At 45.1% G+C, this 57671-nt stretch carries 47 protein-coding genes and 1 tRNA gene (1 of these 48 running past the window's edge); 30 read left to right on the forward strand and 18 right to left on the reverse strand.

Translation table 11 applies throughout. The annotated features are described in order from the left end of the window. Nucleotides 1–241 precede the first annotated feature (241 nt). The 5 genes from leuO (at nucleotide 242) to AB4512_RS12310 (ending at nucleotide 7923) form a co-directional block, all read left to right on the forward strand. Entirely contained in the window at nucleotides 242–1201 is a 960-nt protein-coding gene (leuO, locus tag AB4512_RS12290; RefSeq protein ID WP_017061397.1) for a transcriptional regulator LeuO, read from the forward strand. Nucleotides 1202–1403: 202 nt separating this feature from the next. Further along, nucleotides 1404–3212, forward strand: coding sequence for a long-chain fatty acid--CoA ligase (locus AB4512_RS12295; protein ID WP_136979308.1), 1809 nt, complete (start codon nucleotides 1404–1406; stop codon nucleotides 3210–3212). 460 nt (nucleotides 3213–3672) lie between these two features. Further along, entirely contained in the window at nucleotides 3673–5430 is a 1758-nt protein-coding gene (locus tag AB4512_RS12300) for an acetolactate synthase 3 large subunit (RefSeq protein WP_017062926.1), read from the forward strand. Between the two features lies 1 nt (nucleotide 5431). Then, entirely contained in the window at nucleotides 5432–5926 is a 495-nt protein-coding gene (ilvN, locus tag AB4512_RS12305; RefSeq protein WP_008219984.1) for an acetolactate synthase small subunit, read from the forward strand. Between the two features lie 113 nt (nucleotides 5927–6039). After that, entirely contained in the window at nucleotides 6040–7923 is a 1884-nt protein-coding gene (locus AB4512_RS12310; RefSeq protein ID WP_372174965.1) for a diguanylate cyclase, read from the forward strand. Between the two features lie 583 nt (nucleotides 7924–8506). On the opposite strand, the gene AB4512_RS12315 is transcribed toward AB4512_RS12310, so the two are convergent. Both AB4512_RS12315 and pykF read right to left on the reverse strand, forming a co-directional pair. Next, nucleotides 8507–9166 carry a GntR family transcriptional regulator gene (locus AB4512_RS12315; protein WP_372174966.1) on the reverse strand — a complete coding sequence of 220 codons (660 nt, stop codon included), beginning with the start codon at nucleotides 9164–9166 and terminating at the stop codon, nucleotides 8507–8509. A 188-nt stretch (nucleotides 9167–9354) separates the two neighbouring features. After that, on the reverse strand, nucleotides 9355–10767 hold the full coding sequence (gene pykF, locus AB4512_RS12320; RefSeq protein WP_017061403.1) for a pyruvate kinase PykF: 1413 nt from the start codon (nucleotides 10765–10767) through the stop codon (nucleotides 9355–9357). 429 nt (nucleotides 10768–11196) lie between these two features. Here pykF and AB4512_RS12325 point away from each other — a divergent pair, with 429 nt between their 5' ends. Both AB4512_RS12325 and glmS read left to right on the forward strand, forming a co-directional pair. Beyond that, the gene (locus AB4512_RS12325; protein WP_017061404.1) at nucleotides 11197–11967 is read left to right on the forward strand and encodes a DeoR/GlpR family DNA-binding transcription regulator; all 771 of its coding nucleotides are present in this window, start codon (nucleotides 11197–11199) and stop codon (nucleotides 11965–11967) included. Nucleotides 11968–12074: 107 nt separating this feature from the next. After that, nucleotides 12075–13907, forward strand: coding sequence for a glutamine--fructose-6-phosphate transaminase (isomerizing) (gene glmS, locus AB4512_RS12330; RefSeq protein ID WP_017061405.1), 1833 nt, complete (start codon nucleotides 12075–12077; stop codon nucleotides 13905–13907). A 102-nt stretch (nucleotides 13908–14009) separates the two neighbouring features. Here the strand turns inward: glmS and AB4512_RS12335 are convergent, their stop codons facing one another. The 6 genes from AB4512_RS12335 to rpsU form a co-directional block, all read right to left on the reverse strand. Next, complete coding sequence (locus tag AB4512_RS12335; RefSeq protein WP_372174967.1) at nucleotides 14010–15278, reverse strand: O-acetylhomoserine aminocarboxypropyltransferase/cysteine synthase family protein; 1269 nt, start codon at nucleotides 15276–15278, stop codon at nucleotides 14010–14012. 204 nt (nucleotides 15279–15482) lie between these two features. After that, nucleotides 15483–15558 (reverse strand) — tRNA-Ile (locus AB4512_RS12340). Nucleotides 15559–15721: 163 nt separating this feature from the next. Further along, entirely contained in the window at nucleotides 15722–17566 is a 1845-nt protein-coding gene (gene rpoD, locus AB4512_RS12345) for an RNA polymerase sigma factor RpoD (RefSeq protein WP_017069473.1), read from the reverse strand. Between the two features lie 99 nt (nucleotides 17567–17665). Beyond that, a complete protein-coding gene (gene dnaG, locus AB4512_RS12350) occupies nucleotides 17666–19417 on the reverse strand; it encodes a DNA primase (protein WP_017069474.1) in 1752 nt (583 codons plus the stop codon). A 119-nt stretch (nucleotides 19418–19536) separates the two neighbouring features. After that, nucleotides 19537–19980 (reverse strand): GatB/YqeY domain-containing protein, encoded by a 444-nt coding sequence (locus AB4512_RS12355; RefSeq protein ID WP_010434610.1) that lies wholly within the window; start codon nucleotides 19978–19980, stop codon nucleotides 19537–19539. Nucleotides 19981–20005: 25 nt separating this feature from the next. Then, a complete protein-coding gene (gene rpsU / locus AB4512_RS12360) occupies nucleotides 20006–20221 on the reverse strand; it encodes a 30S ribosomal protein S21 (protein ID WP_004396009.1) in 216 nt (71 codons plus the stop codon). A 258-nt stretch (nucleotides 20222–20479) separates the two neighbouring features. On the opposite strand from rpsU, the gene tsaD reads away from it, so the two are divergent. Further along, entirely contained in the window at nucleotides 20480–21496 is a 1017-nt protein-coding gene (gene tsaD / locus AB4512_RS12365; RefSeq protein WP_372174968.1) for a tRNA (adenosine(37)-N6)-threonylcarbamoyltransferase complex transferase subunit TsaD, read from the forward strand. 106 nt (nucleotides 21497–21602) lie between these two features. Beyond that, nucleotides 21603–22418: an alpha/beta fold hydrolase gene (locus tag AB4512_RS12370; protein WP_372098075.1), complete on the forward strand. Its 816-nt coding sequence runs from the start codon at nucleotides 21603–21605 to the stop codon at nucleotides 22416–22418. Nucleotides 22419–22461: 43 nt separating this feature from the next. On the opposite strand, the gene plsY is transcribed toward AB4512_RS12370, so the two are convergent. After that, entirely contained in the window at nucleotides 22462–23058 is a 597-nt protein-coding gene (gene plsY / locus AB4512_RS12375) for a glycerol-3-phosphate 1-O-acyltransferase PlsY (protein WP_009847793.1), read from the reverse strand. 138 nt (nucleotides 23059–23196) lie between these two features. Between plsY and folB the strand changes: the two genes are divergently transcribed. The 3 genes from folB to AB4512_RS12390 are packed head-to-tail and all read left to right on the forward strand — an operon-like array spanning nucleotide 23197 to nucleotide 24854. Then, nucleotides 23197–23556, forward strand: coding sequence for a dihydroneopterin aldolase (gene folB, locus AB4512_RS12380; RefSeq protein WP_004735969.1), 360 nt, complete (start codon nucleotides 23197–23199; stop codon nucleotides 23554–23556). Further along, a complete protein-coding gene (gene folK / locus AB4512_RS12385) occupies nucleotides 23553–24035 on the forward strand; it encodes a 2-amino-4-hydroxy-6-hydroxymethyldihydropteridine diphosphokinase (RefSeq protein WP_017062921.1) in 483 nt (160 codons plus the stop codon). The genes folB and folK overlap by 4 nt, the downstream gene beginning before the upstream one ends. A gap of 15 nt (nucleotides 24036–24050) precedes the next feature. Beyond that, a complete protein-coding gene (locus AB4512_RS12390) occupies nucleotides 24051–24854 on the forward strand; it encodes an undecaprenyl-diphosphate phosphatase (protein WP_372174969.1) in 804 nt (267 codons plus the stop codon). Between the two features lie 91 nt (nucleotides 24855–24945). Here the strand turns inward: AB4512_RS12390 and AB4512_RS12395 are convergent, their stop codons facing one another. Then, nucleotides 24946–26262 (reverse strand): multifunctional CCA addition/repair protein, encoded by a 1317-nt coding sequence (locus AB4512_RS12395; RefSeq protein WP_372174970.1) that lies wholly within the window; start codon nucleotides 26260–26262, stop codon nucleotides 24946–24948. A gap of 36 nt (nucleotides 26263–26298) precedes the next feature. Between AB4512_RS12395 and AB4512_RS12400 the strand changes: the two genes are divergently transcribed. After that, nucleotides 26299–27969, forward strand: coding sequence for an AAA family ATPase (locus AB4512_RS12400; protein WP_372174971.1), 1671 nt, complete (start codon nucleotides 26299–26301; stop codon nucleotides 27967–27969). After that, nucleotides 27969–28961, forward strand: coding sequence for a general secretion pathway protein GspB (locus tag AB4512_RS12405; protein ID WP_372174972.1), 993 nt, complete (start codon nucleotides 27969–27971; stop codon nucleotides 28959–28961). The genes AB4512_RS12400 and AB4512_RS12405 overlap by 1 nt, the downstream gene beginning before the upstream one ends. A 105-nt stretch (nucleotides 28962–29066) precedes the next feature. On the opposite strand, the gene AB4512_RS12410 is transcribed toward AB4512_RS12405, so the two are convergent. From AB4512_RS12410 to AB4512_RS12420, 3 genes are all read right to left on the reverse strand, one after another. Further along, the gene (locus AB4512_RS12410) at nucleotides 29067–29678 is read right to left on the reverse strand and encodes a TIGR04211 family SH3 domain-containing protein (protein WP_017062917.1); all 612 of its coding nucleotides are present in this window, start codon (nucleotides 29676–29678) and stop codon (nucleotides 29067–29069) included. Between the two features lie 205 nt (nucleotides 29679–29883). Next, entirely contained in the window at nucleotides 29884–31146 is a 1263-nt protein-coding gene (locus AB4512_RS12415; protein WP_017069480.1) for an inorganic phosphate transporter, read from the reverse strand. A 128-nt stretch (nucleotides 31147–31274) separates the two neighbouring features. Further along, nucleotides 31275–31955, reverse strand: a complete 681-nt coding sequence (locus AB4512_RS12420; protein WP_010434644.1) for a TIGR00153 family protein — start codon at nucleotides 31953–31955, stop codon at nucleotides 31275–31277. Between the two features lie 207 nt (nucleotides 31956–32162). On the opposite strand from AB4512_RS12420, the gene AB4512_RS12425 reads away from it, so the two are divergent. After that, nucleotides 32163–33680, forward strand: coding sequence for an inorganic triphosphatase (locus AB4512_RS12425; protein WP_017062915.1), 1518 nt, complete (start codon nucleotides 32163–32165; stop codon nucleotides 33678–33680). A gap of 51 nt (nucleotides 33681–33731) precedes the next feature. On the opposite strand, the gene AB4512_RS12430 is transcribed toward AB4512_RS12425, so the two are convergent. After that, nucleotides 33732–34481, reverse strand: a complete 750-nt coding sequence (locus tag AB4512_RS12430; protein WP_372174973.1) for an ion transporter — start codon at nucleotides 34479–34481, stop codon at nucleotides 33732–33734. Nucleotides 34482–34578: 97 nt separating this feature from the next. Between AB4512_RS12430 and AB4512_RS12435 the strand changes: the two genes are divergently transcribed. The 3 genes from AB4512_RS12435 to hldE all read left to right on the forward strand — a co-directional run bounded on the left by AB4512_RS12435 (nucleotide 34579) and on the right by hldE (nucleotide 40462). After that, nucleotides 34579–35835, forward strand: coding sequence for a methyl-accepting chemotaxis protein (locus AB4512_RS12435; RefSeq protein WP_017061421.1), 1257 nt, complete (start codon nucleotides 34579–34581; stop codon nucleotides 35833–35835). A gap of 225 nt (nucleotides 35836–36060) precedes the next feature. Continuing rightward, entirely contained in the window at nucleotides 36061–38910 is a 2850-nt protein-coding gene (glnE, locus tag AB4512_RS12440; protein ID WP_017062913.1) for a bifunctional [glutamate--ammonia ligase]-adenylyl-L-tyrosine phosphorylase/[glutamate--ammonia-ligase] adenylyltransferase, read from the forward strand. Between the two features lie 121 nt (nucleotides 38911–39031). Further along, a complete protein-coding gene (gene hldE, locus AB4512_RS12445; RefSeq protein ID WP_372174974.1) occupies nucleotides 39032–40462 on the forward strand; it encodes a bifunctional D-glycero-beta-D-manno-heptose-7-phosphate kinase/D-glycero-beta-D-manno-heptose 1-phosphate adenylyltransferase HldE in 1431 nt (476 codons plus the stop codon). A gap of 121 nt (nucleotides 40463–40583) precedes the next feature. Here the strand turns inward: hldE and tolC are convergent, their stop codons facing one another. Then, the gene (gene tolC / locus AB4512_RS12450; protein ID WP_017061424.1) at nucleotides 40584–41909 is read right to left on the reverse strand and encodes an outer membrane channel protein TolC; all 1326 of its coding nucleotides are present in this window, start codon (nucleotides 41907–41909) and stop codon (nucleotides 40584–40586) included. Nucleotides 41910–42136: 227 nt separating this feature from the next. Between tolC and nudF the strand changes: the two genes are divergently transcribed. From nudF to parC, 6 genes are all read left to right on the forward strand, one after another. Continuing rightward, on the forward strand, nucleotides 42137–42766 hold the full coding sequence (nudF, locus tag AB4512_RS12455) for an ADP-ribose diphosphatase (RefSeq protein WP_017061425.1): 630 nt from the start codon (nucleotides 42137–42139) through the stop codon (nucleotides 42764–42766). Between the two features lie 4 nt (nucleotides 42767–42770). After that, the gene (locus tag AB4512_RS12460; RefSeq protein WP_008222561.1) at nucleotides 42771–43211 is read left to right on the forward strand and encodes a DUF1249 family protein; all 441 of its coding nucleotides are present in this window, start codon (nucleotides 42771–42773) and stop codon (nucleotides 43209–43211) included. 59 nt (nucleotides 43212–43270) lie between these two features. Beyond that, nucleotides 43271–44095 (forward strand): 3',5'-cyclic-AMP phosphodiesterase, encoded by an 825-nt coding sequence (cpdA, locus tag AB4512_RS12465; protein ID WP_017061426.1) that lies wholly within the window; start codon nucleotides 43271–43273, stop codon nucleotides 44093–44095. A gap of 15 nt (nucleotides 44096–44110) precedes the next feature. Beyond that, the gene (gene yqiA / locus AB4512_RS12470; protein ID WP_017061427.1) at nucleotides 44111–44716 is read left to right on the forward strand and encodes an esterase YqiA; all 606 of its coding nucleotides are present in this window, start codon (nucleotides 44111–44113) and stop codon (nucleotides 44714–44716) included. A 239-nt stretch (nucleotides 44717–44955) separates the two neighbouring features. Further along, nucleotides 44956–46836: a DNA topoisomerase IV subunit B gene (gene parE / locus AB4512_RS12475; RefSeq protein ID WP_017061428.1), complete on the forward strand. Its 1881-nt coding sequence runs from the start codon at nucleotides 44956–44958 to the stop codon at nucleotides 46834–46836. Nucleotides 46837–46839: 3 nt separating this feature from the next. Continuing rightward, nucleotides 46840–49098 carry a DNA topoisomerase IV subunit A gene (parC, locus tag AB4512_RS12480; RefSeq protein ID WP_017067236.1) on the forward strand — a complete coding sequence of 753 codons (2259 nt, stop codon included), beginning with the start codon at nucleotides 46840–46842 and terminating at the stop codon, nucleotides 49096–49098. A 102-nt stretch (nucleotides 49099–49200) separates the two neighbouring features. Here parC and degS read toward each other — a convergent pair whose 3' ends face one another. From degS to zapG, 3 genes are all read right to left on the reverse strand, one after another. Continuing rightward, a complete protein-coding gene (gene degS, locus AB4512_RS12485) occupies nucleotides 49201–50265 on the reverse strand; it encodes an outer membrane-stress sensor serine endopeptidase DegS (RefSeq protein WP_017061430.1) in 1065 nt (354 codons plus the stop codon). 158 nt (nucleotides 50266–50423) lie between these two features. Next, on the reverse strand, nucleotides 50424–51779 hold the full coding sequence (locus AB4512_RS12490) for a Do family serine endopeptidase (RefSeq protein WP_017061431.1): 1356 nt from the start codon (nucleotides 51777–51779) through the stop codon (nucleotides 50424–50426). A 126-nt stretch (nucleotides 51780–51905) separates the two neighbouring features. Next, nucleotides 51906–52361 carry a Z-ring associated protein ZapG gene (zapG, locus tag AB4512_RS12495; protein ID WP_017061432.1) on the reverse strand — a complete coding sequence of 152 codons (456 nt, stop codon included), beginning with the start codon at nucleotides 52359–52361 and terminating at the stop codon, nucleotides 51906–51908. A 219-nt stretch (nucleotides 52362–52580) separates the two neighbouring features. Between zapG and zapE the strand changes: the two genes are divergently transcribed. The 6 genes from zapE to AB4512_RS12525 form a co-directional block, all read left to right on the forward strand. Next, the gene (gene zapE / locus AB4512_RS12500; protein WP_372174975.1) at nucleotides 52581–53684 is read left to right on the forward strand and encodes a cell division protein ZapE; all 1104 of its coding nucleotides are present in this window, start codon (nucleotides 52581–52583) and stop codon (nucleotides 53682–53684) included. A gap of 247 nt (nucleotides 53685–53931) precedes the next feature. Further along, nucleotides 53932–54360: a 50S ribosomal protein L13 gene (gene rplM / locus AB4512_RS12505; RefSeq protein WP_010434689.1), complete on the forward strand. Its 429-nt coding sequence runs from the start codon at nucleotides 53932–53934 to the stop codon at nucleotides 54358–54360. Between the two features lie 13 nt (nucleotides 54361–54373). Further along, nucleotides 54374–54766, forward strand: coding sequence for a 30S ribosomal protein S9 (gene rpsI / locus AB4512_RS12510; protein ID WP_004740758.1), 393 nt, complete (start codon nucleotides 54374–54376; stop codon nucleotides 54764–54766). A 330-nt stretch (nucleotides 54767–55096) separates the two neighbouring features. After that, nucleotides 55097–55687, forward strand: coding sequence for a ubiquinol-cytochrome c reductase iron-sulfur subunit (gene petA / locus AB4512_RS12515; RefSeq protein WP_017061434.1), 591 nt, complete (start codon nucleotides 55097–55099; stop codon nucleotides 55685–55687). Next, on the forward strand, nucleotides 55687–56952 hold the full coding sequence (locus tag AB4512_RS12520; RefSeq protein ID WP_017061435.1) for a cytochrome bc complex cytochrome b subunit: 1266 nt from the start codon (nucleotides 55687–55689) through the stop codon (nucleotides 56950–56952). The genes petA and AB4512_RS12520 overlap by 1 nt, the downstream gene beginning before the upstream one ends. Further along, on the forward strand, nucleotides 56949–57671 hold the 5' portion of the coding sequence (locus AB4512_RS12525; RefSeq protein ID WP_017061436.1) for a cytochrome c1. Its footprint extends 15 nt past the window's final position; only the first 723 of its 738 coding nucleotides appear in the window; its start codon is at nucleotides 56949–56951; its stop codon lies beyond the right edge, outside the window. Before AB4512_RS12520 ends, AB4512_RS12525 begins: the two co-directional genes overlap by 4 nt.

Here is a 57671-nt window from a genome sequence, read left to right on the forward strand (position 1 = left end):
CTCATAAATGCTGCATTTTATGTTTTTTTATAACTCTGTAATTGCATGATTTTCATGTGTTAATTAATCATTAAGGTAAAATAAAATTATTCTTTATCAATCTTGTTGGTAGCTCGAGATGCATTGGTTAATAGTAATGTCAATCCGAAAAACATCGGTCTGATAAATATAAGAATTAGTGGTTATCTATTCTCATACCATTACCAATTTAACGCTGTCGAACCGACAAGAGGCAACTTGAATGTTAGATAAGAAAGACGCAATGAGTGCTATTGCAAGCTACAGAATGGAAAGCACACTTCGTGGAGTCGACTTAAATCTTTTGACTGTATTTGATGCAGTTATGCAAGAGCAAAACATTACACGTGCAGCTCACAATCTGGGTATGTCTCAGCCTGCTGTAAGTAACGCTGTTGCTCGTCTAAAAGTGATGTTTAACGACGAACTATTCATGCGCCAAGGTCGTGGTATTCAACCGACTCAACGTGCACGTCAGTTGTTTGGTCCTATCCGCCAAGCGCTACAATTAGTACGCAACGAACTACCAAGTTCTGTGTTCTCTCCAGAGTCTTCTTCTCGCCTGTTCAAGCTTGCGATTTGCAGCCCTTGTGACATGCGTTTTGCACCTAAGATTATGTCGACTATCAACGAGCAAGCACCTAGCGTGAAACTGCACATGGATGCTGAATTCGATCGTCAACTTTCTGAGCGCATGCGCTACCAAGAAATCGACTTCGTGATCGATTACGCTCGCTTTGATGAGCAAGGTTTCTCAAGCACTGAAATCTTCCAAGACGAATTAGTTGTGGTTGCTTCTGCTTCTCACCCACGTATCAACGGTGAAGTTTCTGCGGCAGAGCTGCTTAACGAAAAGCACGCAAAACTGTCTCGCATCCATGGTCAACGTAGCTTCTCTGAGCAAGCTTACCGTGACCTAGATTGCACGCCTTTCTACGAAGGTACGAGCTTAAGCAACGTTCTTTACGTTGTAGGCCAATCTGAACTAGTAACAATTGCTCCTCGTTGGATGGTTGAACATGCAGCAAACAAAGAGCAGCTTCAGATTCTAGATTTCCCATTCGATAATGCGGCGATTTCTGGCTTCCTAAGCTGGCACGAATCAAGTGAAAAGGATAAAGGACACATTTGGTTACGAGATCAGTTAATGATGATCTGTGGCGAAGTAGTGGCACTTAACTAGACACTAATCCCTATGATTTATAAGCCCTAAGCTAGGAGACTGGCTTAGGGCTTTTTTGTACCTGCTATTTTTGTTGATAGAAAACTTAGCGTGATACGTACTATTACTTATAACTTTGAGCTTCATCAGTTGCCTTTTCCATGATCAGAGGTACACTTGTGCGCTCAAAAAAGCTTACAGGTGTAAGCCTAAAGGTAAAGAGATGGCCAATTTAGATTTTCATATCGTAAAAAGACTTCGTGACCAAATTGCCCAAGGCGGCAACCGTACAGCTTTGAAGCACAAAGTAGACAATGTATGGCAAGGTATTAGCTGGGAGCAGTTTGGACAACAAATCGATACGCTTTCATTAGCACTATTGGCTCAGGGACTGAGAGTTCAAGATAAGATCGGTATCTATTCAAATAATATGCCTCAATGGACCGTGGCAGATTTTGCATCTTTACAAGCTCGTCTTGTGACTGTGCCGATTTATCCAACCAACACAGCAGCACAGTCGTCTTACATCATCCAAAATGCGGATGTGAAGATCTTATTCGTTGGTGAGCAAGTTCAATTTGACGCGGCGGTGAGCCTATTCGAAGAGTGTGAACAGCTAGAAGTGGTTGTGGCTATGTCTGATGATATCGATCTTCAAGGCCATAGCTTTGCGGTATCTTGGGCTGATTTCATGGCGCGCGGTGTTGAAGCTCAGCAAGCTGAACTTGATGCTCGTCTTGCAGATGCAAGCATGGACGACTTACTGACTCTTATCTATACCTCTGGTACTACTGGCCAGCCGAAAGGCGTAATGCTTGATTACACCAATATTGGCTATCAATTAGAAGGCCATGACGAGCGTCTAAGTTTAAGCAAAGACGATGTCTCATTGTGTTTCTTACCTCTATCTCACGTATTTGAGCGTGCGTGGACTTTCTACGTTCTCTATAAAGGCGCAACCAACTGTTACTTGCAAGATACCATGCAGGTGCGTGACGCGCTGAGCGACGTGAAGCCAACCGTAATGTGTGCGGTTCCACGTTTCTACGAGAAGATTTTCTCTGCGATTCACGAGAAGGTATCTAAAGCACCATTTATTCGTAAAGTGCTATTTACTTGGGCGGTGAACATGGGAGCAAAGCTTTCAGTTTGTCACCAAGAAGGTCGTACTCCATCGTTGATGCTGAAGAAGAGCCATGCGCTAGCTGATAAGCTTGTGCTATCTAAACTGCGCGCTCTACTCGGCGGTAACATCAACTTCATGCCATGTGGTGGCGCGAAGCTTGATGAGACGATTGGTCGTTTCTTCCATGCTATCGGCATCAACGTAAAACTTGGCTACGGCATGACAGAAACCACGGCAACAGTATCTTGTTGGGATGATCGCTGTTTTAACCCTGATTCGATTGGTATGTCGATGCCGGGCGCAGAAGTAAAAATTGGTGCTAAGGACGAGATTCTTGTTCGCGGTCCAATGGTGATGCGTGGCTACTACAAGATGCCAGAAGAGACAGCTAAGACATTCGATGAGCACGGTTTCTTGAAAACCGGTGATGCGGGTCATTTTGATGAAAATGGTAACCTGTTCATTACTGATCGTATCAAAGAGCTGATGAAAACTTCTGGTGGTAAGTATATTGCCCCGCAAGTGGTTGAAGGTGCGATTGGTAAAGATCACTTTATCGAACAGATTGCTGTTATCGCTGATACACGCAAATTCGTTTCTGCGCTGATTGTTCCTTGTTATGACTCGCTAGAAGAGTACGCCAAAGAGCTTAATATCAAGTATCACGATCGCGTTGAACTTGTTAAGCACCACCAAATCGTCGAGATGCTAGAAAAGCGTGTGAATGACCTACAGCAAGAACTGGCTAAGTTTGAGCAAGTGAAGAAATTCAAACTGCTACCAAAAGCATTTTCTATGGATGATGGTGAACTGACACCAACTCAAAAATTGCGTCGTAAAGTTATCAACGATAAGTATCAAGACGAAATCGAAGAAATGTACAACGAAAAGCCTAAAGATAAGTAGTTTTCTGCTTAGATAAATTTTCAGTTGTTTAAAAATCCCCCTACGAATGTGATTGCATTTTTAGGGGGATTTTTTGTATCTAATGACACAGCACAATGTGCGAAAGCGCACACCAGCAAGCTCGCGGTTTATCGATAAATAGCGATCTATTAAAATATTAAGTGCTTTTTTTTGTTCGCTAACTAGTGTTTAAACCTGGCGTGGGGGGCTGAGTTGGGTTTTATTTAATGCTTTGAGCTAATAGTTGGTTTTTTGGCACAGTTGCCGAATAACAGGTGTTAGACCAGATGATAATAAAGCGTTAAAGTTGTTTCGTATTACTGTTTGTTGTTATCACGACAGACAGCCATAGCCGAAAAAGTGGAAGTATTTCGAATTAGGCTACGAATAAGCCCTAGACTATGAAAAACCAGCCCAACATGTTCACCAAATATGATTGGAAACTGGTGAGGAGAGCAATATGACAACAAAACCTGAAACAGCCATGTCATCCGGCGCTGAAATGTTATCCGGCGCTGAGATGGTGGTGCAGTCTCTAATTGAAGAGGGTGTAGAACAAATCTTTGGTTACCCAGGTGGTTCTGTACTTGATATCTACGATGCGTTGCATGCTAAAACTGCTGAAATTAAACACGTATTAGTGCGACACGAACAAGCCGCTACCCACATGGCAGATGGCTATACTCGTTCTACCGGTAAACCGGGTGTAGTACTTGTGTGTTCTGGTCCAGGTGCGACCAATACCGTTACTGGTATTGCAACCGCCTACATGGACTCAATCCCAATGATTGTTATTTCTGGTAACGTACCAAATAACCTCATTGGTAATGACGCCTTCCAAGAGTGTGACATCGTGGGTGTATCACGCCCGATCGTTAAACACAGCTTCTTAGTTAAGAAAGCGGAAGATATCCCTGAAGTCGTTAAAAAAGCATTCTATATTTCAACGACAGGGCGTCCCGGTCCTGTGGTTATTGATCTGCCGAAAGATATCTTAAACCCACAAATCAAGCTTCCTTATGAATACCCAGAAACGCTCAAAATGCGTTCGTATAACCCAACGGTTACGGGTCATAAAGGTCAGATCAAAAAGGCGCTAAAAGCCCTTCTTGAAGCGAAGAAGCCGGTACTTTATGTCGGTGGTGGTGCGGTTATTTCTGAGGCAGATAAGCCGCTGTTAAAATTAGCAGAGGCACTGAATTTACCTGTGGTAAGCACCCTAATGGGGCTTGGCGCTTTCCCTGGCACCCATAAGAACTCTTTGGGTATGTTAGGCATGCATGGTTTATATGAAGCCAATATGGCGATGCACAATGCGGATTTGATCTTTGGTATTGGCGTACGTTTCGATGATCGAACGACTAATAACCTAGATAAGTACTGCCCTGATGCGAAGATCATGCACATTGATATCGACCCATCTTCGATCTCTAAGAACGTAAAAGTGGATCTACCGATTGTAGGTTCTGCTGAAAAGGTTCTAGAGAGCATGGTGAACTTGCTCGTTGAGCAAGGCGGCACTAACGATGCAGAAGCGATTGAAAGCTGGTGGAGTGAAATCAAGCAGTGGCAAGAGCGTGACTGCCTAGCTTACGAGAAATCGTCTGAGCGCATCAAACCTCAACAAGTAATTGAAACACTGCATAAAGTAACCAATGGCGATGCCTATGTTGCTTCTGACGTAGGTCAACACCAAATGTTTGCTGCTTTATACTACCCGTTTAACAAGCCACGTCGTTGGATTAACTCTGGTGGTCTAGGCACGATGGGCTTTGGTCTGCCTGCTGGTATGGGCGTTAAGTTTGCAAAACCAGACGAAGAAGTGGTTGTAGTAACCGGTGACGGCAGTATTCAAATGAATATCCAAGAGCTGTCGACTGCGCTGCAATACAATATTCCCGTTAAGATTATTAACCTTAACAACCGTTTCCTAGGCATGGTAAAACAGTGGCAAGACATTGTTTATCAAGGTCGTTACTCTAACTCATATATGGACTCTGTTCCTGATTTTGCTGCTATCGCTGAGGCTTATGGCCACGTTGGTATGCGCATTTCATCTCCGGATGAACTGGAATCAGGTTTGGAAAAAGCACTAGCGATGAAAGACCGTTTGGTATTTGTCGATATTAGTGTGGATGACACCGAGCACGTATACCCAATGCAGATCAAAGGCGAGGGTATGGATAACATGTGGCTAAGCAAAACGGAGAGAACATAATATGAGACACATTATTTCACTACTAATGGAAAACCAACCTGGTGCGCTTTCTCGTGTGGTTGGCTTGTTTTCTCAACGTGGCTACAACATCGAGTCTTTGAACGTATCTCCAACCGATGATCCGACGCTGTCTCGTTTGAACGTCACTACTAACTCGAGCGAAATGCAGCTTGAGCAGATTCAGAAACAGCTACATAAGCTAATCGACGTACTTAAAGTACAAGAAGTGTCTGAGCTTGAGCATATTGAACGTGAGCTGTTGATGGTAAAAGTACGTGCGAGCGGCTTTGCTCGTGCGGAAGTGAAGCGCACAGCGGATATCTTCCGTGGTCAGATTGTTGATGTCACGGCTTCTCAATATACGGTTCAAATGGCGGGTACTAGCGAGAAACTGGATGCCTTCATTCAGGCACTGTCTGAAGTGACGGAAGTGCTTGAAGTTGCTCGAAGTGGTGTTGTTGGCATCGCACGAGGCGAACGTGCGTTGAAAGCCTAGACGATAAGTCTTTAAAAAATAACTTAAAAGCCGCTTTTTTAAGCGGCTTTTATTTTGTTAATTTTATAGAGTGCTATAATCCCGCGCTGCACTTCCATTCATCTGAGTTAGCAATGCGAAATAAAAAATCAATAATTACATTGCTGATTATCTCTATCATATTGTCTTCTGCAGTATGTCTGTATTATTTGCAGCGTTACAAAGAAGTAAAACAGCAGAGCTTTGACTACTCGGCTAAGCAAGCCGTTCATCAGTTAGTGTATGCCAAGCGAGATTATGATCTTCTCAAGACTCAGTTAGTCTCGGTCATGGAGCTACTCAGTCATAGCCAGAGCTTGGTTAACTTTGCTTCTTCTCCCTCAGACCAAACCAAACATCTACTTGAAGAGGTCTGGCAATCTGTTCTAGTGAACCAGAAGTGGTATACACAAATCCATCTGTTGGATGTCACTGGCAAAGAATTGGTGCGTGTTAACTATTCCTCTGATACCGGTAGAGTGACGTTTCCTCAACAGCTGCAAGATAGGTCGGATTCTAACTACTTCCAATACGCTCAAAAACTAGAAGCCGAACAGATTGGCGGTTGGGGTATTGAGCTTGAAACTGAGCATGGTGAAGTCACCTTCCCTTATTCGCCGGTAATCCGTGTCTTTACCCCAGTAGAAACCCCTGACGAAAGAGTAGGCTACCTCGTCATCAATCTTGATGTATGGGGCTTATCGTCGCGTCTGAGCTTTTCACCAGATAACGATCTTAGAGCAGAAGTTCTCAATGACGCGGGTTACTTCATCGCGAGTAACAACAGCGGTAAGTTGTTCGGAGACTCTATTCCTGAAAGAAAAGGCTATAACCTGAAAAATATCGCGCCGAAGACGTGGGATGCGATCTCCAATGATCAGGTGGGATACGTTTTTGAAGATGGTAATTTGTTTGCCTTTAACACGGTTATGCTCGCGAACAGTCAAAAGGTCCATTTACTGATTCAACTTAATCAAAAGCAACTGATGGATCGGGCTGAGCGTGATCTAGATGATTTGGCCCATGAAGAGATCATTGTTCTGATTACGGTGCTGATATTCGCTTTCCCGTTTGCTTACCTGGTGACGCACTACCGACGCCGAAGCCTAGAGAGTAAATTGGCACGCGCCGCATTGAATGGTATGTCGGCAGTGATGATCTCTGACAAGCAGCACCGCACAATGATGATCAACAACGAATTTGAGAACATGACTGGGTACTGCAAAAAACAGGTGATCGGTCAAAATGCATTGCAGTTGCTGCTTGAGAATACCGACCAAGTGCTCTCAAGCTCGGCTATTTGGAGTCATTTAGAGCAAGAAGAAGTATGGGAAGGGGAGGTTCAGTGTAAGAACAAGCTGCGTATTCCTTTTACTGCGATCATGCGAGTGCATGCGGTCAAAAACAATTCAGGCAAAGTCAGTTACTACATCACCTCGTTGGTTGATATTTCCGTAAGGAAGGAGCTTGAGGTACGTTTGAGGATCTTAAGTGAACGTGACTCTTTGAGTAATCTCTGGAACCGACGAAAATTCGAAGAGCAGCTGGCCTACTATTCTCGCTTAGTTGAGCGTTACCCGATCGAAGCGACCACCTGCTTAGCCTTGGTGGACATCGATAACTTCAAGCGAATCAATGATGAGCTTGGCCACGACGAAGGTGACCGTGTGATCGCTGGTGTTGCTAAACTTCTGCAAGATAGCCTTCGTGGGACGGACTTTGTTGCACGTGTTGGAGGAGAAGAGTTTGCACTCTTGATGCCACACACCTCACTGCCAGAAGCAAAGCGCGTATTGGATCGCTTGCGAATTGAGATTGAGCTAGCTGCCGGAACTAAGATAACGGTGAGTGTTGGCTTTACGGATTTAACCAGTAACAGCACTCGCTCATACAAGTGTGCGGATGTTGCGCTTTACGAATCTAAATCGTCTGGCCGTAATACGGTCTCTATGTGTCCTAGCTACGATGATGTCGCTTAGGTTCGCTTCTATCTAGTCCTGTCTTCTATTTGCTTCACCTCTTCAAGTCGCGCCCCGACTCCTTTTTCCTTTCCCTCTTTTTATTAGGAATCTCACTTTTGAGCGACCTGTGTCACAAAATCTATACAGTTAGACTAAAGTCTAATGTTGGTGGAAATTTGAGCTAAAATTAACAGTAAGTAAACTACTTTGCTTCAGATTACATCGTGTTAAACGATGTAATAAATAGAGCGTTTACCAGATGTAAAAGGATGACACCGTTAACTTAATTCAGCTGGTTAGCTAGCCTTATCAATAACTTGAAAGGCAGCAGTAGAATTAGGTTAGCTGGAGCAATAGTTTGGGGATCATACAGTCTGGTTAAAAGAGGCGTGGTATGTTTGTCGATTTTTTAGTGAGGTTAACCATAGGCACATTAGCCATTCTTGGCTTTCAACTTAGTGCATTGTATTTTTTACCTATGGTTGTGCTGCTCAATACTCATCACAAAGAGTTTTTTGGGTGGTAGTTCAGTCGTGGTACTGGAAACAAAAAAACGGAGCCGCTGGGCTCCGTTTTTATTTGGTTAGAATCTATCTTGGCATCATGCCGCTTCGATAACTTCTTCAATTCGTTTCATTGAACCTAGTAAGTGTTGATCAAGCAGTTCAGTCGCTTGTTCTACATTCTTAGAGAGTACTAGTTTCATGATCATTTCGTGTTCATCAATATTGAACAGATCATCTGATGCGCTTTCTGCAGACATAGCGAGGAAGCGGTAACGTTTCACTTGGTTAATTAGGTCATCAAAGAACTTAAACATGTTCTCTGAATCTGCACCTTCAAGCAGTGCGACATGGAATTGCTGGTGGCGCTCTTCCCATTCTACACAGTCAAACTCTTCAGATACGTACTGTACTCGCGATAGTTTATGGTAAGACGTTAGTACATCCAGTTCCCAGCTCTCATCACCTGCTGCAATCGCTTTTTTAAGCAGAACCGATGATACAACACGAAGGCTTTCGTATAGGTCATTCAGTTCTTTCTTTGATACAGGAGATACCCAGCAGCCTTTTTGTGGCTCTAGCTTTACGTATTTGCTCCAAGATAACTGTACCAAGGCTTCGCGAATAGGGGATGCGCCAACGTTGTAGCGTGCTTTTAGATCAGCAACAACAAGCTTTTGGCCTGGGGTTAACTCACCATTAAGAATATCTTGGCGAATCATCTTTGATACTTTGTCAGTGAGCGTAGGACTAGACATTACAAACCTTATCTATATATGATTTCTAGTCTGCTAATCCGTCTCTTAGAAAGAGTCAGTTGGAGGTTAACAGTACGTAGTTCTATTGTGATTGATAATACAGCGTACTGAAAAGTTAGGCAAGATTTTGTTTCATAAAAAAAGAGGGCCGAAGCCCTCTTTTATATTTTATGCGAATCGGTTCATTCTTATAGAACGTGAACAGATGCCGTGTTTGTAGTACCAGAAGCTACTAGAGCACCAGAAACCATAACTACGATGTCGCCTTTGTTACCTAGGCCAGATTGTAGAGCGATTTCTTTACCGTTGATGTAGAACGCGTCTGTGTTCTCGATAGAGTCAACAAGAACTGGCTTAACACCTTTAGTAAGAACTAGCTGTGCAGCTGTCTTTTCGTTAGTTGTTAGAGCTAGGATGTTTGCAGTTGGGAAGTACTTACGTACTGAACGTGCAGATTTACCGCCTTCAGTTGCAACAACGATTAGAGGAGCAGCTAGCTTCTCTGCTGTGTCTACAGCGCCTTTACATACTGCTTCAGTGATACGTAGACGTGGGCTGTCTAGACGAGAACCTAGCTCAGCTTTAAGAGCTGAATCAGTACGGTTCGCGATTTGAGCCATGATAGTAACAGCTTCAACTGGGTACTTACCTTTAGCAGTTTCACCAGAAAGCATTACTGCATCAGTACCATCCATGATTGCGTTCGCAACGTCACCCGCTTCAGCACGAGTTGGACGTGGGTTGCTGATCATAGAGTCAAGCATTTGAGTTGCAGTGATAACCATCTTACGTGCACGGTTACACTTCTCGATCATCATCTTCTGAGCGAAGATTACTTCTTCAGCTGGGATTTCAACACCTAGGTCACCACGAGCAACCATGATGCCGTCAGAAGCTTCAAGGATTGAATCGAAGTTATCTACACCTTCTTGGTTTTCAATCTTAGAAATGATGTGGATGTTCTCGCCGCCGTTAGCGTTTAGAAGCTCACGGATTTCTTTAACGTCTTCTTCTTTACGGATGAAAGAAGCAGCAACGAAATCTACGCCTTGCTCACAACCAAACTTAAGGTCAGCTTTGTCTTTCTCAGAAAGAGCAGGAAGTTGAACAGAAACGCCAGGAAGGTTAACACCTTTGTTTTCGCCTAGAGCACCGTTGTTAAGAACTTTACACTTAACTTCAGTTTCTGTTGTTGCGATAACTTCCATTTCGATTAGGCCGTCATCAACAAGGATAGTGTTACCTGCTGTTAGGTCTTTAGCGAAACCTAGGTAAGTTACTGCTACTACGTCTTTGTTACCAACAACTGTTGCGTCAGTTGTGAAAGTGAACTCTTGACCAGCTACTAGATCTACGTCGTTACCATCTTCAAGTTTGATAGTACGGATTTCTGGACCTTTAGTATCTAGAAGGATAGCAAGTTGCTCACCTTTGTTTTCCATTACTTTACGGAAGTTCGCGATACGAGTGCCGTGCTCTGCGAAATCACCGTGAGAGAAGTTAAGACGCATAACGTTCATGCCAGCATCTACTAGTTCAGTTAGCTTCTCTACAGATTCAGTTTTAGGGCCAATCGTACATACGATTTTGGTCTTTTTCATGGAAGGTACTCTCCGGTAAGTATTGTTACAATTTGAAATTTATTTAAGTTCTGAAGATTGGTCCGCTACATCAACATTTTGTGCCTGTTGTGTAAAAGCGCGGGACTTCCAATATGTCCTTCAGAGTTGTAAGTCTTTCATCAATTTTAGTCATTTTATGACTAAAAGATTTTGATTCAATATCGGTTTTCTGTGACTTACCCCACTATATAGGGGGTAAGTTGCAAAAAAATAACAGTCAGTTTTGTAATTTTTTTTCTTTTCGGGTGCGGATTCTACCACCTAATGAGTTCAATATCACTGTTTAACAATTGTCTTAGGACAAGGTTTTATCGCTATTTATTAATTTTTTGGATCAAAATAAATGGACTAAATAGTTTCGTTGTAACTATAATATGTTTCATATCGAAACTTAATGGCCTTTTTTAAATGTCGAAACGAAACACCCAGCTCAGAAGACATGCAATTTCTAACCTAGTGAATGAAAAAGGGGAGGTTAGTGTTGATGAATTATCCGCTAAGTTCGAAACCTCAGAAGTCACTATTAGAAAGGACTTGGCGTCTTTAGAGAAAAACGGTCAGCTTTTACGCCGTTATGGTGGTGCGATTTCGTTACCGAAAGAGGTTGTCAACGAAGAACTGGGTCAACAAGTTTCGACTCGAAAGATTTCATTGGCAAAAGCCGCTGCAGATTTAATTCGCGACCATAACCGCATCGTGATCGATAGTGGCAGTACGACCGGTGCTCTAATTCAGCAGCTTAATGCTAAGCGTGGCTTGGTTGTTATGACCAACTCATTGCACGTTGCTAATGCGCTTAATGAGCTTGAAAGCGAGCCGACGTTATTAATGACTGGCGGCACTTGGGATACCCATTCGGACTCTTTCCAAGGCAAAGTTGCAGAGTCGGTACTTCGTGCTTACGATTTTGACCAACTATTTATTGGGGCTGATGGTATCGACCTCGATAGAGGCACAACCACGTTTAACGAACTGGTTGGCCTGAGCAAAGTAATGGCTGAAGTGTCACGAGAAGTGATCGTGATGGTTGAGTCGGAAAAGGTGGGACGAAAGATCCCGAACTTAGAGCTGGCATGGGAACACATTGACATCTTAATTACCGATACAGACTTAGGCGAAGAATCCAAAGCAAGTATCGAATCACATGATGTTCGAGTGATCCTGACCGATCCAGCGTAAAAACAAATTTAAGTATTATGCATTTACCTTCCTATAATTGATCTTAATGAAGATTTGGCCTTTGCTTGCTGCCAATAGGAATAAAACAAAATTGATGGAGTGAAACTATGTGTGGAATTGTTGGTGCAGTAGCACAGCGTGATGTAGCTGAAATTTTAGTAGAAGGCCTTCGTCGTCTAGAATACCGTGGCTACGATTCAGCTGGTGTCGCTGTAGTCGATACTGAATCTAACCTAACTCGTGTACGCCGCCTAGGTAAAGTACAAGAGCTAGCTGACGCAGTAGAAGAGCAACAAGTGATTGGTGGTACAGGTATCGCTCATACACGTTGGGCGACACACGGTGAGCCGTCTGAAGCGAACGCACACCCACACATGTCTGGTGATATTGCCGTTGTACACAATGGCATTATCGAAAACCACGAAGCACTGCGCGCTATGCTGCAAGAGCGTGGTTACGTATTTACTTCACAAACGGATACAGAAGTTATTGCTCACTTAGTTGAGTGGGAACTTCGCACTTCAGCTTCTTTGGTTGAAGCGCTACAGAAAACAGCAAAACAATTAGACGGTGCATACGGCACGGTAGCGGTTGATCGCAAAGATCCTAGCCGCATTGTTGTGGCTCGTTCTGGTAGCCCTATCGTTATCGGTTTTGGTGTCGGTGAGAACTTCTTGGCATCAGACCAACTTGCACTACTGAGCGTAACTCGTCGCTTCATGTATCTAGAAGAAGGTGATGTTGCTGAGGTAACTCGTCGTGATGTTACGGTATTTGATGTAGCGGGTGAGCGTGTTGAGCGTGAAATCGTTGAGTCAAACGCTGAACACGACGCAGGCGACAAAGGTCAATACCGCCACTTCATGCAGAAAGAGATCTTCGAGCAGCCAACAGCGCTGATCAATACAATGGAAGGCCGTATCTCTGACACTTCGGTTATCACTAACGCGATCGGCGTTAAAGCTGAAGAGATCCTAAGCAAGGTTGAACACGTGCAGATCATCGCATGTGGTACGTCTTACAACTCAGGCATGGCAGCGCGTTACTGGTTTGAATCTCTAGCTGGCGTAAGCTGTGACGTAGAGATTGCTTCTGAATTCCGTTACCGTGATTTCGTTGTTCGTCCGAACAGCCTATTGGTGACTCTGTCTCAATCTGGTGAAACGGCGGATACGCTTGCTGCACTTCGTCTTGCAAAAGAGAAGGGTTATATGTCTGCAATGACTATCTGTAACGTTGCGGGTTCTTCACTGGTTCGTGAATCTGATTTTGCCTTCATGACTCGCGCAGGAACAGAGATCGGTGTTGCTTCTACTAAAGCTTTCACAACTCAACTAGCAGCGATGCTGATGATGGTAACGTCAATTGGTCGTCTACAAGGTCGTATCAATGAAGAAAAAGAAGCGGAAATCGTTCAAGCACTTCACCAACTGCCTGCTGATATCGAGAAAGCATTAGCGTTCGATAAAGAAATTGAAGCACTGGCACCTGATTTTGCTGATAAGCATCACACACTGTTCTTGGGTCGTGGTGAGTTCTACCCAATCGCGATGGAAGCGTCTCTTAAACTGAAAGAGATCTCTTACATCCACGCAGAAGCATACGCAGCTGGTGAGCTTAAGCACGGTCCTTTGGCTCTTATCGATGCAGATATGCCTGTAGTCGTTATTGCACCAAGCAACGACTTGCTAGAGAAGCTGAAATCGAACGTTGAAGAAGTGCGTGCTCGTGGCGGTCTACTTTACGTATTCGCTGATGAAGATGCGGGCTTTGAAAGCGATGAGAACATGAAGATCATCAAGATGCCTCACGTAAGTGAAGTAACAGCGCCTATCTACTACACAGTACCGATGCAGCTGCTGTCTTACCATGTCGCACTAATCAAAGGTACCGACGTTGACCAACCTCGTAACCTAGCGAAAGCGGTAACAGTTGAGTAATCGACAGCTTACCTAAGATATAGATAATAAGAAGCCCATCCTGTGATGGGCTTTTTTATGTCTGTTAGTTAACGATCAGTGTTAGAGCTAGCTGTAGCGTCATTAAGCGCTCAGTGCTTGCTCTAGGTCAGCCAAGATATCGTCAATGTGCTCGATACCTACTGATAGGCGAATCATCTCCGGTGATACACCGGCTTGTTTCTGTTCAGCTTCGCTTAGTTGACGGTGTGTCGTCGAAGCTGGGTGACAAGCGAGAGATTTCGCATCGCCAATGTTAACTAAGCGCTTGAAGATTTGCAGTGCATCATAGAAGCGAACACCGGCTTCATAACCGTCTTTTAAACCAAAAGATAGAATGGCCGATGGCTTACCTTGCATGTACTTTTCAGCGAGTGGATAGAATTCTGAATCAGGCAGGCCAGCGTAACTTACCCAACTGACTTTCTCGTGTTGCTTGAGGTATTCCGCTACTTTCAAGGCATTCTCTGTGTGTCGCTCCATGCGTAGCGACAACGTCTCCAAACCTTGCATCAACATGAAAGCATTCATTGGTGACAGTGCTGCACCTGTATTACGTAGGGGAACCGTTCTAGCACGACCAATAAACGCAGCCTCACCAAAGGCCTCGGTATAAACCACGCCATGATAAGAAGGCTCTGGCTGATTAAACACAGGGAAGCGGTCCTTGTGCTGTGCCCATGGGAATTTACCTGAGTCGACAATCACGCCACCTAACGTTGTACCGTGACCACCCACGTATTTAGTTAGTGAGTGCACCACGATGTCAGCACCAAAATCGATAGGTTTACACAGTACAGGCGTCGCCACCGTGTTATCAACAATCACAGGTACACCTTGTGCGTGAGCAAGTTCAGCAACACGCTCTAAGTCGATAATATTACCTGCTGGGTTACCGATACTTTCACAGTAAACCGCCTTGGTTTTTTCATCGATCAGTGCCGCTAAGCTTTCTGGTTTGTCGTCTTTAGCAAAACGAACTTCAATTCCTTGATTTGGCAACATGTGAGCAAATAGGGTGTAAGTACCACCGTAAAGCTGAGGTGTTGAAACAATGTTGTCACCGATTTGCGCCAACGTCTGAATCGCATAGTTGATCGCAGCACTGCCCGCACTTACCACTAAGCCTGCGATACCTCCTTCTAAGGCGGCCATGCGTTTTTCTAACACATCATTGGTTGGGTTCATTATGCGAGTGTAGATATTGCCTGGCACCACAAGGTTGAAGAGGTCGGCGCCGTGTTGTGCGTCATCGAATTCGTACGCGACGGTTTGGTAAATAGGAGTCGCAACTGATTTGGTTGTTGGATCAGTGTCGTAGCCGAAGTGAATCGAGAGTGTTTCGTCTTTCATGTTTCTTCCCTGAACTATTGAATGATTTGTGTACACTCATATTGCCGATTTTTTTATAAAAGAAAAGTATGTTTAGTCACAGAGAGGCAATTGGAATTGTGTGCGGGATGATTCGTTATTGGTTAGGAAATGCAGGGCGTAAGTTGTACAGATTTAGAAAAGCAAAAAGCCAGAGCAGCATGAACTGTTCTGGCTTTTCTAATTTGGTGGCCCCTCCCAGATTTGAACTGGGGACCGAACGATTATGAGTCGTGCGCTCTAACCACTGAGCTAAGGGGCCGTAGGGCATAGATTATAGGGGAAGCGTTCAATGGTGTCTAGACACTATAAGGGGCAATTCCGCTTACATCTTAGCCACTTAAATCACACAGATAAAAAAAAGGTGAGCCAACGCTCACCTTTTCTTATTTATGCTTAAAAGCTAACCACACTTGAGTGTGCGATTACTCGTCTAGGAAGCTACGCAGAGTTTCTGAGCGGCTTGGGTGACGAAGTTTACGTAGTGCTTTTGCTTCGATCTGACGGATACGTTCACGAGTTACGTCGAACTGTTTACCAACCTCTTCAAGAGTGTGGTCAGTGTTCATGTCGATACCGAAACGCATACGCAGTACTTTAGCTTCACGAGGTGTTAGGCCTGCAAGAACGTCTTTAGTTGCACCGCGTAGGCTGGTTGCCGTTGCAGAGTCTAGAGGTAGTTCTAGCGTTGTATCTTCGATGAAATCACCTAGGTGCGAATCTTCGTCGTCACCGATTGGTGTCTCCATTGAGATTGGCTCTTTAGCGATTTTCAGTACTTTACGGATCTTGTCTTCAGGCATTTGCATGCGTTCAGCCAGTTCTTCCGGAAGTGGTTCACGACCCATCTCTTGTAGCATTTGACGAGAGATACGGTTTAGTTTGTTGATCGTTTCGATCATGTGAACCGGAATACGGATAGTACGAGCTTGGTCGGCAATCGAACGAGTGATTGCTTGACGGATCCACCAAGTAGCGTAAGTAGAGAACTTGTAACCACGACGGTATTCAAACTTATCTACCGCTTTCATCAGACCGATGTTACCTTCTTGGATTAGATCCAGGAATTGTAGACCACGGTTTGTGTACTTCTTAGCAATCGAGATTACTAGACGTAAGTTCGCTTCAACCATCTCTTTCTTCGCACGACGAGCTTTCGCTTCACCGATAGACATGCGACGGCTGATATCTTTGATGCTTTGAACAGTAAGAGACGTTTCACGTTCGATCATATCCAGCTTTTGGATAGAGCGACGGATGTCGTGCTCGTTACGTTTAATCTTTTCTGCGTATGGCTTGTCTGAAGCAAGAACTTCATCCAACCATGCTTCGCTAGATTCGTTGCCAGTAAATAGAGCAATGAAAGATTTCTTCGGCATTTTGCCGTACTCAACCGTTTGACGCATGATTAGGCGTTCTTGAGTACGTACACGATCCATAGAGTTACGCAGTTCGTTTACTAGGAAATCAAACTGTTTTGGTGTTAGACGGAACTCTTTGAATACGTCTTGCATCATTGTTGTTGCAAGCATTGCTTTCGGGCTTTCATGGCCGTACTCGTTGATCGCTAGCTGACGGTTCTGGTAGCTAGTACGAAGCGCTGTGAACTTCTCAAGAGCAAGCTCAGGATCGATACCTGTATCTTCTTCTTCCTCTTCCTCGTCGTCTTCAGCGTCTTCTTTGTCTTCGTCTTCCAGATCAGTTTCAGCAAGTTCTGAACCGATGTGAGTCGCCGTTGGCGCAGCTGTGCCATCGTCGTCAGGGTCAACAAAGCCATTGATTAGGTCTGTTAAGCGAATCTCTTCTGCTTGTACGCGGTCAAACTGTTCCAAGATGTATGGAATAGTGCCTGGGTACTCAGCAACCGATAGTTGAACTGTATTGATACCATCTTCAATACGTTTCGCAATGTCGATTTCGCCTTCACGAGTCAGTAGTTCAACCGTACCCATTTCACGCATGTACATACGAACTGGGTCAGTAGTACGGCCAATCTCGCTTTCTACGCTTGAAAGCGCAGCAGCTGCAGCTTCGGCTGCATCTTCATCTATATTGGCATCGTCATCATTAAGTGCTAGATCATCAGCATCAGGTGCAGTTTCAACTACCTTGATACCCATGTCGTTGATCATTTGAATGATGTCTTCTACCTGTTCAGAATCCACGATTTCTGCAGGTAGGTGGTCGTTTACTTCGGCGTAGGTCAGATAGCCTTGTTCCTTGCCTTTAATAACAAGTAATTTAAGCTGTGACTGCGGATTTTGATCCATAGATGATATCCAACTTCAGGTCTGGTGAAGGACGTTGCATTCTCAAATGCAAACCAATTATGTTAACAAATTTATTAAATGCTGACTAATCAAACAGGGTTACGCTTTTAGATCTAGCATTAAAGCTAGTAGCTCCCTTTTTTCTTCGGCTGATAAACCGACGCTTCTTGCTTTGGCCTGCAGGTTTTCAATTTGTTTTTCAACGCACTGGGCAAGTATGTTGTCCAATGAGTCTAAAAATATGTCTTCTTGATTGTCTTCGTCGAGGGGGATTTCCCAGCTCGCGAGACGAGACAGAAGAGCCTCATGTTTATTGTGTCGCCAATGCTCTAATAATTGGCCTGTGTTGATATGGGGATGCGCGTGGCATTTATCAAGTACTTCGACGAATAAACTTAGCCCAGGCAATTGTAAGCCTTTGACACTTGATAAATCCGGTACCATATCAGCATAGCTCGGATTTTGGATAAGCAAAGCGATAACTTCACGCATTGGAGTGCGTTTCAGCTCTTTATGCGGTTGAGGTGTCGGGTTCTGTGTATGAACACGCGCACGTCGCAATTGATTATCAAATCCAGTTCGCTCATCGAGCAGTTTTTCGAGTAATTCTTGGAAGTAACTGTCAGGGATTTTGTTAATCAAGGCGCTGGCGTGTGCACGCAGTGCCGATTTTCCTTCGGTTGTTCCCAAGTTTAACTTGTGTATTTCAATCAGGTTATCGAACAAATAGGTCGAAAGCGGTGTCGCATTGTGGACCAGTTGTTCAAAAGCGGCTTTGCCATGCTCTCTAATATAGCTGTCTGGATCTTCACCGTCGGGCAAGAATAGAAACTTAAGCGTGTTACCGGTTTTGAGATACTCAAGTGCGTTTTCTAGTGCGCGCCATGCGGCCTCTTTACCTGCTCGGTCACCATCGTAACAACAAACCACAGTGCTGGTTTGACGGAACAACATTTGAACATGGTCGCCGGTTGTCGAGGTGCCCAGTGATGCTACTGAGTAATCGACACCATATTGCGCGAGTGCCACGACATCCATGTAACCTTCAACCACAAGTATTTGCGGCGGTTCACGGTAGGCTTGCAGCACTTCATAAAGGCCGTAAAGCTCTTTACCTTTATGGAAGATAGGCGTTTCTGGTGAGTTGAGGTATTTTGGTGTGCCGTCTTCTAATACACGACCACCAAAACCAATCACACGGCCACGACGATCACGAATTGGGAACATTACGCGTCCACGGAATCGGTCGTATCGGTTACCTTTATCGTTCTCAATTAACATGCCGCCAGTTACGAGCATGTCTTGGGCTTCTTTCTGTTGGCCAAAGTTCTTACGAACTAAGTCCCACTCATCGGCCACATAACCAATGCCAAACTTCTGGACGATCTCGCCCGAAAGGCCACGATTCTTTAGGTAATCAATCGCAGGTTTGTTGGCTGATATTTTCAGTTGAGAGCGGTAAAAATTACTGATGCCGCCCATCAAATCGTAGAGGTTACGTTTTTGTTCGCTGTTGGCTCTTGGTGCTGTTGATATCTCGCCGCTACGTTGCTCTCTAGGAACATCGAGGCCTAAGAAAGAGGCAAGCTCTTCAATAGCTTCAACAAAATCGAGGCGTTCGAACTCCATAATGAAGTCGATAGCATTACCGTGTACGCCACAACCAAAGCAGTGATAAAACTGTTTTTCTTGGCTTACGCTAAAAGAAGGGGTCTTTTCGTTGTGGAATGGGCAACAAGCACCATAGTTTTTGCCTTTTTTCTTAAGTTTCACGCGTGCGTCCACAATGTCGACAATGTCGAGACGCGCTAGGAGATCATCGATGAAACTACGCGGGATGTGTCCTGCCATAAAACCTTAGAAAAATGCACTAACTGAGAGTGTGGATAATAATAGTTTGAATAGGTTACAGATACAAACAAGCCGTGCGTTCCGAAGGATTGCACGGCTTGTTGCAATTTGATTTGGGATTAAGCGAGTTTAGAACGAACTAAACCACTAACTTTCCCCATATCTGCACGCCCTTGAATTTGTGGTTTCAAGATAGCCATTACTTTACCCATGTCTTGCATGCCCGCTGGTTGAGCTTCGGCGATTGCGCTATCAAGTAGTGCAATAACTTCTTCTTCAGTTAGCGGTTGAGGCATAAAGCCTTCAAGTACCGTAATTTCTGCTTTTTCCACGTCAGCAAGATCTTGACGATTTGCTGATTCATATTGAGCAACAGAATCGCGACGTTGCTTAACCATTTTAACTAATACAGCAAGAATGTCGTCGTCGTTCAGAGTGATCCGTTCGTCAACTTCACGTTGCTTAATTGCTGAAAGAGCTAAGCGGATAGTGCCAAGGCGCGGTTTGTCCTTGGCTTTCATCGCTAATTTTTGCTCTTCTTTGAGTTGTTCAATAAGAGCCATAACTCAGTCCTTATGGATTAAGTTATTAGTACAGGCGAACGCGACGTGCGTTTTCGCGAGCTAGCTTCTTAGCGTGACGCTTTTGAGCTGCTGCTTTAGCGCGTTTGCGAACTGTAGTTGGCTTTTCGTAGTGCTCGCGACGGCGAACTTCAGAAAGGATACCTGCTTTTTCACAAGAGCGCTTGAAACGACGTAGTGCAACGTCGAACGGTTCGTTTTCACGTACTTTAACTATTGGCATATGCCTTTCACCTCAGGGGTTATTCATTATCGCTGGCTACTCAGTACCAAATCAGAGAAGTTACCCATCGAGCTAACTCTCTATTCGCGTTTGGCCATTAACCAGCTTGATCAAAAATGGTGCGGAATTTTAATCCGATCACAGTGGCTTTGTAAAGCACTTTGTCGATTATAGTCTGTACAATATTTGTTTGAAGAGCTTAGGCAGGGTAATATTGCGCTAATTTCCCATTTTAGACGAAAGCGTGCCGAGAAAATTATGCGCATTATTGGTATTGAAACCTCTTGTGATGAAACAGGAATCGCGATTTATGATGATGAGCAAGGGCTGCTTTCTCATCAATTATATAGCCAAGTAAAGCTGCACGCCGATTACGGTGGTGTGGTACCTGAGCTAGCTTCACGTGACCACGTGAAAAAAACAATTCCTCTTATTAAAGCGGCATTAACAGAAGCGAACCTAACGTCGAAAGACATTGATGGTGTGGCTTACACGGCTGGCCCTGGTTTAGTGGGTGCACTGCTGGTTGGTGCAACGATTGGTCGCAGTATTGCTTATGCGTGGGGAGTGCCTGCAGTGCCTGTTCACCATATGGAAGGTCACCTTCTTGCGCCAATGCTAGAAGATAACCCACCACCATTCCCATTTGTGGCTCTGCTGGTTTCTGGCGGCCATACCATGATGGTAGAAGTGAAAGGTATTGGTGAATACCGAATCCTTGGTGAATCGATTGATGATGCAGCGGGTGAAGCGTTTGATAAAACCGCGAAACTGATGGGCTTAGATTACCCTGGTGGTCCACTGTTATCTCGTTTGGCGGAAAAAGGCACTCCGGGTCGTTTTAAGTTCCCGCGTCCAATGACCGATCGTCCGGGTTTAGATATGAGCTTTTCTGGTCTGAAGACGTTCGCAGCGAATACCATTCGCGATAACGATAATGATGACCAAACTCGCGCTGATATCGCTTATGCATTCCAAGAAGCTGTTTGTGCAACCTTAGTAATCAAGTGTAAGCGAGCCTTGGTTGAAACGGGCATGAAACGTATAGTGATTGCTGGCGGTGTAAGTGCCAACAAACAACTGCGTGTTGAGCTTGAAGCTCTTGCTAAGAAAGTCGGTGGTGAGGTGTACTACCCACGCACTGAGTTCTGTACAGATAATGGTGCGATGATCGCTTATGCGGGCATGCAGCGCCTGAAGAATGGCGAAACGGCTGATTTGTCTGTTCATGCCACACCGCGTTGGCCTATTGACCAGCTAGAGCCAATTGCGTAATTGACTATAGTGTTTCGATAAACGGTCGCCTTGTGCGGCCGTTTTTATATCCTAGCTTACCGACCGTATGTCGATAAATAATTGCTGATAGAGATTAGGGAAGAAAATGAACAAGTTCACAGTAGACAATCAATCGATGGCGTACCTAGATGAAGGTCAAGGCCCTGTTGTTGTACTCGGCCACAGCTACCTTTGGGATAGTGCAATGTGGAAGCCGCAGATCGAAGCATTAAAAACTCAGTATCGCTGTATTGTTCCAGAGCTTTGGTCTCACGGTGAGTCTCAAGCTGCACCCGCTTCGATGCGTAACTTGAAAGATTACGCTCAGCACGTTTTGGCTCTGCTTGATCATTTAGAGATCGAAGAATTCTCAGTGGTTGGCTTATCGGTTGGCGGTATGTGGGGGACTGAGTTAGCGGAACTTGCACCTGCACGTATTAAGTCTTTGGTTCTAATGGATACTTTTGTGGGTTTAGAACCAGAAGTTGCTCACGCAAAGTACTTCAGCATGTTAGATACCATCACTCAAACCAAGACGGTTCCTCAGCCAATTGTTGAAGCGGTTGTTCCACTGTTCTTCGCTAATGATACGCAAACCAACACGCCAGCTTTAGTTGAAGGTTTTACTCAGCAGTTATCAGCTCTTGAGGGCGACAACGCTGAAGAAGTGGCACGAATTGGTCGAATGGTGTTTGGACGTCGCGATATGATTGAATCGGTAGAGAACTTTGCTCTGCCTGTTTTGATTGCTGTAGGACAAGAAGATAAACCACGTCCGGTACTTGAGTCATACCTAATGCACGATTGCATTACGGGCAGTGAATTAGTGGTGATTCCTGGCGCAGGTCATATTAGCTCGTTAGAGCAACCAGAGTTTGTGAACACAATGCTGAAGACGTTTTTAGATAAACATCTGCTATAAGCTTTAAATACTGAATATTATGGTTCGGCTTAGACGTGACAGTTTAAGCCGATTTTTTTTGTCCGAGTTTTGGTTCGCTGCCATCGAGTAGGCGGCGGATATTCTGGTGGTGACGTAACACGATCAAACAGCACAGCATGGCTACTGGCAGTGTGTATTGAGGTTTGACTAACCAAGCGTAGAAAGGGGCAAGTAGCACAGTAACCAGTGCCGCTAAAGAAGAGTAACGAAACAAAAACGCGACCACTAACCAAGTCGCCATGATCATTCCGGTTAGATCGAATCCTATTGGGGCGATAGCGCCAAGTGCGGTTGCCACGCCTTTACCACCTTTGAAGTGGAAGAAGATCGGATACATATGGCCAAGACACGCCGCAATTGCCACAACCCCAAGAATGATTGGGTCGATCTTGAGGTAGTAGCCAAGCCAGACAGGGATAGTGCCTTTCAGCATGTCACACAAAAGGACGGCAGCTGCTGCGCCTTTACCGCCAACACGCAGGACATTGGTTGCTCCTGGGTTGTTAGAACCTACTGTTCGAGGATCTGGGAGCCTCAAAACTCGGCATATCAAGACCGCACTAGAGATTGAACCTAGTAAGTAGGCAGCAATGATCATGATAAGTGCCAATGGGGTCATGTCTGTCCTTTAACGGTTATACGCCTAACGATGGGAAAATAATGCTCAATCCAAGAGTAATTGATATCATATCTCGAATTACGCAAATAATACGTTTTTTTCCCCTATATGGGTATCCGACCTCTAAAAGGACAAGTCATGGCACTGGATAAAGTTTTCATTGAACAGCTAGAAGTAATTACAACGATCGGTGTTTACGATTGGGAACAAGAGATTAAACAAAAACTTGTGCTTGATATTGAAATGGCTCATGACAACCGCCCAGCGGGTAAGAGTGATGATGTGGTTGATGCTTTGGATTACTCGACAGTGAGTACAGCCGTGCTTGACCACATTGCGAATGGCCGATTCCTATTGGTTGAACGTGTGGCTGAAGAAGTTGCTGAATTGATCATGACTCAATTCTCTGTGCCGTGGATTAAAATCCGATTGGCTAAACCTGGCGCAGTGCCACAAGCAAAAGCCGTTGGTGTGATCATCGAACGAGGTCAAGCATGACAGTAGCCTATGTTGGTGTTGGCACGAACATAGACCGCGACAAGCATGCAAGGGTGGCATGGACAGAGCTTCAATCGTTAGGGACTAACCTTAAATGCTCTAAAATCTATCACTGTGAGCCCGTGGGTTTTAATAGCCATCCGTTTTATAACTTTGTGATAGAGCTCGACACGTCACTCTCATTGACTGAATTTTCACAGCAGCTGCGTAAAATTGAGTTTAAATGGGGTCGCTCTCAAGATGCGCACAAACTACAAGATCGAAAACTCGATCTTGATATTGTGCTGTTTGGAGAGGAGGTTTCTGAGTGTGAACCAGAATTACCACGCAGTGATATCTACAAATATCCTTTTGTAACACAGCCGCTTTATGATCTTTGTCCTGCGCGAGTGATCCCGCAAGACGGAAGAACCGTCAGTGAAATATGGCAGAAGATGCAGCAATTAGACTCGCTCTCTGTCGTAGATATAAAACTATAATTTTTAAGGTAAGTAATGAGTTATTTTGAAGCGTTTATATTGGCGTTGGTGCAAGGCTTTACAGAGTTTTTACCTATTTCCAGTTCTGCACACCTAATCCTTCCTTCAGCTGTTTTAGGCTGGGAAGATCAAGGTTTGGCTTTTGATGTCGCTGTCCACGTTGGTACTTTGGCAGCTGTTGTTATCTATTTCCGTAAAGAAGTGGTCTCTCTGTTGAGCGCATTCTTTGGTTCAGTGTTTAAAGGCGATCGTAGTAAAGAAGCGAAGTTAGCGTGGATGATCATTCTCGCGACGATTCCTGCGTGTATCTTTGGCTTGTTGATGAAAGATATTGTTGAGCTTTACTTACGCAGTGCGTGGGTGATCGCGACGACAACGATTATCTTTGGTCTATTGTTATGGTGGGTGGACAAGAACTCAAGCCTGCGCGATGACGAATACCAAGCGGGTTGGAAAAAGGCGATGTTTATTGGTCTTGCTCAAGCAATGGCGATCATTCCGGGCACGTCTCGTTCTGGCGCAACCATTACCGCGGCGCTTTACCTTGGTTTCACACGTGAAGCGGCGGCTCGACTCTCTTTCTTGATGTCTATCCCAATCATCACTCTGGCTGGTGGTTATTTAGGTCTTAAGTTGGTGACAAGCGGTGATCCAATCCATGTTGGCACTTTGCTAACGGGCGTTGCGGTGTCTTTCATCAGTGCTTACATCTGTATCCACTTTTTCTTGAAGCTTATCTCTCGTATGGGCATGACACCGTTCGTTATCTACCGCCTGATTCTAGGTTGTGGTCTATTTGCTTTCTTGATGATGCAGTAACAGACACAGGCAACGGTCTCGCTGTAAGAATTGAAACAAAAGGCCCGCTTAACTGCGGGCTTTTTATACGTTTTAGGTAGAGCGGCGACGATTAACTGCTAGCGAGTTCTGATAGGGCGTTTTCAATTGCGATGGCTCTGCGTTTCTCTTGTTCTTCTCGAATATCTTTGCCTTTAAAACCATCGATAATGATCGCTTTTACTTCGACTTGAAGCGCCGCTTGGTAGGCGACTTCAAAGCGCGCTTTTTGAGGATAAGGCTGATCTTCTAATCCTTTTCGGCCTGCGTGGTCGGCCTGGCAGCAAAGTAGTATATCGTCGAACCTATCTGGCTTACGCCAAACATCGAACTTGTTGAGAACCTTGAGAAAGGTGGTTGGTTTGAGCTCGCCTGCGCGGTGGATATTAGAATGTTGCTCGCACACTAACAACGCAAGGTCTCTGAATTCATTGGGCACTCTCACTCGCTCACACAGTTTCTTGATTATCTTAACACCTGTGTGGCAGTGCATTTTATGGCTTGGCCATTCAGCTTGTGGTGTGACGCCTTTACCTAAGTCATGCACTTGAGCTGCAAAGCGTACCGGTAGCGATGGGCTTAATAGTGCGGCTTGCTGAGCAACCATCAGAGTGTGAATACCCGTGTCGATTTCAGGGTGCCATTTTTCAGGTTGAGGGACGCCAAATAGAGCGTCAATCTCAGGTAATACGACTGCCAATGCACCACACTCTTTCAATACAGAGAGGAACACTTCAGGGTGCGGTGTACTAAGAGACTTATGCCACTCTTGCCAAACTCGCTCTGCAGTAAGGTGTGCCAGTTCACCAGATTGGACGATCTCACTCATCATATCCATGGTTTCAGATGCAACCGTGAAGTTAAGATGGTGAAGCTTGGCGGCGAAGCGAGCCACACGCAGTACACGAAGAGGGTCTTCAACAAAAGCGTCTGAAACGTGTCTTAAGATACGATCCGAGAGATCTTTCTGGCCATGATAAGGATCGTGAAGTTGGCCTTTATCATCTTGAGCTATAGCGTTGATGGTCAGATCTCGACGCATCAGGTCTTCTTCCAAACTCACGTCTGGCGCGAAGTAACATTCGAAGCCTGTGTAACCAGAGCCTGATTTTCTCTCAGTGCGAGCCAGTGCGTGCTCTTCTTTGGTTTTTGGGTGCAAGAATACCGGGAAATCTTTTCCCACAGCAGTAAAGCCAAGGTTTTCCATCTCTTGAGGGGTACTCCCTACCACGACCCAATCTCTATCATAACTATCAATATTGAGCAGCTTATCGCGCACTGCTCCACCGACTAGATAGCGTTGTAGCCCGTTGTCTTTTGGTAGGCTATCGTAAATTTGCAACTTATCACCTCGAAATGTTTTATCACTGCTGGACTTTACTGCAAGCAATGGTACTTTCCATTAATCGTAATTATAGGGCAGCACATGTATAAGGAATATTTTGGCTTCGTTGAGATGCCATTTTCGATTGTACCAAATTCTCGCTACTTGTTTTTGAGTCAGCGCCATCAAGAAGCGATGCAGAACCTACAAGCCGGTTTAGGCGAGGGTGGGGGCTTTGCGATGCTTACTGGTGAGGTTGGTACAGGGAAAACAACGGTCGCTAAGGCGATGTTGTCTTCATTGGATAGTCATACTCAGGCTGGCCTTATACTTAACCCTACATTTTCAAATACGGATTTACTAGAAGCTATCTGCGATGAGTTTGAGGTCGAGTACCCAGAACAAGCATCGTTGAAACAGCTGAGTCAGGCTATTCATTATTTTCTACTTGATAGCCATGCCGAAGGCATTCAAACCCTATTGGTGATCGATGAGGCCCAACACCTCGCTGCCGATGTGTTGGAGCAGTTACGCCTTCTAACAAACTTGGAAACCGACAATCGTAAGCTGTTAAAAGTACTGTTGGTCGGCCAGCCGGAATTACAACAGCACTTACAAACCACGCAGCTACGTCAGCTAGCACAGCGCATTACTGGTCGTTATCACTTACTGCCTCTTAATACCGAAGAAACGGGCAAGTACATCGCGTTTCGTTTGGAGACGGCGGGTGGCGAGCAGATGTTGTTTTCGAACCGTTCTATCAAGCTGATTGCTCAATATACGCATGGTATTCCAAGGCTCATTAACTTGGTGTGTGATAAAGCACTGCAGTTGGCTTTTCATGACGGTGAGCAGCTACCGAGCAATGAAACGGTTAACCGAGCGTGTCAGCAGGTTATGTCCTTTCAGGCCGATGTGTATCACGTCGAGAAAGCTCTAACTTCTCGTGTCGCGCCTAAGTTATTCCAATACGCAGGGATTGCGACGTTAAGCGTTGGTCTTGCAATAGCGACCTTTAACTTCGCTCCAAGCTATATCAATGCTTGGTTGCCTACGGATGCATCAAATGGAGCAAAGACGGAAGTGTTAGCACGTACTCAGCGTTCTTTGGTATCAGATGTTCCTAAGTTGGTTGCTGAGCCAAAACCTGCCAAGTTTGAATTGCCACAACACATTCAACAACATTTGATGCAGGGGACCAATCGTTCTCTCGCTATCAAAGACTTGTATACGCTGTGGGGATATCAATCTTCACTGCGTGATGGATTGTGCTTAAGTGAGCCACAAAGTGTTTTTGTGTGTGAGCAGCAGCAGGCCAGTTTGGATACCTTGTTAGAACTTGGTGTTCCTGTGGTACTTAATCTCGACATAGACCAAAAACCAGTGTTTGCTGTGCTGTATGGCGTGTCTAAGGATTCTGTCGAGTTGCTGGTTAATGAAAAGCTGTTGGTGATGCCGAAGCAATCCTTAGAGCAAATCTGGCAAGGCGATTACGTCGCTATTTGGAAGCAGCCGCTGCGAGAGACCCTTAAAGAGGGCTATCAAGGTGAAGCGGTTGCTTTGCTTGATCTACTGCTTTCTGATGTATTAGGAGAGGTTGTTTCCGGTAGTGATGTATTTGATTATGAGTTAAAAATGAAAATCGAAGCATTTCAAACGTGGCAAGGTATGTCTGTTGATGGCATTGCAGGTAAGCGCACCTTAGCAAGATTGCAGAGATTAGCTCAACTCGATTCGCCTAAGCTGATGTCACTAGAAGGGGGCGAAAGCTAATGTCACGTATTATGCACGAACTTAAACAGCCGTCTCACAAGCCATCTTCTATTAATCAGCACTCTCTTAGCAAACCAAGCTTCAAAGGCTACCAGAATCATCATGTTCCTAATTCTGCAAAAGGGATGAGCAACAAGCGAGGTTCATCGTTAGCGATGGGGCTACTCTTAATCTTGGTTCCTTCTTTGTTGGTGGGTGGCGTCTTGGCTTATCAATCGTATATCCAACAACAAGAAGCCGTGAACCAAGCTGCCAATGTCGCTCTGCCAGAATTTAAAACTGAATCAGACATTGAGCCTGAAATTGCGGATGCTGATATAGCAAGCATGGATGCCGTGTCTGAGGAAGAAGATGCCTTGTTCACCGTTCGCCCTGCACCGGCGAGCCAACCGTTGAAAGCATTGCCACGCCAAGAGATGTATGCACAGATTGATTCTGGCGCTAATCGTGCAAACACCGCTGGTGGCTCAGCAGTGATCTTCGCTAATGCTGATAACAACACTCAAATGACAGCCAGTTCTGAATCGTCATCCGTTCAGCCAGGCGCGAGTGATGAAACGACTGCTCTGCAATCAAGCACTGATCAGCAATCAAATAGTGACTTACAATCGGACAGTGATCTGCTGCAAGGGCTAGACCTCAGTGAGTTGCCACCTGATTTGGCATTGAAGCTTGAATCCATTATGGGGGAGCAACAAAGCACTCCTGAGCCGATGGACTCTAGACCCGCAGGGCAAAGAGGCTCTCAGGTTATTGAGTTGGAAACGCACACCAATAGCTTATCAGGCGTCCTTCCTAAGTTAGACCTACAAACTCATATGTACTCGAGCAGCGAGACCAAACGTTGGGTAAAAGTGAACGGCCAAGAAGTGGTGCAAGGAGATTGGATTGGACAAGACATTCAATTACTAGAGATTAAGCCACAATCAGTGATCATAGAGTTCAATCAACAGAAGATAGAAATCCCGGCTCTGTACGAGTGGAAAGGTTAGCGATTTCTATACGTATTTAGATAACAGACAAATAAAAAGGAGCACCTCGGTGCTCCTTTTTGATATTCGATACTGAATTTACTGTACCTGATACAAGCGTTAAGTCTACGCCCAACCGTTTGGTGATTTTCTGCGACGAGGCATGATGTGTGGCAGAACAAGGCCTAGAAGTAGACCAATACCCGCAACACCACCACCGTACATGAAGTACTTCAATAGTAGGTCGTCTTTTTGAGTGTCTAGCTTAGCGCGCAGTTCACGGTTCTCTGTTTGAGAACTCGTTAGCTGTTGGCTAATTTCACTGTAGTTCTGTTCTAGTTCAGCAATCTGCTTGTTACGAGAATCTAGAGAGCTTGCTAGGCCAGCTTTTTCGCTGTCAGCACTCTGACGAGCATTCGCTAGCTTGCCTTTAACTTCCGTCAGCTCTTTCTCTAGCTTAGGCATACGCAGTGCCATGCTTTCTTGAGTGCTTACAAACTTGCTTTCAACCCAACCTTTACGGCCACGGTTGTCTTGAATTTGGGTGTAACCCGTACTCTTGTTAGTTTGTAGGAATGTAATCTTTTCACCAGCATCAACACTACCGATGATACGGAATGTGTTGTTTGGGCCAGAATGCATATAAGTAAATAGTTTGTCAGCAATATAACGGTCTTGTGCAAAGGCAGCTGGAGCCGCAAGCATTGCGAACAAAACTAAGCTAATCAGTTTTTTCACAGTAAATCCCTTAACGATTCAAATTGGGTAGGCGTATGAGTCAGCCTCAATCAGCAAATAATATTTAGTTTCTTTATGCGGTGCAACAAAGAAGGGAGGCAAAGCCTCCCTTTCTGTGCGTTTGAGTCAATAATGACATGGCATTTACATATCGTTACTGAAGCTCACACTGTTCTGACGCTAGTATTCACTAACGCAGTTGCGATTACATAGTAAACGCAGCTTGAATTCCGTAGAAGAACACAACAGCAAGTAGAGCACCTGCAGGTAGTGTCACAATCCAAGAAGCCACGATATTACGTACAACGCCTAAGTTTAGTGCTGCGATACCACGAGCAAAACCAACACCTAAAACAGCACCAACGAGTGTTTGTGTAGTAGAGATTGGAAGGCCAGTACCTGAAGCTAGTACAACCGTACATGCAGTTGCAAGTTGTGCAGCAAAGCCACGGCTTGGTGTTAGTTCTGTAATACCAGTACCAACGGTTGCCATTACTTTATGACCCATTGTTGCAAGACCAACAACGATACCGAATCCACCTAGAGGAAGAATCCACCATGCGATAGTACTCTTACCTGTGATTTCACCCATGTGCTCAACGGTTGATACAACAGCAGACAGTGGACCAATCGCGTTCGCAACGTCGTTTGAACCGTGTGCAAATGCCATCGCACAAGCTGTGATAACCATGAGTACAGAGAAGATGCCTTCAACACCTGCAAAGCCGTGGTCTTCTTCGCGGTTAGCGAATTTCTTCTGGATGTATAGGTAACCGCCGATCATTACAAGCGCAGAAACGCCAGCAGCCCAAACCCATGCTTCAGTGTTGCTTAGGTGAAGACCAACGTGCTTAAGGCCTTTCTTGATGGTTACAAGTGCAATTACCATTGTTGTAATGAACATGTATACCGGTACAAAGCGTTTCGCGTTAAATAGCGGGTTCTCTGTATCAAAAATCAGTCGTTGAGCACTTACAAATATGACGTAAGCGAAGAAACCGGAAATAACCGGTGTGACAATCCAACTGCCCACAATGCCTTGAACGCTGCTCCAGTCTACCGCTTCAGTACCTACAGACACACAAGCGAAGCCGATGATTGCACCGATGATTGAGTGAGTCGTAGAAACCGGCCAGCCCATGTAAGAAGCGAGAAGTAGCCATGTACCCGCAGCAAGAAGTGCTGACATCATGCCGTACACAAGTACATCTGGTTGATGAGCGAATAGAGACGTTTCGATAACACCTTTACGGATCGTGTCTGTTACTTCGCCGCCCGCAAGGTAAGCACCTGCGAATTCAAAGATCATTGCGATAATGATCGCTTGTTTAACGGTTAAAGCTTTAGAGCCTACTGAGGTGCCCATTGCGTTCGCAACGTCATTTGCACCAATACCAATAGCCATCAAGAAACCGAAAGCTGCTGCAACAATAATCAGGACAGTGCCGTAGTTAGCAAGGATATCCATCGTAATACCTAGTTGTTTGATAACAAGCGGAACAAATTTAGACGCAAAAAACCGCTCAGCGAGAGGAATACTCAGCGCATAAGTGGTTTGTTCAAAAAATGCTCTTCGTTATATGGTTAACGTATGATTTAAGATCGAGAAAGCATTACTTCAAGACGAGCGCCTACACGCTGTGCTTGATCTGCAATACCACCAACCCATTCAAGAATTTTGTATAAGAACATGATATCAACTGGATTCAGATCGCCTTCAATTGCCATTAGTTGTTGGCGTAGTTCGATCTGCATCGCATCCGTGTCATCTTCAATTACATCTAATTGATGAATCATTTCGGCAACGAGTGTTACTTCACGGCCTTTAAAGCCAGTCTCAAGTAATTCGTCTAATTCATTGATTACGTTTTGTGCTTGGTTCGCTGCATCTAGACAACGTTTAACGTAAGCGATGAAGTTTTCTTGCATAGGAGCAGGAATGACAAGTTGACGACCATATACACGGCCAGCAATGTCTTTCGCTAGGTTTGCGAGTTTGTCTTGTTGCGTTAATAGCTCCAACATATCGGTGCGATCAACTGGCATAAACAAACCACGAGGAAGTTTAAGGCGAATTTCACGTTTTAGTACGTCAGCTTCTTTCTCAAGGTGAGAAATTTGAGCTCGAATTTCTGATGCTTTTTCCCAGTCACCTTTTGAAGAAACTTCAAAGAAATTAACTAGGTGAGAACAACATTCGTTCACGCATACTACGTGACGCTGCAAAGGTTTAATTGGGGACTTTGCAAATAACCCCATAATTGTATTTACTGGCATGGTCATCCAACCTAATAAATAATAACCTTAAAACAACATACACCATATTCATGGTGAAATGTTAAGCGATGGCTACAAAGTCGCGCATGTTAACCTAATCAATCTCTCATTAAAACTGTTTTAGATCATCATAAGGGCGATATTTCTGACTTGCCGACTTTTCAAATTGGCAATATCCTGTCCCTATCTTCACAGAAAGGTATAACTATGGAAACCGAGATAGAACTGAAGTTTTTTGTTTCTCCTGAATTTTCAGAGACTTTACGCAATAAAATTGCTGAAACTAAAGTACTTCAGCACAGTTGTCGTGAGCTAGGTAACATCTACTTTGACACCGCTGACAACTGGCTACGTAAGCACGATACAGGCTTACGCATTCGACGCTTTGATGACGTATTTGTACAAACCGTAAAGACTGCTGGTCGTGTGGTTGCTGGCCTGCATCAAAGGCCTGAATACAATGCAGAACACGACAGCAACGAACCTAAGTTAGCCCTGCACCCAGAGGATATCTGGCCAGCAGGTAAAGACATCGAAACGTTGCAAGCTGAGCTGACTCCTCTGTTCTCTACCAACTTCACGCGTGAGCAGTGGTTGATTGGTATGCCTGATGGTAGCCAAGTCGAGGTCGCATTCGATCAAGGCTTTGTTGAATCAGGCGACCTGCAAGAACCGATTTGCGAAGTCGAATTGGAACTTAAATCCGGTCAAACGGATGCGCTATTTACATTGTCTCGCCAATTCTGCGAACAAGGTGGCATGCGTTTGGGTAACCTAAGTAAAGCAGCTAAGGGTTACCGTCTTGCTCAAGGTTATCAAGGAGATGAAGTTACTCCTTTGACCTTAGTTGATACTGACAAAAGTGATACCGTTGAATCGTGTTTTATTCAATCTTTAGAGCATGCTCTCGCTCATTGGCACTATCACGAGCAGATTTTCACAGAGCGTCAATCGATTGAAGCTTTGCATGAGATCAGTCACTCGCTGAGTTTTATTCGCCAAACTTTCACTATCTATGGCGGCATTGTTCCAAGACGAGCAAGTGCGATTTTACGTCAAGAGTTAAAGTGGCTTGAGCAAGAGCTTGAGTGGCTAAAAAGCTATGACCACTTCGAAGATTTGCTGGAAGATAAAGGCCATGTGCTGCGTAAACTCGATGCGCGTAAGTTCTTAGTGGCTGAGCTGAAAGAGATGCAAGAGCAACTTCCAGATCGTGAAGAGCTGCTTACCTTGCTGAGTTCGGCTCGTTACACAGGTTTATTGCTAGACCTGAGCCGTTGGATTCTGTCTCGTGGTTGGCAGCCTTTCCTAGATGAAAAAGCACGTGAGCAAATGGCTAGTGGTATCGAATGGTTTTCGGTGAAGCAGCTTGATCGCACATGGGCGGACTTGATGGAAGCTTTCCCACCTGAACGTGTGATGACTAGCCAAGCGTATATTGATCAGCAATACCGTTTGATGCGCAATCTATACTCTGGTGTGGGTTTTGCGAGCTTGTATGACGATGAAGAGCGTAACAGCTTCCGTTTGCCATGGGCTGACATGGTACAAGGTATTGATGATTTGCTGGCACTTAAAACATTAGAGCCGTTAACTGAGAAGTTAGAAGGCGATGAGAAGGTTCAGCTAGAGCGCTGGTTGGCTCGTCAAGAAGTGTCCATTCTGCATGCGATGGAACAGACACGCCAAATCAGTGTTGAGGTTGAGCCATACTGGCAAGACTAAACTCGATACCTGTATCAATAGAAGTATGAATTTGAAAATAGGGCTCCGGCCCTATTTTTTTGTTTGTTGCTCAAGTTTTTCGAGTCGCTCTAAGATTTTCTGTTGCTGCTCGATGATCTTCTCAAGGTGTTTCTCTTTGTTTTCCGCTCGTAGATTCTCATGATGAGTTGGGGAGGTGATCAAAGAAGTAATCAAGCCTGAAATCATACCAAACACACCGACACCACAGATGATCACCATTGAAGCCACTAACTGACCGGAAGTTGTCACTGGGTAATGGTCGCCATAACCCACAGTACTGATGGTCACAAACGCCCACCATAAAGCATCATGACCTGCAGTGATGTTGGCGTTCGGATCTTTGTGTTCCAATAGCAGGATCGTGCCAGCACCGATAGTCAGTAAGATCACCAAAAGCAGAATGATGGAAGCGAAAGTGGTCTCTTTCCTATTACGAAATAACTCTCTGAAAATACGTTTACTTGAACGCAGAACTAAGATGACTCGCAGAATTTGAAAAATACGGGCGAAACGAAGAGGCTCGATCATTGGGATACTTGCTAAGAAATCGATCCAGTGTACTTTTAGAAATTCTTTTTTGTTTTGTGATCTAAATAGATCAATTGTGAGCTGAAAAAGAAAAACACTACAGATTATAAAATCGAGGCCGATAAGGACTTGTTTCGATTCTTTATCGATCGGTACGAACAATAAGCCTGAGATCACAAATAACGCTAAGAAAGAGAGAATCAGTGACAATAAGCTCATCGGCTTGGTGGCGTCTTTGGTATTATTCAACATTCATACGAGGCTCAAAATAAATCGCGAACTTTGACTGACATAGCCAACTCGCGGATATAGAAGCCATCAATATATAAGAATTAATGGAGAACTGACAATGACTAAACTGTCATTCAAGCCGTGGGAAAGGGTAATCTCTGACGTTCGTCTCGTTCCAAAAATGGTCATGTTGATGATATTCAGCACTATCTTGATCATTTCGAAGCAGCTATGGGACGCAAGTACGTTTTACGATTCATTGCTTGCTGTAACGAACAATGCGCAAGTCGCACAACAGCATTACGAGACTTACCTAGTTCAAGTGGCTTGGCAAACAGCCTTGATGATCATTGTGTTTGTGGTTCTTCTGTTAGCAGCGGCGCGCGTTATGCTGCGCCAGACTCAATACCTTAATGACGCCATTAAAACCATGGCAGATAAGAACTTATCAGTGCCGATTCAAATGGACTGTAAAGATGAATACGGCGATGTGGCACGCGAACTTGAAAAAACTCGCGTCCAACTGAACGACATGATCAAAACTCAGGTGGCCTCTTCTGATGAGCTGTTTGCTCTGACGGAAGTGATGACCATCAGCATGTCTGAAACCAAAGAGTCAGCTCAAGAAGAGTTCAACGAGATCGATCAACTGGCAACAGCAATGAGTGAGATGACGTCGACGGTGCAAACTGTCGCTGAGCATGCACAAAGCGCTTCGTCATTGACTGAACAGGCATCAGGCCAAGCTCTTACTGGTCAGAAGTTCGTTCAAGGATCAGTGTCTAAGATGAGTGAGCTATCTTCAGATATCGCAGCATCTGCAGCAGCGGTAAACCAAGTAGAAGAACGCGTTGACTCAATTGGCAGTGTGGTTGGTACTATCCAAGGCATTTCAGAACAGACAAACCTACTAGCATTGAACGCTGCAATTGAAGCGGCACGTGCCGGCGAAGCGGGTCGTGGTTTTGCGGTTGTTGCTGATGAGGTTCGTAACCTTGCACAGCGCACTCAGCAAGCGACGGTAGAGATTCAAGACATGATCAGTCATCTACAAAGCAGCGCTAACTCTGCGGTAGAACTGATGGAGAAGAGTGTTGTTGAAGCGGCTGAAGGTGTTGATCTGGTGACTAACGCGGGAAGTGAGCTTGACGGCATTGTAAGCCAAGTCAATCAAATCAATGATATGAACTTCCAGATCGCGACCGCTGCAGGCCAACAGAGCAGTGTTGCTGAAGAGATGAGCGTCAACCTGACCAATGTACGCGAGCTTGTTGAAGCTTCAGTTGTGGTGGTTGGTGAACTGCTCGAGACCTCTCAGCTTATGGAAAGTAACGCGCAAGAACTCGACGGTAAGATTAAGCAATTTAAGGTTTAGTCCTCAGCACCCAATCTTCATCCGTCAAAGGCTAATTCCCAGAGACTATTTCTCGGTTGTAAGCTCAACCAGATAAGTTAATCGATAAAACGCCCACATTGCTAATGTGGGCGTTTTTTATTGGCGTAACTTTGGTATAACTTATCTTTAGTTATGAAAACTCGTTATTGAAGAACTGAATCGATAAACCGATTGTTCGGCGCGCAGCTTATACAAGGAAGAAACATGCCATTGCCTTCTCAACTCATCACTCACTCCCAGTCTGCTTTTGAGCAATTATTAGAGCATCAAAGTGAAGCCATCAATACTTGGTCTGAGCCACTGACTGAAGATCTTAAACGTGTACTCGGTTTAAGCTGTTTTATTGGTGATTGCCTGCAGCGTGATACGGTTTTATGTGGTGACTTACCTAATATGTTGGCATGCGAAGAACGCGCTGAAGGATACCGAGAACGCTTGGCTGAATTACTTTCTAGTTGCACCGATGAAATGAGCGGTCAGCGCGTGCTGCGTCAATTCCGAAATCGAGAAATGACCTACATTGCTTGGCGTGATTTTATGGGTTCGTGGGAGCTAGAGCAGAGCCTAAATCATCTATCGATGTTGGCTGAGGCGATGATCTTCGAAACCTACCAATGGCAGTACGATATTTGTTGTAAAGAGTGGGGCACACCTTGTAATGAACAAGGCGAAGCACAGCCGATGTTGATCATTGGTATGGGCAAGCTAGGGGGCGGTGAGCTTAACTTCTCTTCCGATATCGATCTGATCTTCACCTACCCAGAGAATGGTGAAACCCAAGGTGCAAGACGCAGCATTGCCAATGCGCAGTTCTTTACACGTCTCGGGCAACGTATTATTAAGGCGCTTGATCAGCAAACCTTCGATGGATTCTGTTATCGAGTAGACATGCGCCTGCGTCCATTCGGTGAGAGTGGTCCACTGGTCATGAGTTACGCTGCGCTAGAAGATTACTATCAAGAACAAGGTCGCGATTGGGAACGCTACGCTATGGTCAAAGCGCGTGTGATGGGTAGTGAGATGTACCCTGAGTATCAAGAGCTTCGCCAAATGCTACGCCCGTTTGTGTTCCGCCGTTATATTGATTTTAGTGCGATTCAATCTCTGCGCCGAATGAAGTCTATGATCAGCAGCGAAGTGCGTCGTCGTGGTCTCTCGAACAACATCAAGCTTGGCTCTGGTGGTATTCGTGAAGTTGAGTTTATCGCACAAGTCTTCCAATTGATTCGTGGTGGACGCGAGCCTAGCTTACGCGGTCGAGGGTTACTCGAAACCTTAAGTGCGATTGAATCCCTTCATCTGCTAGAGTCTGAAGAGGTGGGGCACCTACGTGAAGCTTATCTGTTTTTGCGTCGCCTTGAGAACCTGTTACAAGCCATGGCTGATAAGCAAACTCAAACCTTACCTGACGGTGAATTCGAACAACTGCAGCTTGCGGTTGCCATGCAATTTTCCGATTGGGATAGCTTGATTGTGGCAACTCGCGCCCATATGGCGAATGTACATACCGTGTTCGAAGACCTAATTGGCGTTGATGAAGATGACGCTAATCCGATCGCGAGCCACTTTAGCGAGTTGTGGGATATGGCCCATAAACCCGATGTAATTGAGCACGTGTTGGAACACGACATTGCGGTCGCGAGCCCGCCTGATGCGGCGAAAACGATCATTCAGTTTAAAGCCGATTTGGCTAAAAAGACTCTTGGCCCTCGTGGGCGGGAAGTCCTCAATCGACTGATGCCGAAAGTGTTTCAAGCGCTGTACACCGCTAAGGATGCCGAGTTTGGTTTGTCGCGAGTACTGCATCTGCTGCATAAAATCGTTACGCGCACCACTTATCTTGAACTACTAGATGAACACCCTGCCGCGTTGACTCAGCTAGTTCGCCTGTGTACGGCAAGCCCGATGATTTCGGAGCAGTTGGGTCGTTATCCAATTCTGTTAGATGAACTTATCGACCCTCAGCAACTCTACAATCCCGTGCCTTTAGAGTCTTACAAGACCGAGTTGCGTGATTATCTAGCCCGTATCCCTGAAGATGATATGGAGCAACAGATGGAAGGTCTGCGTCAGTTTAAGCAGACCTGTATATTGAGAATTGCAGCCGCGGATATTGCGGGTGCTCTACCTGTTATGAAGGTCAGTGATCACCTGACCTACTTAGCAGAAGCCATTGTGGAGGCGGGGGTCAATCAAGCTTGGTTACAAGTATCCGCCAAGTTTGGTGAACCGACCCATGTTAAAGATCGCGAAGGTCGCGGTTTTGCTGTCGTTGGTTATGGCAAAGTCGGTGGTTGGGAGCTTGGTTATAACTCCGATCTTGATATCGTGTTCATGCACGACTGCCCGGTACACATCTATACTGATGGAAAGAAAGAGATCGATGGACGCCAATTCTACTTAAGATTAGCGCAGCGTATTATTCATATTTTCTCGACCAGAACTGCTTCTGGCATTTTGTACGAAGTCGATACTCGCCTACGCCCTTCTGGTGCATCTGGTCTATTGGTGAGTCCAACCGATGCCTTTGACGAGTATCAGCACAATGACGCGTGGACATGGGAGCACCAGGCCCTCACTCGTGCTCGTATGATTTACGGTGATGATTTATTGGTATCTGCGTTTAACAAAACTAGGCATGAGGTTTTGTGCTTGCCACGAGATGAGGCAACACTCAAAAAGTCAGTTGTGGATATGCGTGAAAAAATGCGTGGCCATTTAGGCGGTAAAAAAGCCGATCGATTCATGCTTAAACAAGATGCGGGTGGTATTACCGATATTGAATTCTTGGCGCAATACTTAGTGCTTAGATACAGTAATGAGAAACCTAAGCTTACTCGTTGGTGTGACAATGTGAGAATCTTTGAAAGCTTGTTGTCGCAAGGGATAATGGACGAGCAACAAGGTATGGCATTGACCAATGCGTACACCACATTAAGGGATGAAATCCACCACCGTAATCTACTTAACCTTGATGCGGATGTGGCGATTGAAAAGTTCGAAATGGAAAGAGAACATGTTGTTCAGGCATGGAAGCAGTGGATGGAAGCATAATTCAGTCATAGCGTAGCGAGTGCTATGTTTATCTTGATAGGCTTTTACTCATTTATCTGTAGTTTAGCCACTGTAATCAGTGTGCTAGACTCTAGCCAGATTCGATTTTTGGAGCTCAACAATGAAACCAATTCTACCTGACTACAGCCAATCAGGTGTTCTTATTGTCGGTGACGTAATGCTTGACCGTTACTGGTATGGCCCAACTGGCCGTATTTCACCAGAAGCACCAGTCCCCGTTGTGAAAGTAGAAAATAACGAAGAGCGTCCTGGTGGTGCTGCTAACGTAGCAATGAACATTGCCTCTCTTGGTGGGCATGCTCATGTTGTTGGTTTGACTGGTAAAGATGAGCCTGCTGAGGTGTTGAAAAGCACTTTAGGTGCTCTGAAGGTTAAGTGTGATTTCGTTGAGTTAGAAGACTATCCAACCATCACCAAACTACGAGTGATGAGCCGTGGTCAGCAGTTGATTCGCTTGGATTTTGAAGACAAATTCGAAAACACCAACCCAGAGCTTATTCTGTCTCGCATGGAGCAAGCCCTACCAAATGTACGTTCGGTTATCTTGTCAGATTACGCGAAAGGTGCATTAGAGCATGTACAGAGCTTCATTCAAAAAGCACGCGCAGCCAATGTTCCTGTATTCATCGATCCCAAAGGCGCGGATTTAGAGCGCTACCGTGGTGCGACATTACTTACACCAAACATGGCAGAGTTTGAGCTGGTTGCAGGTAAAGTGAAATCAGAAGAAGATCTTATCGAGAAGGGTATTGCCTTGATCGAGAAGTATGACTTTGAAGCTCTATTGGTGACTCGCAGTGAAAATGGTATGACTTTATTACGTAAAGGTCAGGCACCATTCCACTTGCCAACCCAAGCGAAAGAAGTGTACGACGTAACTGGTGCTGGTGATACGGTTATCTCAGTACTGGCTGCGTCTGTTGCAGCTGGTAAGCCATTGGATGAGGCGTGTGCATTAGCGAACGCTGCAGCTGGTGTCGTTGTTGGTAAGCTAGGTACGTCAACGTTATCCACGATAGAGCTAGCTGAAGCGATTCACGGCAGTCAAGACACAGACTACGGTGTGATCTCAGAAGCGGCACTGGTTGAAGTGGTGAAGCGTGCTCGTGCGAAAGGCGAGAAGGTAGTTATGACCAATGGCTGCTTTGATATTCTACATGCTGGTCATGTTTCTTACATGAATCACGCGGCTGAGCTGGGCGATCGTTTGATCGTTGCGGTAAATACCGATGAATCAGTGAAACGCTTGAAAGGCCCTGGTCGCCCTGTGAACCCAACTGATCGTCGTATGGCGGTATTGGCTGGCTTAGGTGCAGTTGATTGGGTTGTGCCATTCTCTGAAGATACCCCTCAACGTTTAATCTCTGAGGTACTGCCAAGCATTCTTGTGAAAGGTGGTGATTACAAGCCTGAAGAGATTGCTGGTGGTGCGGAAGTGATTGCTGCTGGTGGTGAAGTGAAAGTACTTAACTTTGAAGATGGTTGCTCTACCACTGAAATCATTAAAGCGATTAAAGGTGGTCGAGGCTAGTTTTTAGTTTTTAGTTTTTGGCGTTAAGCTTTTAGTTAGGCAGTAAATCTCGCTTTAATCGATAATAAAAATGCCGCTCAATGAGCGGCATTTTTGTAACGGTAACTTGAGTAATTAAGAGTTACTTACTTGCTACTTTTAGACCTGCGTTTACATCAACAATGTCTTGTTCGCTTAGCGTACCAACTGCTTGACGAAGCTGAAGTACACTTAGGATGTAGTTGTAACGAGCATCTGAAAGGTTTTTGTTCGCATCATATAGACGACGAGTCGAATCTAGTACGTCAACGATAGTACGAGTACCTACATCAAAACCAGCTTCTGTTGCTTCTAGAGCAGACTGAGCAGAAACTACAGACTGTTCGTAAGCGCGTAGAGCACCGATCGAAGCGCTGATGTTGTTGTTGAATGCACGTACGTCTTTTACAACGCTACGGTAAGTTGCTTCTAGATCTTCACTTGCTGCAACGTAGTTGTATTCAGCCTGTTTAGTCAATGAAGTTGTGTTACCACCCGTGTATAGAGGTACAACTAAGTTCAAACCAATGTTTAGGTTGTCTTGGTCGTAATCTTGGGTGCTGTTTGATTGATCTGAAACAGCGTAGCTACCATCTAGGGTTAAGCTTGGTAGGTGACCAGAGCTTGCTAGAGAGATGTTGTCTTTTGCTACGTCTTGAGAGATACGTGCAGCCAATAAGCTAAGGTTCTTTTGTTCTGCTTGTTCAACAAGTGCAACTGCAGACTCAGAAGATTTGCTTGCTGAGAAACGATCAGTATCTAGGATGCTTAGGTTAGAGTGTTCCTGACCTGTAATCTCACGAAGACCTTCGTAGCTATTCGTTAGGTCGTTCTCTGCAAGAACTTCATCAGCCAAAACACCATCGTACTGAGCTTGCGCATCATGTACATCGGTGATTGCTGAAAGACCTACTTCAAAACGTTGCTTAGTTTGTTCTAGTTGACGAGCAACCGCTGCTTTCTCTGCACGAACAAATTCTAGGTTATCTTGAGCGCGAAGCACTTCGAAGTATGCTGTCGCAACACGAAGGATCAAGGCTTGTTGTTCTGCCGCGTAAGCTGAATCAGATTGACGAGCGGTTTTCTCTGCCGTATCTAGTGTGATCCATGAAGAACGCTGGTAAAGCTCTTGGCTGAAGCCGATAGCAGCTCCCCAAGTGTTGTTATCAATGCTTGAATTACCAACACCTGATGTATCTCGATCACCACGATTAATGTCGTAGTTTGCTGTTAGGTTGATTTGCGGTAACAAAGAGCTACGACTTGACGTTACTGCTTCAAAAGCGGCATCGCGCTGCGCTGCTGAACGAAGAAGTTGTGGATCGTTCTGTTTTGCTTGGTCGTAAACTTCAGCTAGCGTATCAGCAAAAGCTGACGAACTCAGGCTGCCAATTGCTGCACTGATAAATAGTGGAAGCAGTTTTTTCATTTTCCTATTCCTGCCTTTTATGGAATTTTCTTTAGAAGAGTTTAACCCAGTTTGGTGGTAATTTACTCGAAACTTTGCACTTTTTTACAGTTAACTGTCCACTTGTGCAATATTTATTTTTTAAAGCTTAACTTTAATTATAAATTTTATATAAAAAGTTGAACCTTATCCTTGGTAGTTAACTCGGACAATGAGTAAACTATAAAGATCACTTAGTGAGGTACCAAATGCAACAGTATGACAATCAACGACATGAGTTTACTCCGCAAGATGTGGAAATAGTCTCAAAAGAGACGCTGTTTCGTGGTTTTTTCAAAATGGTCAAGTACACATTTAAACATAGACTATTTGAGGGAGGCTGGAGCCAACCAATAGAGCGTGAGATGTTTGAGCGTGGACATGCTGCCGCTTTGCTACCTTATGATCCTGTGCGTGATGAAGTGGTGATCGTCGAACAGATCCGTGTCGGAGCCCTAGAGCATGAGAACCCATGGCAATACGAAATTGTTGCTGGGATCATTGATACGGACGAATCGCCACAAGACGTCGCTCGTCGTGAAGCAATGGAAGAAGCCGGAGTCGAAGTCGGATCTGTATTGCCTATTACTTCGTATTATCCTTCATCTGGTGGTTGCTCTGAAAAGCTCGACGTCTTTGTTGGCTGTGTTGATGCAACGACAGCCAAAGGGGTACACGGATTGGACTACGAAGGTGAAGACATTCGTGTACAAGTGATGAGTCGCGAAGCTGCTTATCAGTTGGTAAAAGATGGTGTATTTGAAAATGGAGCCACGATCATTGCGCTACAGTGGCTACAATTGAACTACCAAGAATTACAGTCAGAGTGGATAGATTAACGTCATGCCAAATATCGCGGTCAAAAAACCGTATCATGTTGATCTTGCTGAATTGATGCGAGTTTACGAGACTAACTATGCCAAACTGAACGCTTTGTTACCGGTTGGGCATGAGGTTGGTGACGTTCGCTGTTACCAAGCCGTTAATATGGTGTATCAATTGACAGTGAATGAGGTCACAAAATACACCACATTAATAGATATATGTCAGAGTGATGCGATGCCAGTGTTTCCTTTGCCAAAAATGTCTGTCAGGCTATATCACGACGCTCGAGTTGCAGAAGTGTGCGCTAGCGGGGATTTTTCGCGAGTCAAAGCGAAATATGACTACCCCAACACTAAGCTTCTGCAAAAGGACGAGAAATTTCAATTGAATAAATTTCTTGGGGAATGGTTAACGTTTTGTTTAAAAACGGGTATCAGCCGAACCCCAATTGCCTTTTAATTGAGCCTATTTATCAACACTTTTAAAGTCTAAACAGTAACGTATCTGGATTTGTTATTTTGGAATTATCACACACTTCAAAATTTGATGAGAGCACTATTAAGCTTGTGCAGCTAACGGACACGCATTTATTTGCGCCGAGCAATGGCAGCTTATTAAGCATCAACACTCAAGATAGCTTTCGTGCTGTAGTCGATGGCATTGTTAGTCAGGGCTTTGACTATCAAGCGATTTTAGCAACCGGTGATATATCTCAAGATCACAGTGCTGAGTCGTACCAGAAATTTGAGTCAGGGATTCAGCCTTTGGAAAAGCCATGCTATTGGCTGCCAGGGAACCATGACTTTAAGCCTAATATGGGCAGTGTTTTACCATCACCACAAATACAGTGTGTTGAGCATGTCTTGCTAGGCGATAACTGGCAGATGGTGATGCTAGACTCGCAGGTGGTTGGTGTGCCTCATGGTCGCCTCAGCGATCAACAGCTTGACCTATTAGAACAGAAGCTGACGGAGTTCCCTGAACGTAATACCTTGGTTCTATTGCACCACCATCCATTGTTGGTTGGCAGCGCATGGTTAGATCAACATAACCTAAAAGACGCCGATCAATTTTGGGATGTGGTTCAACAGCACACCAATGTTAAAGCCGTACTGTGTGGTCACGTTCATCAAGACATGAACCGAGATCATCATGGTGTACAAGTCATGGCAACACCGTCGACTTGTGTGCAATTCAAACCTAACTCAGATGACTTCGCGGTTGATACTTTGTCTCCGGGCTGGAGAGAGATTGAATTACATCAAGACGGTACCGTTAGCACGCAAGTTCGTCGTCTGCCTCATGGGCAGTTCTTGCCTGATTTTAAGGCTGCTGGTTACTAATGAAGGCGGTTATTGATGCCAGGCTCTAATCAACAAGCTAATAAGCCATCGCTGCTTCTCTATATTCACGGATTTAACAGCTCATCACGTTCTCATAAAGCGAATGTGATGGCAGATTACTGTGCGGAGCATCGCGCTGATATTAAAGTCGTAACCCCTCAACTGCCGAGTTTCCCTCAACAAGCGGCACTTCATTTACAGCAGCTGGTGGAGCAATACAAAGAGCAATATCAAATAGCGTTGGTCGGTAGCTCGCTGGGTGGCTATCTTTCAACATGGCTGAATAGCCACTATGGTTTTAAAGCGGTGGTTGTAAACCCAGCAGTGAAGCCGTATGAGCTTCTTGCTGACTATTTAGGTGAACAAGTAAACCCATACACAGATGAACGATATGTACTGGAAACAAAACATATTGATGAACTGAAGGCGTTAGAGGTTTCGGCTATCGCTAAGCCGAGCGACTTCTGGTTACTTCAGCAAACGGAAGACGAAGTTCTGGATTACCGACAAGCGGTAGAGAAGTACCAAGGTGCAACACAGACAGTAGAAGAGGGCGGGGATCATAGCTTTGTTGATTTTGAACGCTACCCACAACAAATCATCACCTTTCTAAATCTTTAATCTGTTCCACCAACCAAGTGATTTTCTCTTGTTTGCCTGTTATTTCATCTATCAATGGTGAAATATCATAGTTTGATGTCTTAGTTTTTGAACTAGCTTGACATCATTACTCAGCTTCCAGACTATATTCCCCAATACTTCGCTCGTTCGCTCTACTATGACGGTTCATAGTAATGATTCTGCTTTAGTGAAACTGGAGCCAGCGAACTGACGCAAACTTTTTGAGTAAACTCCGTATTATGACTGAACAATATAATGCAAAAGACCTCGAGGTACTTGAAGGTCTCGACCCTGTGCGACACCGCCCGGGAATGTATACCGAGACAGAAAGACCTAACCACCTTGCCCAAGAAGTCATTGATAACTCGGTCGATGAAGCACTAGCGGGACACGCTAAGAAGATCAAAGTGGTACTTCATGCAGACCAATCGTTAGAAGTTACCGATGACGGCCGTGGTATGCCTGTCGATATCCACCCTGAAAAAGGGATCTCAGGTGTTGAGCTGATTTTAACTAAGCTCCACTCTGGCGGTAAATTCTCGAATAACAACTATAAGTTCTCTGGTGGTCTGCACGGTGTAGGTATCTCGGTTGTAAACGCGCTGTCAAAACGTGTTGAAGTGACCGTACGCCGAGAAGGTCAGGTTCACGAGATCGCACTTGAAGGCGGTCATGCAGTAACAGAGCTTACTGTGACGGGCACTTGTGGTCATCGTAACAGTGGTACATCAGTACATTTCTGGCCTGATCCTAAGTACTTCGATAGCCCTAAATTCTCGACACTTCGTCTGATTAACAACCTACGTGCAAAAGCAGTGCTTTGCCCAGGTTTAGAAATTACCTTTATCGACAAAGTCGGTGGTGAAGAGCATAAATGGTTCTATGAAGATGGTCTAAAAGACTACCTTGCCGAAGGCGTGAAAGGTTACACCTTGCTGCCTGAAGAACCGTATGTTGGCGAATTCGTTGCTGAAACAGAAATGGCAAACTGGGCGATCATCTGGCAGCCAGAAGGCGGCGACATGATCACCGAAAGTTACGTGAACTTAGTACCGACTAAACAAGGTGGTACACACGTAAACGGTCTTCGCCAAGGTCTTCTTGATGCAATGCGTGAGTTCTGTGAATTCCGTAATTTGCTGCCGCGTGGCGTTAAGCTAACGGGCGACGATATCTTCGATCGCTGTTCGTACGTACTGTCGGTGAAGATGCAAGATCCGCAGTTTGCTGGTCAAACAAAAGAGCGCTTGTCTTCACGTCAAACTGCTGCGTTTGTGTCTGGTGTGGTAAAAGATGCGTTTAGCCTGTGGTTGAACGAAAAGCCACAACTGGCAGAACAGCTAGCAGAAGCTTGTATTGCGAATGCCCACCGCCGTATGCGCGCAAGCAAAAAGGTTGTTCGTAAGAAAATCGCTTCAGGCCCAGCACTGCCGGGTAAGCTAACTGACTGTTCAGTTCAAGACTTAAGCCGTACCGAAATCTTCTTCGTGGAAGGGGACTCGGCGGGTGGTTCTGCTAAACAAGCACGTGATCGTGAGTTCCAAGCAGTTATGCCACTTCGCGGTAAGATCCTAAATACATGGGAAGTGTCAGCAGACCAAGTATTGGCTTCGCAAGAAGTGCACGACATCTCGGTGGCTCTAGGCATCGACCCGGACAACGATGATTTATCCGGCCTGCGTTACGGTAAGATCTGTATCCTTGCCGATGCGGACTCGGATGGTCTTCATATCGCGACACTGCTGTGTGCTTTGTTTACTCGCCATTTCCATGCATTAGTTGAAGCGGGTCATATCTATGTGGCAATGCCTCCTCTGTATCGTATCGATTGCGGTAAAGAAGTGTTCTACGCACTTGATGACGCAGAGAAAGACGGTGTGCTTGAGCGACTATCGCAGAAGAAAGCCAAGATCAACGTGCAACGATTCAAAGGTCTGGGTGAAATGAACCCACTTCAGTTGCGTGAAACCACCATGGATCCAAACACTCGTCGCCTTGTGCAGTTAACGATTGATGACAGCGAAGCAACCAACGAGATGATGGACATGCTGCTTGGTAAGAAACGTGCAGATGATCGCCGTACATGGCTACAGACTAACGGTGATATGGCCGAGGTATAATGGATGTCTAACGAAATTACATATGATGGCGTTGAACAGCTGCCAATGCGCAAGTTCACCGAAGATGCCTACTTAAATTACTCAATGTACGTGATCATGGATCGTGCATTGCCGTATATCGGTGATGGCTTGAAGCCAGTACAGCGTCGTATTATCTACGCGATGTCTGAGCTAGGCTTATCGGCTGCATCGAAATACAAAAAATCAGCACGTACCGTTGGTGACGTATTAGGTAAGTATCACCCACATGGTGACTCTGCTTGTTACGAAGCGATGGTATTGATGGCGCAGCCTTTCTCTTACCGCTACCCATTGGTAGATGGTCAAGGTAACTGGGGTGCTCCTGATGATCCGAAATCGTTCGCTGCGATGCGTTATACCGAAGCCAAATTATCTAAGTTTGCTGAGGTTCTTCTAGGTGAACTAGGTCAAGGCACTGTTGACTGGCAACCAAACTTTGATGGCACGATGAAAGAGCCTCAAATGTTGCCTGCTCGCCTACCTCACATCCTACTTAACGGTATTACAGGTATCGCGGTAGGTATGGCGACCGATATTCCACCACACAACGTGCGTGAAGTCGCTAATGCAGCCATTCACCTAATTGATACGCCTAAGTCTGAGCTTTCAGACGTGATGGGTTTCATTCAAGGTCCAGATTACCCGACTGAAGCTGAGATTATCTCCCCGAAATCGGACATCGAAAAGATCTACCGTACTGGACGTGGCAGCATCAAGATGCGCGCGGTTTGGCACAAGGAAGGCTCTGATATTGTTATCACGGCTTTACCTCATCAAGTGTCAGGTGCGAAGTTACTTGAGCAAATCGCTAACCAGATGCGCGCTAAGAAGTTGCCAATGGTTGACGACTTGCGAGATGAATCGGATCACGAGAACCCAACGCGTATCGTTGTCGTTCCTCGTTCGAATCGTATCGACTGTGACCAATTGATGAGTCACCTGTTCGCGTCGACGGATCTAGAGAAAAACTTCCGCGTTAACTTGAACATGATTGGTTTAGATAATCGTCCTCAAGTTAAAGGCTTAGTTCAAATCCTGAAAGAGTGGATCGAGTTCCGTCGCACAACGGTTCGCCGTCGTTTGCAGTACCGTTTAGATAAAGTACTGGCACGCTTGCACATCTTAGAAGGTTTGCTTGCTGCTTATCTTAATATCGATGAAGTGATTGAGATCATTCGTACAGAAGACGAACCATGTCCTGTCCTAATGAGCCGTTTCAACATTTCTGAAATTCAAGCCAATGCGATTCTTGATATTAAACTTCGTAACTTAGCTAAGTTAGAAGAGTTTAAAATCCGAGCGGAACAAGAAGAGCTTGAAGCTGAACGTGAGAAGCTTGAAAAGCTACTCGGTTCAGAGCGTCGCTTGAATACGCTGATCAAGAAAGAAATCCAAGCAGATGCGGATAAATACGGCGATGATCGTCGTTCACCTCTGATTGAGCGCGCTGAAGCGAAAGCGCTAACAGAGCGCGACTTAGTACCAAGCGAACCAATCACGGTTGTGTTGTCTGAGAAAGGTTGGATTCGTCATGCCAAGGGGCATGAAGTTGACGCTGAAGGTTTGAACTACAAATCGGGTGATAAATTCTTAGCGAGTGCTAAGGGTAAGAGTAACCAGCAAGCGGTGTTCCTCGGCAGTGATGGTCGAAGCTACTCCCTTGAGTCACATTCATTACCGTCGGCGCGAAGCCAAGGTGAGCCAATTACAGGCCGCTTGAACGTCAGCCCAGGTACTTCTATTCGCCAAGTGGTGATGGGAGAGAATGAACAATTATGGTTAGTCGGTTCTGATGCAGGTTATGGTTTTGTTTGTAAGGGTAGCGATCTGCTGTCCAAGAACAAGAGCGGTAAAGCCTTGGTTAACTTGCCACAAGCTTCTGAAGTGATGATGCCAAGCCCTATTGCTGACTTGGACAGTAATCAGATTCTGGCGATTACTAACCAAGGTCGTATGTTGTTGTTCCCGATTAAAGATCTCCCTCAGCTGAGCAAAGGTAAAGGCAACAAGATCATCAACATCCCTTCTGCGAAAGCAAAAGAGCGTGAAGAGTTTGTCTCACATCTTATGGCTATCCCAGAGAATGCGACGCTGACTATCTACGCCGGTAAACGTAAGCTTGGTTTGAAACCTGCGGATCTTGAAAACTTCCGTGGTGAACGTGGTCGTCGTGGTGGTCTACTGCCTAGAGGACTACAGCGAGTGACTCGCATCGATATCGAAGAGCAAAGTGAATCGTAGAGATACTTGAAACAATCTTTAGATAAAAGAAAACCCAGCCTATGAGCTGGGTTTTTTGTACTTGTGTATTAGCAGCTTGAATCATTGCTTACAGATTTTGCTCTACAGGCGAGTATCTTCGGCGATGGTCACCTTTAAGGTTTTGCTTTCACCTTGGCGCAATATACCCACATCGATAACTGTACCAGGTCGCAGGTCGGTAACGATGTCCATTACACTCTGGCGACCATTTACTTGGTTATCGTTGATACTGACAATAATGTCTTGAGCTTCAAAACCCGCATCGGCAGCCGGACCATTAGGGTCTATCCCCAACACAACGATCCCGCCGATATTCTTAGTACCCAACATGCGTGAGGTGACTGAGTTGATGTCTTGTCCATCGATACCAATATAGCCACGAATCACACGACCATCGGCGATGATCTTTTCCATGATTTTATTAGCAAGCGGATAGGGGATAGCGAATGAGATCCCATAGGTTTCCATGTCGGTAGCTTGCTGGAAAGAGGCGGTATTGATACCGACTAGCTCACCTTGTGAGTTCACCAGTGCGCCACCTGAGTTACCTTCATTGATTGCCGCATCGGTCTGGATAAAGGCTTGATGGCCATCGGCACTGATCGAAGAACGGCCGGTTGCAGAGATGATACCAAAGGTTGTTGTTTGACCTAGGTTGTATGGGTTACCGATAGCCAGTACAACATCACCGACATTGGCTTTGTAATTAGGATTGAGTGGGATCACCGGTAGATTATCACCGCTGACTCTAAGTATCGCGATATCGGTGCGTTTGTCTGAACCGACAAGTTGCGCAGCTGCTACTCGGCCATCTTGAAGTGCCACAACTATTTGGTCTGCTTGAGCCACCACATGGAAGTTGGTAATGATGTAGCCTTTCTCGCTAACAATCACCCCAGAGCCCAAACCTTGTGTGAGCAGTTTGTTTCGATCGCTTTCAGCGTATTTACGGCTATAAATGTTAACCACTGCAGGCGCCGCGCGGCGAACTGCTTGGTTAAATGAAATCTGAAGAGAGCCAATATTATCGACTTTAGGGCTAGTGACGTCAGCGACAATCGCTGGTCTTAAGCTCGGGAAGGCGAGAAGAATAAGCGCCGCTGAAACGAGTCCAAGGGAAATAGAACGAAATAGAAAGGACAGCATGTTTCCCTCTTCAACAAGTAAGGTGTGAAGCCTCCATCAATGGATGACTGATTTGATTACAAGTGAAGCATAGCATTTTGATTGATCTAAAGAAAAGGGAGACTGAGTAAGTTTAAAGCAAACTTACTGAGCCTCCCTGTAATTGCGCTGACGTAAGACTATCGAATCACAAGATAGATAGTTCGGTCGCCTCGCTGGATATTAAGCGCCAGTACACCAGGTTGTTTTTCAAGAATCTCTCTAAACTCAGCAAGGTTCTTAACGGGCTGGCGGTTTACTCCGATGATGATGTCATCTTTCAGGAGTTGATAGGCTTCGGCTGGTGAACCTTGAGCAACATTCGATACCTTGACGCCCGTTGCAGAGTCACTCTCTGTTGTGTTGGTTAACTCAGCACCAGCTAGTCCTTCATGGAGCTTCTCAGCTTGTGTTTTATTATTGGTGGATTCACCAAGCGTCACATCAAAGGTTTTGCTCTTACCGTCACGAACCACACCCAGTTCAATCTGCTTACCAGCGCCGAGTGTTGCGACCTTAGCTCTTAACTCGCTGAAGGTATCAATGCGTTTGCCATTAATAGAGACAATAATATCGCCCGCTTTCAGTCCTGCTTTATCGGCTGCGCTGTCAGGGACGATTTGGCTAACAAAGGCGCCCTTGCTTGATTCATAACCGAGTGCTTCTGCCAATTCAGAGGTCACTTCTCCGCCTTGAACGCCAAGCATGCCGCGTTTTACTTCACCGAAGTCGAGAATTTGTTCTGTCAGGTTTGTCATCATATTAGAAGGGATTGCAAAGCCGATACCGACATTACCTCCGTTAGGGCCAAGAATGGCGGTGTTGATACCAATTAGCTCACCGTTAAGGTTCACTAGCGCACCACCAGAGTTGCCGCTGTTGATTGCTGCATCGGTTTGAATGAAGTTTTCAAAGTTTTCTAGATTCAGGCCGCTACGGCCGAGTGCAGAAACAATACCGGATGTCACGGTTTGCCCAAGTCCGAATGGGTTACCGATCGCGACACTAAAATCACCAACTCTTAGTTTGTCTGAGTCTGCGACTTTTATCTGGGTCAGGTTTTTGGCTTCTTCTAATTTTAGCAGTGCGATATCAGACATCTGGTCGCCGCCGATTAGCTCAGCATCGTACTCTCGACCATCATGCAGTTTTACTTTGATATCGTCCGCACCATTAATGACATGGTAATTGGTCACGATATGACCTTTCTCGGCGTCAATGATGACACCAGAGCCTAATCCGCGGAAGGGACGCTCTCGTGTTTGTTCTGGACCAAAAAAGAATTGAAATTGTTCAGGGATTTGCTGACGTTGTACCTGTTTGCCTTCTACGGCAATACTAACCACAGCGGGGGTCACTTGTTCAAGCATAGGAGCAAGGCTCGGTAATTGTTCATTACCCACACTTAATGGCAGTGCGGCTGTTGCTTTAATGGGGGTGATGATTGAACTTAAGCTTAAAGTTAGCACTGATAAAGCAAGCAAAGGTTTTTTCATCATAAACTCCTCTCTAGTTAAGGTCTTAACCCTCTTATACGTTTAATAAGTATGATAAGTTTCAAATGACCTGAGTGAAAGTTATGACTCAAAAACCTTTGTAAAGTTCACAGAAGTGTTAAATGTTTACGATGCTTTTGCTGTAACAACATCGGGAGCATTCATGATTTCTTTCTTCTGCTCTGTAAATAAACCGGTTGCGCCATTAGCGTAATCTTTCGGTTGTTCCTCAAGTGTCGCCTCTTTTACTGAAGGCTTCTCTTGTGGCTTGTCCGAATGGGCAGCGGCTGTTTTCACAAACGGGTTATCTTGCTCTGGCAGGTTAGGAATCAGCTCTGAGCTTGTTTTTTCCATGTGTTGGTACAGTTTTGTGTAGTCTTTACCTAATGTGTCCAACATTTCTGCTGATTTCGCAAAGTGATCAGCCAGCTCTTGTCGCTGCTGCTCAAGGGCAAACTTTGCGCTATCCAATTCTTTCTGTACGTTTTTTTGTTTTTTGTATTCAGGTGTCATGAGACGAGAAATAGCGACCCCTAAAATAACTCCGACTAGTAAACCGGCAACGGCATACATCCAAGGCATAACAGCTCCTTATTATTGTTTTTTAACATGTTTGTTACTGCTTAGTTACACGTGATACGGCTCCATGGTACTATGAGAAAGCCGCAGTATAAAGAGAAATGCGTGTGCGCTAGTTAGCAGTTTGATGCTGCATTATTCACCACATCACGTTATTCCTCGTACTGTTTGGGCTCATTTTTAGTTGTTGTCTGATATTGCTTTCATTGTGGAAATGTCGTCATGAATCCCATTAAAAAATACGAACAAGATATAAAAGAACATGGATTTCAAAGAGATCCAGCACAAGAGCAAGCCGTAAAATCTTTAGATGAACTCTTTCATCAACTTCAAGATTACATGAATACGCCCATTCCTCAACTGACTCGCTTCCAGAAATTACTAGGCAAAAAGCCAGAACTGCCACAATCACCGAAAGGTCTCTATTTTTGGGGTGGCGTAGGGCGAGGAAAAACGTACCTAATGGATACGTTCTATGATGCCTTACCGACCACTAAAAAAATGCGTGTTCACTTTCACCGCTTTATGTATCGAGTTCATGATGAACTAAAGGCGCTAGGTAATGTGAGTGATCCATTGCCTTTAGTCGCAGACAAGTTGAAGGAAGAAGCGGACATTATCTGTTTCGACGAATTCTTTGTTTCAGACATCACCGATGCGATGATCCTAGGAACCTTGTTCCAAGAGTTATTCGCTCGAAACGCTATCTTGGTTGCGACCTCTAATATTCCACCTGCGGATCTGTATCGCAACGGGTTACAGCGAGCGCGTTTCTTACCTGCCATCAAGCTCATTCAAGACAACTGTCATATCCTTAATGTTGATAGTGGTATTGACTATCGTCTACGTACCTTAGAACAGGCTGAGATTTACCATTACCCGCTAGATAGCCAAGCGAATATTAATCTCGAAAAGTATTACGCTCAGCTCGTTGGTGAAGATAAAGAGAAGCTTAAGCAGATAGAGGTTAACCACCGTCAATTAGATGTAGTCGAAGCGAGTGATGGCGTACTGCATGGCACCTTTGCTCAGCTTTGTCAGTCGGCTCGTAGCCAGAACGACTATATTGAGTTGTCTCGGGTTTATCACACAGTTCTATTGGCGGATGTATTGCAAATGGGCGCGACTTCAGATGACGCTGCGAGGCGCTTCATTGCATTAGTTGATGAGTTCTACGAGCGCAATGTGAAGCTGATTATTTCAGCGGAAGTGGAGCTAGAAAAGCTATACACCCATGGTCAGCTAGAGTTTGAATTTAAACGTTGTCAGTCGCGTTTAATTGAAATGCAGAGCCATGAATATTTGGCAAAAGAACACTTAAGTTAGCTTTGATTATCTCGAATAAGAAATAGAATTAAAAAAATCGTGATTTTGTTCAAAAAGAGGTGATTTTTTCTTCGCTCTTCTCTATAATCCTGCGACCTACCGTTACTGCGGGCCTCTAGCGATGAGTAAAATCACGTTATGCCAAGAGTTTTCCAACACTCGAAGGGGTGATGAATGGTAACTCTTAGACAGTGGGAATACGCGAGTATTCCTTAAGTGTAAATTTTTTAAATAGGTAATTATTAGCATGAAAACTTTCGTTGCTAAACCAGAAACTGTAAAACGCGACTGGTATGTTGTAGACGCTGAAGGCAAAACTCTTGGCCGTCTAGCAAGTGAAATCGCTTCTCGCCTACGCGGCAAGCACAAAGCAGAATACACTCCTCACGTAGACACTGGTGATTACATCATCGTTGTTAACGCTGAGAAAGTTGCTGTAACTGGTAACAAAGCTAAGGGTAAGGTTTACTACCGTCACTCAGAGTTCCCAGGTGGTCTTAAAACTATCACTTTTGAAAAGCTAATTGCTAAGAAACCAGAAATGGTTCTAGAACTAGCAGTTAAAGGTATGCTTCCACGTGGTCCTCTAGGCCGCGCGATGTACCGTAAGCTTAAAGTGTACGCTGGTACTGAGCACAACCATGTTGCTCAACAGCCACAAGTACTAGACATCTAAGGGGATTATGAAAATGGCAGAGAATCAATACTACGGCACTGGTCGTCGCAAAAGCTCAGCAGCTCGTGTTTTCATCAAACCAGGCTCTGGTGAGATCGTAATCAACAAGCGTAGCCTTGATGTTTACTTCGGTCGTCCAACTTCTCGTATGGTTGTTAAGCAACCTCTTGAGCTAGTTGAACTAACTGAGAAACTTGACCTTTACATCACTGTTTCTGGTGGTGGTATTTCTGGTCAAGCTGGCGCAATCCGCCACGGTATCACTCGCGCTCTTATGGAGTACGATGAAACTCTACGTCCTGCTCTACGTGCAGCTGGCTACGTTACTCGTGACGCTCGTTGCGTTGAACGTAAGAAAGTTGGTCTACGTAAAGCACGTCGTAAACCTCAATTCTCTAAGCGTTAATTTTTCTTTACGAAAAAGTACACGCCCCCAGTTTTACGACTGGAATTGTGGTTCAAAGCTCGGCTATATGCCGGGCTTTTTGTTTTTATACCCCCTCTAAACGCTTTCCCTTCCTCGTTTTATTTCCAAATTCTTATATTTTGAAAGCTTTTGTAACCCAATGTGCGCTTTGCCTCATGATTGTTACAAAAAGGTAGCTTTATCTTGTCAAAAAGTAGGGTTTTATTTATCATTTGCCGTCAATAAATAGAACTAAATACATATTTTGTTAGCCATGCTCTTTAATCGGAATTATTTCAATCCACAAGGAGCAAATGGGAGAATGTTTGGATGAGCAACGCGCCTTTAAATAACGGTCGCAGGCGTTTCTTAACCGCAACAACAGCCGTTGTTGGTGGTTTAGGAGCAGCTGCTGTAGCCGTGCCTTTTATTAAATCATGGAATCCGAGTGCCAAGGCGAAAGCTGCGGGCGCGCCGGTGGAAGTGGAAGTCAGTAAGTTAGAACCGGGACAAATGGTTCGTGTCGAGTGGCAAGGTAAACCTGTATGGGTTGTACGCCGTGCTGAGTCGGTACTAGAAAACCTAAAATCGATCGGTGGTCAACTTCGTGACCCTCAATCTGAAGCTGAACAACAACCAGAATACGCACAGAACGAGTTCCGTTCAATTAAGCCGGAATTCTTCGTTGCTGTTGGTTTCTGTACGCACTTAGGTTGTTCTCCAACTTACCTGCCGGATTCTTTTGCAGAACAAGTTCAGGGTGTTAAGTCTGGTTTCTTCTGTCCTTGTCATGGTTCAAAGTTTGATATGGCAGGTCGAGTATTCCAAGGCGTACCAGCTCCATTGAATCTTGTTGTACCAAAGCATATGTATTTGAGTGACACTAAGATCATGATCGGTGTGGACGAGGGAGACGCGTAATGCAAGGATTGCTTGATTGGGTAGAGAAACGTCTACCCGCGATGAATGCGTATAAAAAGCATTTATCTGAATACCCAATGCCTAAGAACTTTAACTTTTGGTACCTTTTCGGTTCTTTGGCAATGTTGGTATTGGTTAACCAAATCCTTACGGGTATTTGGCTAACAATGAACTACGTACCGTCAGGTGAGGGTGCATTTGCTTCTGTTGAATACATCATGCGTGATGTGGAATACGGTTGGCTACTACGTTACATGCACTCAACAGGTGCTTCGGCATTCTTCGTTGTTATCTACCTGCACATGTTCCGTGGCCTAATCTATGGTTCTTACCAAAAGCCTCGTGAGCTACTTTGGATCTTCGGTATGTTGATCTTCTTAGTGCTTATGGCTGAGGCTTTCATGGGTTACCTACTACCATGGGGTCAAATGTCTTACTGGGGTGCTCAGGTAATCATTTCTCTGTTTGGTGCGATCCCTGTTATCGGTGATGACCTAACGCTTTGGATCCGTGGTGACTACATCATCTCTGGTGCAACGCTGAACCGTTTCTTCGCACTGCACGTTATCGCTCTACCAATTGTACTTCTGCTGCTTATCGTACTTCACGTACTAGCACTGCACGAAGTGGGTTCGAACAACCCAGACGGTATTGAGACGAAACTTCCTAAAGGCACAATGGGCGACGACTACAAAACGCAGTTCCCATTCCACAAGGATTACACTAAGAAATACGACATCATTGACTCTATTCCTTTCCACCCATACGGGACCGTGAAAGATATGGTTGGTGTGGCCGGTTTCCTATTCTTCTTCTGTTATGTACTGTTCTTTAACCCAGAGATGGGTGGATTCTTCCTTGAGCCGCCAAACTTTGAAGCTGCTAACCCACTGAAAACACCAGAGCACATCGCTCCGGTATGGTACTTCACGCCGTTTTACGCAATTCTGCGTGCTGTTCCTGATAAGTTGCTAGGTGTTGTAGCAATGGGCGCATCTATTGTTGTGCTATTCCTACTACCATGGTTCGACCGTTGTAAAGTGCGTTCTTACCGTTACCGTAGCAAACTGCATTTGATTAACATCATCCAATTCACAATAAGCTTTATTGCGCTTGGTGTACTTGGTGCGCTTCCAGCAACGCCAACATACACGCTACTGGCTCAAATCTTTAGCTTAGGTTACTTCATGTTCTTCGTTCTACTGTGGTTCTACAGTAAAAATGAAGCGACGAAACCATTACCAGAAAGGGTGACATTCAAATGAAAAAGTGGATTGTAATTTTATTTGCTATGTTGCCGTCACTGGTGATGGCAGCGGGTGCAAACGTACCATTAGACAAAGCGAACAATGATTTAACAGACAAAGCTTCATTGCAAAATGGCGCTAAGATGTTCATGAACTACTGTTTCGCTTGTCACTCAACGCAGTACCAGCGCTATGAACGTGTTGCGAATGATTTAGAGATCCCCGTTGATCTTATGAAGGAAAATCTGATTTTCGACCCTGAAGCGAAAATCGGTGACTTGATGGTTAATGCTATGCCTTCTGATCAAGCGGCAAGTTGGTTTGGTGCTCCGCCACCAGACCTAACATTGGTTGCTCGTGTTCGTGGCGCAGACTGGCTGTACACTTACCTTCGTACTTTCTATGAAGATCCGTCTCGTCCATTTGGCGTGAACAACATTGTTTTCCCAAGCGTTGGTATGCCGCACGTTCTTGAAGAACTGCAAGGTATCCCAACACCAATCTACGATACTCATATGGTAGATGGCGAGGAAGTGACGGTTGTTGTTGGCACTGAGACTGACGGCTCTGGCGAATTAAGTGCTGGTGAATACGACGAAGCAGTTCGTGACCTTGTTAACTTTTTGGTTTACTCGGGCGACCCAGTTCAACTTGAGCGTCACGCTATGGGTTGGTGGGTAATGGCCTTCTTAGTAATCTTCACTATCATCGTGATTTTGCTGAAGAAAGAGTATTGG

Source organism: Vibrio sp. 10N.222.52.B7 (assembly GCF_041474275.1).
GTDB classification, from domain to species: Bacteria; Pseudomonadota; Gammaproteobacteria; order Enterobacterales; family Vibrionaceae; genus Vibrio; species Vibrio crassostreae_C.

Excerpts from the sequence above, each read along its gene's own strand:
- leuO (WP_017061397.1), top strand. The coding sequence starts at position 242 with ATGTTAGATAAGAAAGACGCAATGAGTGCTATTGCAAGCTACAGAATG.
- AB4512_RS12295 (WP_136979308.1), top strand. The coding sequence starts at position 1,404 with ATGGCCAATTTAGATTTTCATATCGTAAAAAGACTTCGTGACCAAATT.
- AB4512_RS12300 (WP_017062926.1), top strand. The coding sequence starts at position 3,673 with ATGACAACAAAACCTGAAACAGCCATGTCATCCGGCGCTGAAATGTTA.
- ilvN (WP_008219984.1), top strand. The coding sequence starts at position 5,432 with ATGAGACACATTATTTCACTACTAATGGAAAACCAACCTGGTGCGCTT.
- AB4512_RS12310 (WP_372174965.1), top strand. The coding sequence starts at position 6,040 with ATGCGAAATAAAAAATCAATAATTACATTGCTGATTATCTCTATCATA.
- AB4512_RS12315 (WP_372174966.1), bottom strand. The coding sequence starts at position 9,166 with ATGTCTAGTCCTACGCTCACTGACAAAGTATCAAAGATGATTCGCCAA.
- pykF (WP_017061403.1), bottom strand. The coding sequence starts at position 10,767 with ATGAAAAAGACCAAAATCGTATGTACGATTGGCCCTAAAACTGAATCT.
- AB4512_RS12325 (WP_017061404.1), top strand. The coding sequence starts at position 11,197 with ATGTCGAAACGAAACACCCAGCTCAGAAGACATGCAATTTCTAACCTA.
- glmS (WP_017061405.1), top strand. The coding sequence starts at position 12,075 with ATGTGTGGAATTGTTGGTGCAGTAGCACAGCGTGATGTAGCTGAAATT.
- AB4512_RS12335 (WP_372174967.1), bottom strand. The coding sequence starts at position 15,278 with ATGAAAGACGAAACACTCTCGATTCACTTCGGCTACGACACTGATCCA.
- rpoD (WP_017069473.1), bottom strand. The coding sequence starts at position 17,566 with ATGGATCAAAATCCGCAGTCACAGCTTAAATTACTTGTTATTAAAGGC.
- dnaG (WP_017069474.1), bottom strand. The coding sequence starts at position 19,417 with ATGGCAGGACACATCCCGCGTAGTTTCATCGATGATCTCCTAGCGCGT.
- AB4512_RS12355 (WP_010434610.1), bottom strand. The coding sequence starts at position 19,980 with ATGGCTCTTATTGAACAACTCAAAGAAGAGCAAAAATTAGCGATGAAA.
- rpsU (WP_004396009.1), bottom strand. The coding sequence starts at position 20,221 with ATGCCAATAGTTAAAGTACGTGAAAACGAACCGTTCGACGTTGCACTA.
- tsaD (WP_372174968.1), top strand. The coding sequence starts at position 20,480 with ATGCGCATTATTGGTATTGAAACCTCTTGTGATGAAACAGGAATCGCG.
- AB4512_RS12370 (WP_372098075.1), top strand. The coding sequence starts at position 21,603 with ATGAACAAGTTCACAGTAGACAATCAATCGATGGCGTACCTAGATGAA.
- plsY (WP_009847793.1), bottom strand. The coding sequence starts at position 23,058 with ATGACCCCATTGGCACTTATCATGATCATTGCTGCCTACTTACTAGGT.
- folB (WP_004735969.1), top strand. The coding sequence starts at position 23,197 with ATGGCACTGGATAAAGTTTTCATTGAACAGCTAGAAGTAATTACAACG.
- folK (WP_017062921.1), top strand. The coding sequence starts at position 23,553 with ATGACAGTAGCCTATGTTGGTGTTGGCACGAACATAGACCGCGACAAG.
- AB4512_RS12390 (WP_372174969.1), top strand. The coding sequence starts at position 24,051 with ATGAGTTATTTTGAAGCGTTTATATTGGCGTTGGTGCAAGGCTTTACA.
- AB4512_RS12400 (WP_372174971.1), top strand. The coding sequence starts at position 26,299 with ATGTATAAGGAATATTTTGGCTTCGTTGAGATGCCATTTTCGATTGTA.
- AB4512_RS12405 (WP_372174972.1), top strand. The coding sequence starts at position 27,969 with ATGTCACGTATTATGCACGAACTTAAACAGCCGTCTCACAAGCCATCT.
- AB4512_RS12415 (WP_017069480.1), bottom strand. The coding sequence starts at position 31,146 with ATGGATATCCTTGCTAACTACGGCACTGTCCTGATTATTGTTGCAGCA.
- AB4512_RS12420 (WP_010434644.1), bottom strand. The coding sequence starts at position 31,955 with ATGCCAGTAAATACAATTATGGGGTTATTTGCAAAGTCCCCAATTAAA.
- AB4512_RS12425 (WP_017062915.1), top strand. The coding sequence starts at position 32,163 with ATGGAAACCGAGATAGAACTGAAGTTTTTTGTTTCTCCTGAATTTTCA.
- AB4512_RS12430 (WP_372174973.1), bottom strand. The coding sequence starts at position 34,481 with ATGTTGAATAATACCAAAGACGCCACCAAGCCGATGAGCTTATTGTCA.
- AB4512_RS12435 (WP_017061421.1), top strand. The coding sequence starts at position 34,579 with ATGACTAAACTGTCATTCAAGCCGTGGGAAAGGGTAATCTCTGACGTT.
- glnE (WP_017062913.1), top strand. The coding sequence starts at position 36,061 with ATGCCATTGCCTTCTCAACTCATCACTCACTCCCAGTCTGCTTTTGAG.
- hldE (WP_372174974.1), top strand. The coding sequence starts at position 39,032 with ATGAAACCAATTCTACCTGACTACAGCCAATCAGGTGTTCTTATTGTC.
- tolC (WP_017061424.1), bottom strand. The coding sequence starts at position 41,909 with ATGAAAAAACTGCTTCCACTATTTATCAGTGCAGCAATTGGCAGCCTG.
- nudF (WP_017061425.1), top strand. The coding sequence starts at position 42,137 with ATGCAACAGTATGACAATCAACGACATGAGTTTACTCCGCAAGATGTG.
- AB4512_RS12460 (WP_008222561.1), top strand. The coding sequence starts at position 42,771 with ATGCCAAATATCGCGGTCAAAAAACCGTATCATGTTGATCTTGCTGAA.
- yqiA (WP_017061427.1), top strand. The coding sequence starts at position 44,111 with ATGCCAGGCTCTAATCAACAAGCTAATAAGCCATCGCTGCTTCTCTAT.
- parE (WP_017061428.1), top strand. The coding sequence starts at position 44,956 with ATGACTGAACAATATAATGCAAAAGACCTCGAGGTACTTGAAGGTCTC.
- parC (WP_017067236.1), top strand. The coding sequence starts at position 46,840 with ATGTCTAACGAAATTACATATGATGGCGTTGAACAGCTGCCAATGCGC.
- degS (WP_017061430.1), bottom strand. The coding sequence starts at position 50,265 with ATGCTGTCCTTTCTATTTCGTTCTATTTCCCTTGGACTCGTTTCAGCG.
- AB4512_RS12490 (WP_017061431.1), bottom strand. The coding sequence starts at position 51,779 with ATGAAAAAACCTTTGCTTGCTTTATCAGTGCTAACTTTAAGCTTAAGT.
- zapG (WP_017061432.1), bottom strand. The coding sequence starts at position 52,361 with ATGCCTTGGATGTATGCCGTTGCCGGTTTACTAGTCGGAGTTATTTTA.
- zapE (WP_372174975.1), top strand. The coding sequence starts at position 52,581 with ATGAATCCCATTAAAAAATACGAACAAGATATAAAAGAACATGGATTT.
- rplM (WP_010434689.1), top strand. The coding sequence starts at position 53,932 with ATGAAAACTTTCGTTGCTAAACCAGAAACTGTAAAACGCGACTGGTAT.
- rpsI (WP_004740758.1), top strand. The coding sequence starts at position 54,374 with ATGGCAGAGAATCAATACTACGGCACTGGTCGTCGCAAAAGCTCAGCA.
- petA (WP_017061434.1), top strand. The coding sequence starts at position 55,097 with ATGAGCAACGCGCCTTTAAATAACGGTCGCAGGCGTTTCTTAACCGCA.
- AB4512_RS12520 (WP_017061435.1), top strand. The coding sequence starts at position 55,687 with ATGCAAGGATTGCTTGATTGGGTAGAGAAACGTCTACCCGCGATGAAT.